This window comes from Granulosicoccus sp. 3-233 (assembly GCF_052681095.1).
On sequence record NZ_JBQYLE010000004.1, the window covers coordinates 430,827 to 488,497 of the forward strand.

The following is a 57,671-nucleotide window of genomic DNA, read 5'->3' on the forward strand; positions in this document are numbered from 1 at the left end:
TCTGGCCTACAATCTGGTTGGCTTCGACACCTATCTGAGCAAGGAGAGTTTCAACCTGGAAGACTCGGTGGAAGGTCTGCTGCTCGATCACAGCTTCTACGAACAGGCCTTCGACAAGGTCGCGCAGCTGGACCGGAATCGTCCGGTCTTCAACTACATGCTGACCTACCACGGGCATTTGCCCTATCCCTCCAGTGACAACTACCCGGATCAGGTGAAACCCGGCAAAGAGTCGGTGCTGCTGAACGGCTATCTGAACCAGATGTGGTACAAGTCACGCGATCTGATGGATCGCCTCGAAACGCTCAAGACCGAGGATCCGGATGGGCTGATCGTGATCTTCGGCGACCACCTGCCCTTTCTCGGTCCCAACTATGGCGTCTACACCGAAGCCCTGGGCCTGCCGGCCGACCGCGCCGACTTCACGGGCGACATGCTGGAATACCTTGTCAGCACACCGCTGATCGTGATCGATGGTCGGAATGGCCCGTTGAAGCTGGGCAAGCTGCCACTGTATCGGCTACCTGCCCTGATTCTCGAGAAGCTGGGGCTGGAAGATGATGCCGGCATACTGGCGTGGTCACGGAATCCCGACGAACAGATCATCAGGCCGGTCTATGGCATGCATATCGACATGCAGGCTGATGTTGTCACGGCCTGTCCCGACGGTGCCAATGCACCGGCCAGTTGCGAGGCATCGGCAGGATGGCTGGCGCGCACTCGCCTGCTGATACAGGATCTCTTCTCGGGCAAGCAGTACAGCCTGAGCAAACTGCAGGCCAGCAGCTCCGACAGGGTCGACGGCTGAATCCTGGCGACACGCTCCGGCTCCTGCCTCGGCACGAGTCGAAGCGCCCTCCCGCAGTACGAACCAAGGGGCTACGGGCAGTGCCGACTCACTGCTCGTCCTGGCTCTCGTGTGCCAGCAGACGTTGCTTGCGCTCGACTCCCCAGCGATACCCGGTGATGCTGCCATCGGCACCCACCACCCGATGGCAGGGCACCAGCACCGCCACCGGATTGGCTCCACAGGCTCGAGCAACGGCACGCGCAGCGGTAGGTCGACCGATCCTTGCAGCCAGCTGGGAGTAGCTTTCGGTACTGCCCGGGGCAATCTGCCGCAATGCAGCCCAGACCTTCTCCTGAAAGGCTGTTCCCTGAACATCCAGCGGCAGTGTGGCGGCCAGTGAGGGATTCTCGATACCGGCAATCACCTGATCCACCAGTTGCTTCAGTGCCTGCCGATTGTGTATCAGCGTGGCCCGACGGAAACGTTCGGCCAGATCCTGTTGCATCTGCCGCTGCCGGGTACCGAACAGGATGCTGCAGATGCCATGCTCCGTGGTGGCCACCACGATCTTGCCGAAACGACTGTTCCCGAAGGCATACTGAATGCTCATGCCCTCTCCCTGACGCTGATAGGATCTGGCGCTCATGCCCAGGCGGCTGGCCCCATCGGCGTAATAGGCCGAGGAGCTGTCATAACCGGCATCCAGCAGGGCTCGGGTTACCGAAGGCTCACTGCTCAATGCCTTGTCCAGATTACGCGCCCGAACAGCCTTGACGTACTGCTTGGGGCCAATACCCAGAAACTGCTGAAAGAGCTTCTGCAGGTGATAGCGGCTGATGCCCAGATGCTCGGCCAGGCTGGCGACCCTGACAGGCTCCGTCGAGGAGGAAATCCATTCGCAGGCCTGCTCGACCAGCTGACGCTGGCGCTCCCGCAAGGGCGGCTGGTCGGAATGACAGCGCTGACAGGCTCGCATGCCATCCTGCCGAGCCTCCTCCCGGCTGCGGTAGAAGCGTGTGTGCTCACGCCTGGCCTCGCGCGACGGACAGGACGGATAGCAGTAGATGCCGGTTGTGGTAACCCCGTAGAGAAAACACGCATCCGCGGCCGCATCACGTCTCTGTACCGCCTCCCATTTCAGCTGCTCACTGTCGAATTCGGGATTCATGGTTCTGTTCCCCTGCTCTGGCTCCGAGTATCGTTGAACCCAGACTAGTATTCCAGCACCGTGACGTCTTCTGAAAATGTGTTTTCAAATCACCTGTCAGGCGGCTTCACGAACGGCAATGCCCGCAAGGCTGTACCCATCAGGCCTGCCTGACTCTGGGCAGACTGGCCGACTCGCTCAGGGGGAAAACCGAAAATGCATTCTTGCCCTGAAGCTTGGCATCGTACATCGCCGCATCGGCATTCTTGATCAACAGGGTGGACGAGTCGGCATCCTCTGGAAAGCGCGCGCAACCGATGCTCACGGAAATGCAGTGCGTCAGATCATCGATCAGATACGGCATCGACAGCGACTGGCGCAAACGGTTGGCAATGGCCGAAATGCCCGACAGGGTGAAGTGTCCGCTGGCAATCAGCGTGAACTCATCGCCGCCGAGGCGCGCCAGACAGGCACGCTCGTCCAGCAGCTCGGATACACATTCGCGCAAACGGTCAGCCACCTGCCTGAGCAACTGGTCCCCGGCATCATGTCCGGCACTGTCATTGACCGCCTTGAAGCCGTCCAGATCCATGTACATCAGAATCAGAGATTCACCGTTCTGACAGCGCCTGCCGAGCGCTTCCTGAAAGCTGCTGCGGTTCGGCAGATCCGTCAGCGTGTCGTAATGCGCCAGCTTCAGCAATCGCTGATTGGCTGCCTGCAGGCTGTCGGCCTGATACTCGAGCTTGCCGATGTGAAAATGTGTGCGCATGGCATTGCCGATACTGTGCGCCGCACTATGCAGGTCCAGCTGTTCGAAACCGACAGGATCCATCAGCAGATACCCGAATTGCAGCCCGCCGGCATGGATCGGATTGAGAACCAGCTCACCGGTACGCAGCTCATCCAGCAGATGATCGGGCAGCAACTGCCGGGTGGGAAAGGACTTCTCCTCCGGCTGGAATACCTGACCATCCTGATACTGATGCAGCAGACTTGCATTTTCATCAGGACGCTCTCCAGCCTTGTCGTATTTCACCAGATAGCTGCGCCGCGGCTCCATCGCCTGCAGCCACCAGGTCATGGTCTGCAACAGCCCATCCTGATCCGAACAGGAACTCATGCGCAGTTGCATGGCAGCACGCAAACCCTGATGTCGCCGCATGTGATAATCGTGTTCGACATTGAAGGCCCACATGCGCTCGCGAATACGTGACAGGGCGAGAAGTATGCGAACGCTGGCCTCTGGCGTGAACCCCTGGCCAAGCATCGCCACCGTCAGCGACTCGATGCGATCACACAGATTCACCCACCAGTGAATGTTCTTGAAGCTGGCGCTGCGATCCAGCATATCCTGCATGCACTCGGCCGCCGCCGAACAGTCGGTGGTCATGCTCTGCCACAGCGCCGAGGAGAGTACTTCCAGATCGAGCGTATCCGGCGTGCTCAGGCCTGACATCGCGGCATGCAGCCACCGAGAGATCGATGCCGTATCGCCTATCGACAGCGTTTCATCATGCCCGGGGCGTGAATGCGTCGACGCCCTGGGAATGAATTCGCAATCCACACAGACCTGGTAGCAGTCGCTCTTCCCGGCATCATCCGGCGCCTCGCTACCGCACTCTCCCGCTATGCGTTGCAGCAGGCGATTGACGCTCAGGGAGGCCATGCTGTCGAATGGCTGTCTGACGGTACTGATGGGTGGAGAATTGCGCGTTGCCTCAGAGGTATCGTCAAAGCCGGTTATGGCAATGTCATCGGGAATCGAATAGCCGGCAACCTTGACAGCACGGGCGGCACTGAGCGCCATGATGTCATTGGCGGCAACGAAGGTATCCACATCCTGACGACGCTTCAACAGGGATGTCACGGCACCGTAGGTCCTGAACGCGTCGTAGTTGCCTTCCACGAACAGATCTTCATCGACGCGATGCCCGTTCTCCTCCAATACCCTGCGAAAGATACTTTCACGGCGCAACGAATAGGGATCGCCCGGGAAACCGCGAATGAAAGCCAGACGTGAACAGTCGCGGTTTTTCAGCAGATGCTGCATCAGGCCGATCATGCCATCGCAGTCATTGACAAAGACACTGTCGACGCCTTCGATCGGCAGACCCAGACTGAGTACCGGCACCTTGAACCGATTGATGAAAGTTGCCAGTTCATCGTTCGACAGTTTCTGGCCCAGCGTACCGGTCAGGCAGATGATGCCAACCACATCGATCTCGGTGGCCAGACAATAGATGGAATTGCATACCGATGAGTTACCCATCTGCTGTCCGGCGATACACAAGGTGCCATAGCCGGATTGCGACACGATACCGGAGATCGTATCGACCAGATCCTTGCGGTAATCGACATACTCATCCGTCAGCACCACAATGGTGCCGCCTGTCTGGTTCCTGCGCAAGTTCATGGAGAATCGATACCAGCCCACAGTGTTCGATGTATTCAACACTTGTTAACGGCATCCGCTCGCTCCGATTGAGCCGAGCGAGAGTCGGCCAGTACCGTGTAAATCCTGCAAAGCCGACTCCTGATGCGCCACCCGGCCCTGCCAGTGCTATTGGTATGGTCCATCTGTCGAATCAGGACACGCAAGACCATGGACACACACACCACCACCGCTACCCTGGAAACCCTGATGGAACAACTGGGATTGCCCTCGGATGATGCCGCTCTGCAACGCTTCGTGGAAGAGCATGGACCGCTCCCCTCAGCAGTGAGACTCGAGGAAGCGCCGTTCTGGAATACCTCTCAGTCGATTTTCCTGCAGGAGGCCATTGCCCAGGACGCCATGTGGGCCCCGGCCGTGGATCAGCTGGATGCTCTACTTAGGCACAGCTGAACCTCAGAAGACTTCGACTTCCAGATTGACGCTCATGGCAGCCTCGACACCGTCATCGAAGGTATTCCAGGGATTCACCACCCGGCTGTCGACGCTGGCACCGTATTTGAACTTGATGGCCACCGGACCACGTACCCGCCAGGACAGCGATGCTTCGGCTTCGGAGAAACTTTCCTCACCGCCGAAGTCGGAGTCCAGAGAGAGTGCCAGAGATACCGTCTCGCTCAAGTAGCGCTTCAGACGCAGACCCACATAGCCCACCGACTCTTCCTCGGCTTCCCCGGTCACCGGCTCGAAGCGGCGACTCCCGACACCGACGGCGGCGCTCGAGTAATGACCTCGACTCTTCCACAGCTTGTAACCCACACCGCCAACTCGCAAGGTGGAGGAACGCACACCGTCCGGTTCATTGATATCGATGTCGGCCAGTGCGAACAGATAATGGCGTGAGGTGAAGAAGAAGCGAGGCTGCACGCTCAGGAAACGACGATCACTGGTCGTACTCTTTACCCGCTCTGTCAAAGGCACCCCCTGATGGTTCACCACTTCCTTGCCGGAGGCGTCCAGACGGATCACATGGGTGACACTGGAACTGCGATACAGCTTGGCGACCAATTCGTGCTCGAAGTGCTCACCGCGAAAAGTGACATCGGTACGCGCCGATATGGCACTGGTGTCCTTGACACCGAACGTGGCGAGGGCACCGAACTGTACCTGTGCATCCCAGCCCTGTTCCAGATTCCTGGGAACCTCATACGCGGACAGTGCCGATGTACCGCCGGCAAGCCACAGACAGAGACACCACGCCGCACGGGCGACGCGTCTAGCGAGACAGGCCATTGCCGATCCCCACAGCCCGCCAGTCGCCTTCCATGGACGACAGCTTGTCCGTCAGCGAATTCATGGTGCCCGCCAGGGCTCCGAACGTTGCATGCAAGTCGACTCCGTCAATGGCAACAGGATCGGGAAGAAGCGGGACATCGGCCTGCTGCAAGACAGGGCTCGCTCCGTCCCATCCGCCCACGGCAAACAACGGCGTAGCATTGCCGCCAGGGTTCACCGGATTCCCGGAATGCAGAATCAATAACAATATCCGCGCCATGCAGGCAGTACGGACTTCACACTGCGGATGGAACCGTATTCCGCTCGCCAGCGGGTTAGTCGGGGCTTCAGAAAATCAGGAATGTGACGCGCGAGTCACACACTTCTGGCAAGATGAAATGCCAGGGAACGATAAGCAGCGGCAGCACACTATACTCAGGTGATGCATGACAAACTGACTCAAGTGGTACCGCATGATGATGCTGCGATGCATCAGGATTCCGACCTTCCTGCGCCGAACACGTCCAACCCGTTCCGCCAGGCCGCAGTCCTGATCCCGCTGGTTCATCATCAACAGCAATGGCAGGTTCTGTTCATTCGTCGGGCCAGTAACGAGCGGGACCGTCACAGCGGTCAGGTGGCTTTCCCCGGAGGCAGAATGGAGCCCACTGATGCCAGTCACGAGGCGGCCGCCCTGCGTGAAACGCGCGAGGAAATCGGTGTGCATGCCACTGACATCAACGTGCTCGGACGCATCAATCCCTACGTCACCATCAGTCACTACCAGGTCACACCCGTCATCGGCATCATGAACTGGCCGACCCCGCTGAACCTGCAGAAATCAGAAGTGGCCCGCGCATTCATGATACCGCTCGACTGGCTGCGCGATACCGGCAACTTCACGATGCGGGCCCGCTCCGAGATGGACCCGCACAGTGCGCGCTTGCATCCGATCGTCGTCTACAACGAATTCGACGGCGAGACCCTCTGGGGTGCCACGGCGCGTATGACGCTCAATTTCCTGAAGGCCGTTGACGAGGGTCAGCTGCTGCTGCCGCTACAGGGCGCCTGAACTTCTCCTCGGTTCCCGTGACAGCGATGCCACGGCTGCTTTCATGCGATCAAGACCTGCCCGCAAGCTCTCTCGCGGACAGGCGAAGTTCATGCGCAAGTACTGCGACTGACCGAACTGCTCACCGCCGGACAGGCCGACACCGTGTTCTTCGAAAAACCCCTGGGTGTCTTCCAGCCCCAGACCAGTCGCATCGATCCAGGCCAGATAGGTGGCCTGAATGGGTTCCACCGTCAGCCCCTGCACCTCGGCCAGATCTGAACGGATGCAGTCGAAATTCCCGGCCAGGTAGTCCAGCAGTTCCTGACGCCAGGGCCCCCCATCGCGATAGGCTGCCAGGGTCGCCGTATATGCCAAGGGCGGGACAGGTGAGACGATGGACTGACTGACGCTTCTGAAGCGTTCACGCAACGTCGGATTGCTGATGATGGCAAACGAGCAGTTCAGCCCCGCGATGTTCCATGTCTTGCTACCACTCATGAGCGTCACCATTGCATCTGCCATGGACGGACAGGCCTTGGCTGTCGGGTAGTGCCTCGCGCCGGGGTCGATCACCAGATCCGAATGGATTTCATCGGAGACCATGATCACATCATGCCGACGGCACAGATCTGCCAGCGCATTGAGCTCTTCCCGGGTGAAAACCGTGCCTGTCGGGTTGTGGGGCGAGCACATCATCATCAGACGAGTCTTGTCGTTGAAGGCCGCTTCCATTGCCGGCATGTCGTAGGTCCAGCGACCGTCCACCTTGTGCAGCGGCACTCTGACGACGCTCTGTCGTTCCAGGTCGTGAGAGTCATAGAAATGGTGATAGATCGGCGGATTGACCACGATCTCGTCACCATCGGGACAGAAGGCGCGACAACAGACGGCCAGTCCCGGCACCACACCCGGCAGCCAGACAATCCAGTCGGGATCGACCTGCCAGTCGTGCTCGTTCTGCAAATGGGCAATCACCGCATCGGCCATGCCCTCAGGCGGCACGGTATATCCGTAGACCGGGTGCTGCAGCCGCTCTTCGAGTGCCTGCTGAATCGGCGGGGCCACTTCGAAATCCATGTCTGCCACCCAGAAGGGCAGGATGTCACGCCCCTTGTAGCGATCCCATTTCAGGCTCGCCGTACCTGTGCGTGCCACCAACTTGTCGAAATCGATCATGTGTCTCCAGTTACGTCCGGTTCAATTCACTGCTGAAAGTTAGCCGCTCGGCTCGTTCGGCACAAGCCCCGGTGCGCTTCATGCCACTGCCACGCGACGTCGCCAGCGAGCGCCGAGCCCATTGCCGACCACCAGCACATTGCCCAGCAGCACCAGCACGATGCCGCCCAGCGCCGCCGGTGTCCATTCATAGCCTTCGAACAGACTGCTGATGATCAATGCCACCAGCGGAAACAGTACCGTGGCATAGGCGGCGCGATCGGCACCGATCCTGCCAACCAGCGTCAGATAGGCGCCGAAAGCGATGATCGAGCCGAAGACACTCAGATACAGCAGGGAACTGACGTAGGGCAGAGACCATTCGAAGTCGAAACTCTGCCGCGTCACCAGGGCGTACACCACCATCAGCAAGGCACCGTAGGCCATGCCGAAGGCGTTGGTCTGCAGCACCGGCAGATTCTTCGCCTGATTGCGGGCAGAGAGTATATTGCCGAGAGAGGCCGAGAAGGTGGCCACCAGACCGATCCCCAGTCCGGCCAGCACATCTCCACCGGCCGCCGCAGACTGCGCCCGGGAGGCGGCAATCTCGTGCCAGAAAACCAGCGTGATGCCCAGCAGACCGATCAATGCACCCAGCAACACCACGGGCTGTACCCGGCGACCGAGAAAGATGGCGCCATTGACGATGTTCATGACGATGACCGTGGAGAAGATGATGGCCACCAGCCCCGACGTGATCAGACCGGTACACCAGTAGAACAGCAGGTAATTGGTACTGAACAGACAGGCACCCTGCGCCGCCATGGCCAGATGCTCCCGCGGCTCGAAGCGCATGCGAACACCCCGCAACTGACACCAGACCAGCAACAGCAGTGCTGCCAGTCCGAAGCGATAGGCGAGCGATACCGACTCGTGCACCACACCCAGCTGGAACTTGATGGCAAACCAGGTGGAGCCCCAGATGAGAACGGTCAGCAGATAGAAGATGGAACCTTGCATGGCGGTGGACCGGCTGCTTGTGGTGTGGACAACGGAAGCCATAGCGTGGATGATGCAAGCCAACAATAACAGATACACATTTCCGGAAATACAACCATAACAGTTGAGCAGAGCATGACCAACGCCAGACAGTTTCTGTACGAGGAAGTGGCCCAGACCGTCACCAGCATGATTCACGACGGCACTCTGCCGGCAGGCTCACGTGCACCATCGCTCAGAGCACTGGGCAAACAGCTGAACGTCAGCGTCGCCACTGTCATGCAAGCCTACGAAGAGCTGGAGAAGAGCGGCCTGCTGAAGGTCCGGCCACAGTCCGGTTTCTATGTGCAGGCACCTGCACCGTCTGCCAGCACCGCCCCGCGCTGGCCCAGCACGACGGCTGCAGCGCGCAAGGTCCTGATCGGCGCACACATGAACGAGGTGCTCGACAGTGCGCGTTCCCCCGGTGTCCTGAACCTGTCCATCGCCAACCCGGCGGCCGAGCTGTTGCCGGTCAAGGCATTGAGCCGCTCCCTGAAACGTGTCTGCGCCTCGCATGCGGACAAGGGTCTGGACTATGCCCCCATCGAAGGCGTGCTCGATCTGCGCACCGCCATTGCCCGGCGCTCGGCTCATCTGGATCATCCGGTGGCGGTGGAATCGGTGCTGATCACCACCGGTGCCACCGAGGCCCTGTCGCTGTGTCTGCGTGCCGTGGCCCGCGCCGGCGATATCATCGTCGTCGAATCTCCCGCTTATTTTGCGGTACTGAAGATGATCGAAAGCCTGGGCATGCTGGCGCTGGAAATCGACACGGACCCGGTTGACGGACTGCGCCCGGCGGATCTGGCGGCGGTCATCGAGCGCGAATCGGTTGCTGCGGTGGTCTCGGTGGGTACCTTCAACAATCCCACCGGCAGCGTCGTGCCGCGCGAAGCCCGCGAGCAGATCGTGCAGATGCTGGCTGAGCGCAACATCCCGCTGATCGAGGATGATATCTATGGCGAGCTCTACCTGGGCCAGCACAAACCACTGCCCTACAAGGCCTTCGACCAGAGTGGTCAGGTCATGACCTGCAGTGGCTTTTCCAAGACCATAGCCCCTGGTTACCGCGTGGGCTGGATTGTGGCCGACCGTCATATGGCCGAACTGAAGGACCTGAAGCTGATCAGCAGCTCCGCCACCCCGACGCTGACCCAACTGGTCATGGCCGAGTTTCTCGCCGATGGTCGCTACGACCGGCATCTGACCCGTCTGCGCCGCGCCTGCCTGGCGCAACTGCAGGCGACTCGTCGCGCCGTGCACGCCAGTTTTCCGCCCGGCACCCGTATCAGCGAGCCCAGCGGCGGTTACGTGCTCTGGATTCAGCTGCCTCGCGGCATGGATGCCAACCAGCTGTACCGCGATGCCATCAGCGAGAACATCAGCATCACCCCCGGTGCCCTGTTCTCCAGTACGGGGAAATTCCGCAATTTTCTGCGCCTGTGTGCCGGTCAGCCGTTCACGGACGAAATAGCCCGGGGCATCGCGCGTCTGGGAGAATTGGCGCGGGGCCAACGGCCCGCCCGAAACCCGATACAATAGCGCGTTTGTACTGAACCTCGGCGAAACCTGTGATATCCACTGCAAACCTCACCATCCAGTTCGGCGCCAAACCGCTGTTCGAGAATGTCTCCATCAAGTTCGGCGAAGGTAACCGTTACGGTCTCATCGGAGCCAATGGCAGCGGCAAGTCCACCTTCATGAAGATTCTCGGTGGCGACCTGGAACCCAGCTCCGGTACCGTCACGCTGCTGCCCGGGGTGCGCATGGCCACCCTGCAACAGAACCAGTTCGGTTTCGAGGAATTCACGGTCATCGATACCGTCATCATGGGCCACCAGGAATTGTGGGCCATCAAGGAGGAACGCGATCGTATCTACTCCATGCCCGAGATGAGCGAAGACGACGGCATGCGTGTGGCCGAGCTGGAAGTCCAGTTTGCCGAGATGGATGGTTACTCGGCCGAGGCGCGAGCCGGCGAGCTGCTGCTGGGTGCCAGCATTCCGCTGGAGCAACACAATGTCCCCATGAGCGAAGTGGCTCCGGGTGACAAACTGCGCGTGCTGCTGGCGCAGGCGCTGTTTGCCGATCCCGATCTGCTGCTGCTGGACGAACCCACCAACAACCTGGATATCGACACCATCCGCTGGCTGGAAGGCGTGCTGAACGGCCGCAACAGCACCATGATCGTCATCTCGCACGACAGGCATTTCCTGAACAGTGTCTGCACCCACATGGCCGATCTGGACTACGGCGAGATCAAGATCTATCCCGGCAACTACGACGACTTCATGTATGCCTCCACCCAGGCTCGTGAGCGACAATACGCCGACAACGCCAAGAAGAAGGCCCAGATCGCCGATCTGCAGGCTTTCGTGCAGCGCTTCAAGGCCAACAAGTCCAAGGCGCGTCAGGCCACCTCACGCCAGAAGCAGATCGACAAGCTGTCCATCGAGAAGATGAAGCCGTCCAGCCGGGTGAATCCCTACATTCGCTTCGAACTGGAAAAGAAGCTGTTTCGCAATGCGGCCGAGCTGGAAGGTATCGAGGCGGGCTACGAGGACAACACCGTACTGAAGAAGGTGGATCTGATGATCGAGGCCGGTGAGAAAGTGGCCGTGATCGGCCCCAACGGTATCGGCAAATCCACCTTCGTCAAATTGCTGGCTGGCGAGCTTGAGCCAACCAGGGGTCATCTGAAATGGGCAGAGAATGCCACCCTGGGTTATTTTGCGCAGGATCACGAGGACGACTTCGAGACCTCGACCAGCATTCTCGACTGGATGACCCAATGGGGCAACGAGAATCACGACGAACAGGAAATTCGTGGCATTCTCGGCCGCCTGTTGTTCGGCAAGGACGATATCGGCAAGCCGGTCAATGTGGTCTCGGGGGGCGAAAAGGGTCGCCTGCTGTTCGGCAAACTGATGCTGCAATCGCCCAATGTCATGATTCTCGACGAACCGACCAATCACCTGGACATGGAATCCATCGAATCGCTGAACCTGGCGATGGATCTGTACACCGGCACGGTCATCTTCGTCAGTCATGACCGCGAGTTCGTCAGCTCACTGGCCACCCGCATCATCGAGCTGAAGGACAACAACCGCTATGTCGACTATCGCGGCAACTACGAAGATTACCTGGAAAGCCAGGGCATCAGCTGAGACGGGCTGGAACTACCAGCAGTCCGTATTGCTGCCGGTGCTTCGCCTGGCACCGGTATCACTGAGGGTGAAAGCCAGACACTCCTTGTCACTGGCCTGCTTGCCCCCCGTGGCCGGGGTGGCGGTCAACAGGTAGCGGCCCACACCGCCCGGATTGCTGATACTCACCACGTAATGCCCTTCCGGTGTGGCGTAGGTTGCTGCCCCACCATAGCCGAGCTCCTTCATGTCGGCAGCGTACTGATTGTTTTCGGTGAAATAGCGTTGCTGCTCACCGGCGACTTCGGAGAGAAAGGCTATCGCATCGGTACGCCGCGCATCGATCATGTAACTGGAATAGCTGGGCACGGCAATGGCCGCAATGATGCCGATGATGGCCACGGTGATCATCACCTCGATCAGCGTGAAACCGGCGTGGAACGGACGTTGACGGGGCATGAGCTTGATCTCCATCAGGGTGCCGGACAGTTGCCGGTGCGGTTGGTCTTGACCGAGGTAACAGCGCCGCGCTGAACATGGTCGGATCGGGTGCTGGTATTGGCAACCTGCACCTGGCTGTTCACATCCACCAGCAGGAATACCAGCTGCGTGGCCGACAGATCGGCACTCAGATCACTGGCCACCGGGGCAGTCTCTCCGCAGTACTGCACACTCAGCTCACCATCGATATTCACCCCCTTGCCATCGGTCAGCTGATCAAAGGCATTGGTCAACTCGGTATCCTCATCCGGGCTGACAATGGCTGCCGGGTCGTCACCCGAGTCGGTCGCATCGGAGGTCAGTGCAACATTCAGATACCCGACATCCCAGACCGAGGCAATGGCCGATTCCGCCACTTCGAAGGCGATCGCCTTCTGTTGGGCATTGCTGGTACGTTTCTCGTTCAGGCGGGTACCCGACAGTGTCGCCACCCCCAGAATGGTCATGGCGATCAGCAGAACCAGACTGACCACCAGCGCAACGCCCTTCTCCTGTTTCAGGGGCTTGCAGATCTGTCTCTTCCGGTTTTTCATTGGCGATTCCGCACCTTGACGGTACTGCTGAACACCTCACGAGCCACCCGGTCATCGTAGGTGAATTCCTCATCCAGCAGAACATAGGTCCTGCTCACGTTGCGGGTGCGAATCGGCTTGCCGGAGTTCACCAGCAGCGCAAAGCGCACTGCCACGACATCCGCCGAGTCCAGCGTTGCATCATGGGGCACGTAACTCTGTGGCTCCTCGGTCTCCGCATCACCGTCAGCATCGACACCGTAGAGCAAACGGAAGCGATCCACTCCCTCGACCACGGCCATCGGTGCACCACCCTGATTGCCCTGACAGGTCAGTTCGCCGCTGGCTTCGTCCAGTCGATAGACATTGACAGCCAGACCATCGGTAGCCGTGGTCTCCAGTCCATTGCAGTCATATTGCTGCTGCGAACGAATGCTGATGGTACTCACACCACTGGCCGAGATATCAAAGGCTTCCACGGATTCATCGGGTGAAAAGCCGGCCAGCCTCAGGCCACGCTGCAACACCGACACTCCATAGCGACCGTTTTCCTGCATGCTCTGCAGACCCTCGCTGTAACGCGCCGAGCGGCTACTGCCCGCATACATGTTGAACACGGCCGCAATGATGATCAGCCCCAGCACCATGGTGATCATGAGCTCGATCAGCGACAGACCCTGTTGCCGTGCCCGATGCCCCTGCCACGCGGTTGCAGCCTGGAGCCTGCTGCCTTGCCTGCTCATGGTCGCAGCACCATCTGTACCCGTCGCTCGACCGGCGCATCATCCGAACGGACAGTTCTGTTCTCCGGCCAGCTGACACTCAGGGTATAGGTCGATGTGTCCTCGCAGGGCGAGTCGTTGCAGTCCACCACAAGTCTGGCCCCAGCAGGCAACTGATCCTCGACTCCGCCACTCGCGCCTTCGCTTCCCCAGTCGCCACAGCTGACACTGAACAGATCGAAGGCGGCCAGCTCAGCTGCCGTGCAGCTCTGCGCAGCAGCTCCCTTGCTGGCCTGGCAATACGGCACGGGTCTGACATTGCAGTAGTTGGCATCATTTCCGGAATCAAAGCCATCATAGAAGCCATTGGATACGCCTTGCTCATTGATGCGCATGCGCGTGGCGATGTTCTCCGTCAATATCAGTGCCTTGGACCGGTTGAAGCCATTGTTGCTGTGCTTCATGCCGGTGAGCTGCAGGCCTGCCATGCCCAGCACCCCGAAGGAGACGACCACCAGTGCCACCAGCACCTCGATGATGCCGACGCCCTGCTGATGACACCGACCTTTCATTGTCCGTTGACGATGCATCAGGGCGTCTCCGTCTTGTCGACATCCAGCGTCGCAATGCGCCCGTTGGCGGCGACTCTGACGATGCGCTGTTCATCGCTGCCAAGCAGACGGATTTCGATATTGCCGGACAGAGGCACACCTGCCGGATTGATGCTGGAACCCGATTCACCAAAGTAGATGCGCTGCTCGAAGGCCGTGTCCGGGATGAAGCTGAACGTTGCCGAGCGTGATTCAGAGCGCACAACCAGCTCTTCACCGGCGCTGCGCTGGCCATTGCCATCGGCATCGAAGAACACGATCCAGCCATTGGCATAGCTGGTGGCATCACAGCCGGGCTCATCGGCCAGTGGATTGTCGCTCGGGCACAGGCCAACCGGGCCTGCCCGCTTGATGGCTTCTGACCGGGCCGTCTGCAGACTGTGAACGAAATCGTTGCTGGTCGCACTGATCTCGGAACTGCCCATGAAGGATTTCATGGAAGGCACCGCCAGACCGATCAGAACGGCACTGATGGCCAGAGTGATGATCAGTTCCAGCAGGGTGAAGCCGGCAGCCGACAATGCGTGCTGGCGCGGCACCCCGGATGGTTGAAAGCTCGTACTGGACATGCGTGCGTGGTCACCTTCAGCGTTTAGCCAAGTCCGGACAGACCGAACTTGCACCTGACTACGCCTTTAGCGACCACGCATCACAGTCATTGACCCGCGGACCGGCCCGGCCCGCGGTCAACCCTATCGGAGTGTGACCAGCTCCTCACTGCTGGTAGGGTGAATCGCGATGGTGTCATCGAAATCCCGTTTGGTGGCTCCCATCCGCATGGCCACGGCAAAGCCCTGCAGCATCTCGTCACAGGCCAGACCGATCATGTGGATACCGATGACCTTCTCGTCCTCACCAGTCACGATCAGCTTCATGGCCGTCTTGGCCTTGTGCTCGGTGAAGGAGTTGTACATGGCCGTGAAACTGGTGTGATAGCACTTCACCGCCTCGCCATACTGTTCACGAGCCGCCGCTTCGGTCAAGCCGACGGTTGCCATCGGCGGGTGGCTGAAGACCACCGTGGGAATCAGGCTGTAGTCCAGATGCCTGCCTTCCTGATTGTCGTAGATTCGATCCGCCAGACGCCGACCAGCGGCGATGGCAACAGGTGTCAGCTCGGCCTGACCAGTGACATCACCGATGGCGAAGATGCTCGGTACATTGGTCTGCTGGTACTTGTCCACCGGAATGTAGCCGCGCTTGTCCACCTCGACGCCGGCAGTTGCCAGACCCAGATCATCCGTGGACGGTGAACGACCGATGGCAAAGATGACCGCATCGAAGTCCTCGAGCCGCTCGCCATCTTCGCCTACGGCGCAGATCAGCTGCCCGTTGCGCTCCAGGCTGGCCGCGGTGAAATACGTCTTGATCTCCACCCCTTCGCCGCACATCTCTTCCATCAGACGCTCCTGCAGCATCAGATCGAAATCGCGCAGAAACGATTCATGCCGGATTCCCAGCGTGACCTTCGTGCCCATGGCGTTGAGCATGCCGGCCAGTTCAACTGCGATATAGCCAGCTCCCAGCACCAGAACCCGGTTCGGCTGGTACTCGAATTCGAAGAAACCATCGGAGGTGACACCATGCTCCTTGCCCGGAATATCCGGCACCCTGGCGTGGCCACCCGGTGCCAGTACGATGCGCTCGGCACTGTAATGCTTGCCATTGACTTCCACCGTGTTCGCATCCACCAGTCGAGCACGGCCGGTCAACGTCTCGACATTGTTCTGACCCAGGTACTTTGCGTAGGCGTTATTGATATTGCTGATGTATTTTTCGCGCTTTTCCACCAATGCATGCCAGTCAAAACCATTGACCGTGACATCGAAACCATAACCTTCCGCATCCCGCAGGGAATGCGCCATGGCGCCGCCATACCACATGACCTTCTTGGGCACACATCCACGATTCACACAGGTGCCTCCCAGAACATCATCGCTTTCGATGATCAGAGCGCGTGCGCCGTAGCTGCCGGCCCGATTCGCCGTGGCGATACCGCCGCTACCGCCACCGATGGCGATCAGGTCGTAGTCGTGATTGTGGGACATGATGGTTTCCTTGAAACGATGAAATTGGAACAATGAGCGAATCAGACAAGCCGCCGGACATCCACCTGGAGAAAATCGGTTCACGACCTTCTGCGGCGACCCCGCGAACGGTCACACCCTGTCTATTCGGGCTACTATACCGAGGCCCACACCTGATCGGACTTGCGTGGCCTTGAATTACACCGACTTCGGACAAAAATTACCGCACTTCGTTGCATTGACCCGGCTGAATCGCCCCATCGGCATCTACCTGCTGATGTGGCCGATGCTATGGGCGCTCTGGTTTGCTGCCAAGGGTATCCCTCGCCTGGATGTGTTGCTTATCTTCATTCTGGGAACCGTGCTGACCCGTTCGGCGGGTTGTGCCATCAACGACTACGCCGATCGGAACTTCGATGCCCACGTCGCCAGAACCCGCAGCAGACCATTGGCCACCGGTGCCCTGAGCGCACGTGACGCGCTGCTGAGCACCGCCGTGCTATTGAGCCTGGCGTTCCTGCTCGTGCTGTTGACCAACGCCCTGACCATCGGCCTGTCGCTGCTTGCGGCGGCCCTGGCCATTGCCTACCCTTTCGCCAAACGATTCACCCACTGGCCGCAGATCGTGCTGGGCGCTGCCTTCGGCTTTGCGGTCCCCATGGCCTACGCCGCGCAGACCAATACGGTACCGGCGCAGGCCTGGTGGCTGTATCTGGCGGCCATCCTGTGGGCACTGGCCTATGACACCCTGTACGCCATGGCCGACCGGGATGATGATCTCAAGATCGGCATCAAGTCGACCGCCATTCTGTTTGGACGCCACGACCTCCTGATCGTGGGCCTGTTGCAGGTGAGCGTTCTGGTGCTGCTGACCGTCATCGGTTGGCAGGACGGACGAGGCATTGTCTACTTTCTGAGCCTGCTGTCAGCCTCCGGCTTCATCGGCTACCAGCTGTGGATTGCCCGGGAACGCAAACCGGCACGCTGCGTCCAAGCCTTTCTCAACAACAACTGGCTGGGAATGACCGTGTTTGCAGGACTGGTACTGGACTTCGCCATCGCGCCCTGATGACTGACTCGACCCAATGGATCTCGCAGCTGCTGCAACGTCACGCCAGGGTGCTGGCAAGACAGAGTTCCCCTCCCGGCCCTGAAGCGCTGCAGGCGCTCAACAGCCTGCAACTGGCCGATGCCATCGTCGACAAGCGCCGGCTGAATCGCGAGCACCCAGAGCACGCATTGCAAGTGGCCATCATCGGCCCCACGCAATCGGGCAAGAGCACGCTGGTGAACCTGCTGCTGGACACGCAAGCCGCCTCCATCAGTGCTCTGGCCGGCTTCACCGTGCATGCCCAGGGCTATGCACGCGGCTACACGGAAGACGAGCTGCAGCTGCTCACCCCGATGATGGACCCCTTGCAGCGCGTACCGGCCACCCGGCTCAGTGCCACCGAGCTGGATACCTATGTCCTGGAATCGGTACCTGGCGGGCCGGACGCTCTGCTGGACAAGGCCGTGGTCTGGGACACCCCCGATTTCGACTCCATCGACGCTGGCACCTACAAGCGTGCCGTCATGAACACGGTGGCCATTGCCGACATCGTCGTGCTGATGGTCAGCAAGGACAAGTATGGCGACAAGAGCGTCTGGGACATGCTGCAGCTGATCCACCCGCTGGCTCTGCCGCTGCTGGTGTGCATCAACAAACTCGACCCTCAGGACGAACAGGCAGTGCAGCAGGCATTCAGCGCTCGCCATGCACAGCAGTTCGACACACCCTTGCCGCCTATCATCCTGCTGCCATTCGTTGCTCGCAATACACCGGGTCAGCGAGTATCCCTGCCAACCGAGCGCCTGCAGGAACTGCATCAGGTGCTGGCAGATCTGGGAAGTCAGGTGAACCGCGCTGCTGCCATGCGCGCATCGAAGGCCTTCATGCAGCTCCATCGCCAGGAATGGCTCGCTCCACTGGCAGAAGAGCGACGAGCGGCCAGTGACTGGCAGACACTGATCAGCGCCGCCATGACCGAGGCGGAAGATCAGTACTCCCGCGACTACCTGAACAATCCGGACAAGTACGACACCTTCAATCGCGCTCTGGCCGAGCTGCTGAGCTTGCTGGAAATACCGGGACTGGCTCCCATGTTGAGCCGCACCCGGCAACTGGTCACCTGGCCCGCCCGCAAGCTGCTCGGCGTGGGGCGTGATGCCATCGACAGACATGCCGGCTCATCGCGCTCCACCGCGCCGGTGGACCAGGAAGTACTGACACTGCAACGCATTCTCGACAGCACCCTGGTCAGTCTGCAGGGTACTCTGCTCGATCAGGGACAGGGGCGCAGCCAATCGGGAGGCCAACAGGCATTCTGGAGCGCGTTGTCTCGACAATTCCGGCAGCGCGAAGCGTCTATCCGGGACACTTTCCTGACAGAGGCCGAACAGATACGCAAGGAGTTCGAACCGCAGATCGAGGCTGCGGCCCAGCAACTCTATGTGCAGTTGCAGGCACAGCCTGCCCTGCTCAACTCCCTGCGTGCCGCCCGTGCCACGGCCGATGCTGCCGGTGTGGCCCTGGCCGTGAAGTCCGGCGGCCTGGCGCCTACCGACCTGGTGCTGGCACCCGCCATGCTCTCGGTCACGACGCTGCTGACCGAAAGCGCTCTGGGCAAGTACCTCGATACCATCAAGGCAGAGCTGCGAGAACGTCAGCGTCAGCACATCAACACGCGACTGCTGCAAGGAATTCTGGCCGCAGAGCTGCTGCGTCTGAGCACCACGCTGCCTGCCGATGAACTGTACGCCCAGCAACTGGAGCCGCAACTGCTGGCCGAGCTGACTGCACAGGGTGGATGAGCGCGGGCAACGAGCCGCCTGCCACTCGAAGGCATGACTCCGGACATATGACTGGCCTGGCACTGCGGATGCCGTTGAAGCCGTTGAAGCCGTTGAAGCCGTTGAAGCCGTTGAAGCCGTTGAAGCCGTTGAAGCCGCTGAAGCCGCTGAAGCCGCTGGCGCCGCTGATGCTGAGCTGCAATGGCGTCCCTCGCACCTCCTGCATGATGGCCGCGTCATTTTCGTAACAGGTTTCAATAACCCCCGGGATGGCCTGTGAGCTGCTACTTCGGTAGCAGCACTTCATCGCCAAGGATGACATGAGTCTGCCCTGGCGGCCAGACCAACTCAGGAGAGTTCCATTGAAACCCAAGCTACTTCGTTCCCTGCTCGCTGCCAGCACCTTTGTATTTGCAAGTGTGTCACTTGCGGAAGGTCCCGTCAGTGGCCACATCTCGGCTTATACAGTCACCGTTGATGCAGACGGCAAGGAGATCATTCAGCCAACGGCAGAGGCCAGACCAGGCGAATTGATGGAATACCGCCTGATATTCGTCAACAACGGAAAATCCGAAGTCAGCGGCATGAGCATCGTTGATCCGATTCCGGCAAACACCACCTTTGTCAGCGACTCTGCCAACAGCAACGCAGAATCTCGTTTCGAAGTCAGTGTTGACGGCGGCAGAACGTTCGAATCGGAACCCGTATTGCGTATCGAGACGCAGGCCGATGGCAGTCAGAAACAGGTCGTCATTCCACCCTCCCAGTACACCCATGTTCGCTGGGCAGCAGTGGAAACACTCGATGGGGAAGGTGGAACACAGCAGTATGCCTATCGAGTGACTGTCGACTGACAGTGCCCCTCGCACGCTGACAGTCCATGTTGGCAGCAATGACAACACCGCAGACGCCTGCCATTGACATGGTGGTCTCGCACGACGAGGGCGGCAAAGGGATACGGAAGATTCCCGCATGACTACCCGACAACACACACCAGCTTGCCGAAAAGTGCTCTTCCCGATCGTTCGCACACGCCATTCAGCTCACATACGATAAAGAGAAAGCCACATGAACCCGAGGAAATTCCGACTACGACCGCTGGCGCAAGCATGCGCTGCTTCGGCAGTCGCGGGAACCATGGCAGCCTGCGCTTCGTCCGCGCTTGCTGCAACTGCAGCCGGAACCGAGATCAAGAACCTCGCCACGGTCACCTACGAAGATTCTGCGGGCAACACCTACCGCGCGCAATCCAACGAAGCGATCGTGACGGTCGCTCAGGTCTACTTTGCCACAGTCGGTACCGACATCGATACCACCGGTGCTCCGGGGCAGACCGTCTACCTGCCGTATGTACTGAGCAATACCGGTAATGGTTCCGACACGTTCGAAGTCAGCGCGGTCGACGACATTTCCGTAGCGGATACGATCGATGCCGACAATATCACTGTCTATCGTGATACCAATGGCAATGGTCAACCCGACTCTGGCGAACCTGCCATTACATCACTGACACTGGCTGCGGATGAAGATGCCAGCCTTGTCGTGGCAGTTCGCGTGCCGACGACGGCCACCGATGTCGACACACTGGGCGTGACCCTCTCGGCCACGGCACAGGAAGGCAGTGGCTCGGCGGTAGTGGGCAGTGTCACCGACCTGACAACCGGCAAGGGCCGTGACGGCACTGATGGAACCAACGAGTCACTGATCACGATAACCGGTGATGCAGTTCTCGTGACCACGAAGACCTCTTCGCACGACACCGCCAATGACCAGATCAGCTACACCATTACCGTCAGCAACAACGGCAACACGGCAGCCAGGGATGTCATTCTGTTCGACGGCCTGCCTGCCGGAACCACCTATGTCAGCTCATCCGTCTCCGGCCTGCTCACCACCAATGGTGACACCCTTGCAAGCAGTACAGCCAATTTCGTGGAATCCGCTGGTCTGGATTTCAACGGTGACGGCGATGTGGCCGACAGTGGAGAGACCGGCCTGGGTATCGACCTGAATACGGATGGCGACACCACGGATCCGACCGTCGCCGGCGTCTACGCCATCGATGCCGAACTGGCGCCGAATGCCACGGTTTCAATGACATTCACCGTCAGCTATGACCGGGATGCCTTCGGTGGTGGTTACACCATCGACAACGTCGGTTATGTCAGCGCCGATACGAATGACAGTGGAACCTCCGATACCCTGGTCAGTTCGAATACGACCTCCGATGTCGTCTCTCAGGACTATGCCGTGACACTCGCCGATACCGGTGCTGGCGCCAGCGCTGGCGTCAACGATGGCGGTGATGATGACGCGACTGTCAACGATGATCAGCAAGTCGATTCGGCCGCCTCGGGAGGCGTCGTGTTCTTCGATCTCGTCGTGTCGAACGACGGCAACGGTGACGACAGTTTCGAACTGGCAGCCGCACCGGGAACATTTCCGACCGGCACGGTGTTCACGTTTCTCGATAGTACAGGCTCGGTGCAGTTGACCGATACCAACGGTTTCGGCGGTGTTGACTCGGGCGTCATAGCCCAGAGTGGCTCTCGCAGCTTCAGAGTACGGGCTCAGCTTCCACAGGGCGTATCCGGCGACAACGGTGGTGCCGGCTATCAGGCAACGATCACGGCCAGTTCATCCTCCGATCCGTCGGCGCCACCGGCCAGCGATCCGGTATTCCTGTCCTTGCTGGATATCGTCGCGGCCAGTTCGGATCTGCACAGCGCCACCGGCGGTACTCTCGGCGCCGATGAAGATCCGATCGGCACACCCGATTACCTGCCGGTCAGCACCGTCACCGCCAACGCGGGTGAGACGGTGACCATTCCTCTGTACATAGACAATGTCAGCGGTGTTTCCGACGCATTCCAGTTGTCGGTCGGCGCCAGCTGGGATGGCGCGGCACTGGGCGCTCTGTCGGAAGGCTGGAGTGTCGAGTTCTTTGCCAGCGATGGTGCCGGCGCACCGACCGGACCGGCCATCTCCTCCACACCGACCTTGCCCGGCGGCTCGACGGATTTCGAGTACTTTGCTGTCGTCACCCTGCCCGCCGAGGCTGCTCTTGCCGCTGCGGATCATTCCTCCGACAACGATGTGGATGCCTCCGACGAGACCATCGATGGCAATGCCGACGGTGACGGTGACTATCCCCTGTTCTTCCGAATCATCTCCGCCAGCTCGGGTGCAACCGATGTCCTGCTCGAAGCCATTGATGTCGTACCCAGTCGTGCGGTCGCATTCACGCCCAGTGCGTCGAACCAGGTCGAACCCGGTGGTACCGTGGACTATCAGGCAACTCTGGCGAACAATGGCAACTCCGAGGAAACGCTCGAGCTCACCACCAGCAACAGCCAGCCGGATTTCAACAATACGGTAGCCATCGACACAGACGGTGATGGCGTGACGGATACGGTGCTGGGCAATCTTGTCGTGGGTTCGACCATCTCCGTACTGCAAGCCGATGGCATTCTGCTTCTCATCGATGTGCTGGATGGCGATACCGATGGCAACCCGGAGCTGGTGTTGCCGCCGGGTGCAGCCATTCCCTTGCTGACAACCGTGTTTGCACCGAGTACGGCACCCTCGGGACAGGTAGACACCATGACCCTGCTTGCCACCAACACAGACGCCACCGCTGGTTCACCGAGCACCTCCGTGTCATTCCAGAGTGATGTCATCAACGGGCAGATACGACTGGTCAAGACAGTGGCAGTCGATACCAACTGTGACGGCAATCCCGACTCGCCTTTCGAGATCGTGCAATCAGTGGAGATCGAACCGAATCAGTGCGCCATCTGGCGGCTTGTCGCTGAAAATCAGGGCGATGTCGACGCCAGGAACGTGACCATCAGAGACAGCGTCACCGCCTTCACCACCTTTGAAGCCGGCGGACTCATGAAGTACTGTCTGAGCAATGGCTGTACACCGGCGGCTGTGACCGACGCCGACAATGATGATGCTGGTGGCAAGAGCGGCTCCAGCCTGGTCTTCTATGCCGGCACGGGATCCAACCCGGCAGGTGGCCAGGGAGGCACTCTGGTCCCCGGCGAGAAGGCGACAGCACAATTCGTTGTGCGAGTGGACTGACATATTCCGGGCTGCTCCCGCCCCGGCTCCTCCGACAGCAGGCTTGCGTCCGTCTTCACGGACGGACGACTGTCCAGGGCAATCCGACTCGGAAGCTCTGGCGAGCGCTGGCGCCTGCCCATCTGGCATACAGACTAGCAGAGACACGATGAAGGTCCCAGGTTCAGCACCACTCAAGCGGTTTTCACCGCTGCTGACGCTTGTGTCTCTCGTTCTGGTCATTGTTGCGTCCGCGGCAGGAGCAGCATCATCCGAACCCGGTACATCGATACGCAATCGCGCCGATATCAGCTGGTTCGACACGGCTTCCGGACTGGTCGCTCACACCCGATCCAATGCCGCGACTGTGACGATAGCAGGCGTCTATCGGTTTGCACTGGACGATGGGCTCGATACCACCGCGCATGCTGGCAAGTTCGTCAGCCTGCCCGGGCGCATCTACAACAACGGCAACGCCGAGGATCGCTACCGGGTGTCGGCAACAGACCTCTCGGGTGACAGTGGAGAACTGCAGAACATGCGCGTTCATCACGACACCAACGGTAATGGCATAGCCGATCCTGGCGAACCCCTGTTGACAGATACGACAACCCTGCCTCCGGGCGGGGTGTTCCAGCTGGTCATTGTCGGCAGTGTTCCTACCGACTCCCGACAGGGAGAGACCTTCAGGATCGAGCTGCACGTCGAACCACTGAGTGGCGAAGGGTCACCAAAGAAGAGCATCAATACCATCACGGTCACTGACGGTGCCTTCGTGACTCTGAACAAGTCTTCCAACATTGCCTGCACGGCCGACTTGCATCCCGGTGAAGTCATCGACTACCGGATCGATTTCACCAATAGCGGCAATCGCCTCGCCGAAGGCCGTGTACTGGATATCGAAGGCATCAAGACCCGGGGCATTCTGATCGTCGACCGCATACCCGGCGGAACCACCTTCATTGACAAGCAGTCGCTTTCCCACACCCCACTACAGGCCGTTCCCCTGATACAACGTCCCGGCGACGGCGATCGCTGGACTCGTCTGGAGAACTGGAATGGGGTGGATTCGGTTCTCTATCTGGCCTTGTACATCCCCATTGACAATCTGAGCCCCGGACAGAGTGGCCACGTCGCATTCTCCCTGAAAGCCCGGGACAACAACCTGACCGGTCGTCTGATCGAAAACGTCGCATGGATCGATATCGATGGCGACGGAGTCAATGAGTTCGAGTCCAATTCGGTCTGCAACCGAGTCACCACGGACCCGGTCGATCTGGGTGCGGCATCACCAGCCACCTTGAGATTCATCCAACCAGCCAGTCACCTGCGTCGCGCGGGGGAAGCTCCCGACTTCAACTCCGATCAGGACTTTGTCGAATCCGGTTCCTACCGTCTGGACAACGACGACGAGGGCTATGACCCTGTTCGCGATGGTCTCTATATCGAATTGAGCGCAGCCGATATCGACCCCACGGCCTTCATCAACAATGATGGCGAAGGCGCGTATGTCGTGGTCACACTTCGCTCCACCGGTACCGGTGATTCCCTGCAGGTGATCATGGTTGAAACTGCGCCGAATTCCGGCATCTATCGCACCATCCGCCCGATTACCCTCAGCGCCGCCCGATCCGGTGATGGGCGCTACTGTCCGGGAGGGTCGGAGTTGCCGATTGCACCGGCTGTCGACCTGGAAAGCATCGAGCCTTCCTGCGTCCTGCAGAGTATCGAGAACGACACCTTGCAAGTCCTGTACGATGACTCGGGTATTGGTATCTCGCTGACCCAGACGGTCATCGTCGATCCCTTTGGCACGGTATTCGATGCCTACACGCTGGCACCCATCGCCGACGCTACCGTGGCCATCATTGAGATGAGTGGCAACAGCGTGAGGGCAGGAGACAGAATCGCCGAAGATCTCGTCACCGGCACGCCCTTGACGATGCTGACCGATGCCGATGGCCGGTACAGGGTGCCACAACTCCCGTCCGGGACACGCCATTACGTCAGGGTAGAGCCACCCGCGACCCATCTGTTCCCGTCCGATGTACCACCGGAACAGTTCACCAGTTATGGCGTGACTCGGCATTCCTATGGTTCAGGCAGTCAGGTTGCGGGCATTGGCGGAATATTCACGGTGCCCGAAGGAGAAGCCACCCCTCTGTACGATATTCCCCTGGATCCGACCAATCGTGGAATGCGTCTGGTGGTCGAGAAGCGGGCCTTGCAGTCCGAAGCGGAACCCGGTGACGTGATTGCCTATTCCCTGCGCGTGCGCAATCAGAGCGAAGAGGAACAGTACAACGTCGTCGTGTTCGACCGCCTGCCCTATGGCTTCAAGCTGGTCCCGAATACCATGAACCTGAATGGTGAAGAATTCACGCAATTCGACGGAGCACCGGGGCCGGACCTGGAATTCCCGATCGGCACGCTCGAGCCCGGCATCGAACACGAACTGACGTACGCTCTGGAGGCCACGGCAGGTTCCATCGACAGCGACGGAATCAATGTGGCCCAGGCGACCGGTCGCACCCATTCCGGCGTGCAACTGTTCTCTGCGGAGAGTCGAGCACGTGTCAGGATTCGTCAGACCGGCGTGTTGTCGGATCGTGCTGCACTGTTCGGCAAGGTGTATGTCGATGCCGATTGCAACAACCTGCAAAACGATGCCGAGTGGCCCATCGGGGGCATCAAGCTCTACCTGGATGATGGCACCTTCGCCGTTACCGATGAAAACGGGCAGTACAGCCTGTACGGTCTTGAACCGGGCTTGCATGCGCTACGTGTCGACCCTCTGAGCCTGCCGTCCGGCCTGCTGCTGAAACCTCTTGACAACGCCAATGCAGCGAACGGCGAGAGCCGCTTTGTCGAGCTGTCCGCAGGCGACTTTCATCGCGCAGACTTCGCTGCCAGCTGCCCACAGACGGACATCGAGAAGGTGTTCGATCAGCTCATGGCACGTAATGAAATAATGGATGGTGACTGGTTGCTGGGAGCGGCCGAGCGATTCAACCAGAGCGAAGAATACAATGTGAGCAACGAAAGTGCGCGCGATGCCGATATCGACGGCGACTTGTCCAACGGAATTCTCAACGGTCCGGATGCGGGCCGGACCCGCAGTAACCGGCCCCTGGAAAACAGCTCCTCGCCCGAGGCCGGCAGCCGGCAAGCGAACGATCCGGTGTCACCGGCTGCCACGGATGACATGATGGATCCAGAACTCGCGGCCGAAACCATTACCACTGAGCAGGCCAGAACCGGCACCTGGCTCTGGCCGCGAGGTGATTCCAGCCTGGACGGCAGGTTTGTGGCCGTCGTGCGAGCAGGCGTTGTCCCGATGCTGTTCGTCAACGGCAAACCCGTTGACGAATCGCAGATTGGTGAGCGCATCGAGAATCGCAGCGCCTCGGCCCAGATCGTAGCCTGGTACGGCGTGACCCTGCGATCTGGTCTGAACCGGCTGGAAGTGCGCGGCACCGACAGCTTCGGCAATACGCGAATTCTGGCACGCAAGCAATTCAAGCGCCCGACAATGGGTACACGGATGGTGCTGCGAGCGCGCCAGGATACATTGCCTGCCGACGGCGGTCGTACCCTTCTACCAATCGATATCAACATTCTCGACGATAACGACTACCCGGCTCAGGGCATTCATTTTGTCACGCTGTCAGCCAACGGGTCCCGGCAGAACAACTGGCTGGAGGAGGACATTCAGGATAACGAGCCGGGCCATCAGATACGGGTAGTCAATGGTCGCGGTGTGGCCCACCTCAGAAGTTCCGAATTCACCGGGACTGTCATCGTTCGTGCCCAGGCCAATGACATGGCAGCCGAGATGCGTGTCTACCAGGTGGCTGCGTTGCGCCCGCTGTTCGGTATCGGTCTGCTGGAACTGGGCGTGAACTCGGGCAGCATCACGGGCCATGGCTTTACGCCGACTGATCAGGCAGATGGGCTCGATGATGAGGATTCGGTGGACGCCAGTCTGTCGATGTTTCTCAAGGGACGTGTCAAGGGTAACGCTCAATTGACCCTGGCCTATGACTCCGACAAGGATGAAGAAACCGATCTGCTGCGTGATATCAACCCGAACGCACACTATCCCATCCACGGAGACGCCTCGATACGCGGTTACGAAGCACAGAGTCGTTCCAGACTCTACGCCAGACTCGAGCGCGGCAAGAACAGTGTCATGTGGGGTGACTATCTGACCGATGCCAATTCCGATGTTGGTGATCTGGCTCGTGTGCAACGGGTCATGACCGGCTTCAACAGTCAATACCACAATGGCAATACACGCATTCAGCTGTTTGCGGCACGGCCCGAGGACACCCGCAGCTCCGAAGAAATCCGCGGTAACGGTACGGCCATGCTGTTTCGCCTCCGAGCAGCGCCGATCGTCCCCAACAGTGAAGTGGTCGAACTGATCGTGCGCGACCGGGAAAACCCGGGACTGGTGCTTTCGGCGCAACGCCTGACACGCTTCGGGGACTATGTACTGGACTCCATCAGCGGTCAGCTGACATTCGACCGACCGATCCCCAGCTTTGACGAGGAACTGAATCCGGTCTATGCCCGTGTGAGCTATGACCTGGAAAGCGGCGGGGAGTCCCATACCGTCGCTGGTGTTCGAGTGCAGCACGCACTGAGTGACTCCTTGCTGGCAGGGATCAGCCATACCGATGACCGCAATCCGGACGACAGCAGTGTTCTCAGCGGTGCTTACATCGACTACCGCCCCGATGAGAATACCGACATCAGCGTCGGCCTTGCGCGCATGACCCACAGTGATGAGCGTGGCCCGGGTACGGCAAAACGAATCTCGGTCGAACGCACCTGGGGATCTCGCCAGTTCGAACGACGCACCTCGGTGACGCTGGCACATGCCGACGAGAACTTCACCAACCCGGGAGCAGGTATTGCCGCGGGCAGACAGGAACTGCGCATCGATCACCGTCAGCAACTCAGTGACTCCCTGCGGGCCGATATGGAAGGCACTCACAGTCAATCATTATCCAACCGGGAATTGCGCAGCGCCATTGGCATCACATTGCGAAAGTCCATGGGTGACTGGACGCTGCGCGGCGGTACCCGGCATATTCGCCAGCGCACATCAAGTTCATCAGAGCGCTTCAACACGGCGATCAGCGGCGTTGAACGACGCTTTCATCTGGGCAACAGAGCAGGTTCTGCCAGCCTGGAATACGAGCAGGACATCGGACGCATGTCACGCAATCGTCTCGGCTTTTCCGGCAAATTGCAGGTACACGATCATGCGCATCTGTACGCCCGCTACGAGCGTCAGAACGGTATCTACGATTTCACGACCTCAGGCGGCACTCGCAACACCGAATCCTTCGCCATTGGCGGAGAATCGGACATCATTCCCAGTACTCGGCTGTATTCCGAATACCGCCTGCGTGGTGGTATCGACAGCCGTGACCTGGAGACCGGCAGTGGCGTGCGGGGAAACTACGAGATCACTCCCGGTGTCACGATCTCACCGTCCATCGAAGTCGTTGATACCCTGAGCGGAGACAACAGCAGTGACGGCGTTGCCGTATCTCTCGGCGCGACAGACCTTCGCAACCGGAACGCCAAACTCACCGGCCGGGCAGAATACCGCAAGGCAACGGCCAGCGACTATATCGGCCTGCGACTCAGCTATGCGGCACGCCTCGACCTCAACTGGACTGCTCTGCTGCGCGAGGATTTCACCCGCCAGACCTCGGACATCGGTCAGATGGATCTCAGACACGCCTTCACGGCGAGTCTGGCACGTCGTCCCAGGCTGGATAACCGTCACCACATGCTGTTTCAGTACACCTGGAAAGTGGAACGCGCCGAAGACGATACGCGCGACAGGGATGTCCATGTACTGTCCACCCATCAGAACGTCCAGATAGGCCCTCGTCTGATTCTCAGCGGACGCCTGGGTGCCAAACAGCAGAACGCCTTCCTGAAACGCGAAGACTACTCGACGGCTGCCGGGGTTGCAGATATCCGTGCCAGTTGGGACATCGATCGTCGCTGGAATGTCGATCTGCGTACCGGCGCCTTGATCACGGGTCGGCGTAGCAGACGACATTCCTTCGGTGCCGCCCTGTCCTACCTGCTGGAACGCAATCTGCAACTGCATATCGGTTACAACTTCATCGGCTTTCGCGAAGAGGATCTCGATCCGGAGGGCTATGACGCTCGCGGCATCCGGCTCGGGATGCGTTACAAGTTCGATGACAAGGCTTTCAGGTGGCTGCAGGAATGAGGAAACACACAGCATGAAAAGATCGTTCTTGCCAATGCTCCTGCTATCGGTCCTGCCCGGCATGCATGGCTGCGCCACCACCGAGGAACTCTACGCACAATATGACAAGCAATCCTGTCGCGTTGCGTTGGAGCAGGTGCCCAGCGGTGAACTCGTGGTCCATGAGATCGCCAGAAAGGAATCCAGAAATGAAGCGCTGATATGGGAGCCAGTCGTCCGCTTCGACATTGAACAGGACGTACTGAGTACAGCCTCCCGAGACCGACTTGATCGGGATGTCTTCGTGCTGCATCGCTATCCCGAACTTCGCGTCAGCGTGCGCGGCTTCACCGACGCCAGCGGAGCTCGTGCATTCAATGCAAGACTGGCCGCACGACGTGTTCAGGTCGTGGTGGACTACCTGCGTTCTCAGGGCATCGACTCCGGCCGGATGGACAAGGTGCCTCTGGGCGAAGGATTGCCATTGAAGCTGGCAGGACCGGAAGCGCGAGTGCCCGAGAACCGCCGTGTCGAACTGATGCTTCTGGACGTGAACGGCAACCCACTTGCCCTCACGGTCACGGCTCCCGATGAAGACTGAGTCGTTCGCCCGGATGTTCTCGCCTCGATGGGCACGGCTGCGCCTGAGCGCTTTGCTGCTGCTCGTGCCTGCCTTGCTGCTACAGGCAGCCTCCTCCGTCCACGCGGCGACCGCCGCAGGCAGTGTGATACGCAATCAGGCCAGCGCCACCTATCGTGACGCCAGCGGAGTGGAAAGATTCACGACCTCGAATATTCTCGAGACGGTTGTCCAGCAGGCCGCCGGCGTCCAGTTGACTCAGGATCAGAGCAAACTCATCGACAGCGGTGGCGAGGTGACCTTTCCGCATGTATTGACCAACACCGGAAACGGCGATGATACGTTTTCCCTGTCCGCCAGCGATAGCGCCGTCGGCGATCAATTCGACTTCAGCTCCATGGCGATGTTCGCCGACATCGACCAGAACGGCGTGGCTGATGATGCAGTGGCACTCACGCTCTCTCCGACGCTGGCAGCCGGGGAGTCCTTCCACTTCGTGGTAGTCGCAACCGTTCCGGGCACGGCCGGTGCAACGGACTCGGGACGTATCGACATTGTCGCCAGCAGCACGTTCGATGCACTCCAGAGCCAATCGAATACGGATACCGCAACGGTCAGCAATGCCGCATTGATCGACGTGGTGAAATCGTTGAGTACGCTCGGTGGCGATTCACCCGATGGCCCCTTCACCGTCACATTGAGTTATCGCAACGACAGCGACTCCAGTGCGTCGGACGTCACACTGGTAGACGCACTGCCGGCGGGGATGAGCTACATCGCCGGTTCCGCTCGCTGGAGTGTCACGGGATCCCTGGTGCTCAGTGATGCAGATGCCCTCGATTCCCAGGGCACTGCCCCGGATACCATTCGATACTGTGCCTACCAGGCGGGCTGCACAGGCCTGGCAGAAGCCTGGCAGGACAGCGACAGCAGCAGTGCGAATCAGGTAACGGCCATCCTGAACGAGATCGGGCCCGGTGAGAGCGGCACATTGACATTCGACGTCGATATCGATGCCGGCCTGGCCAGCTCCGAACTGATCAATACCGCTGAGTTCGAGTTCGACGATGGCACCGGTACAACTGCTCGTGTCTACTCCAACAGTGTGGCCTTTCGGGTTGCACAGCAGGTTGCCATCGTTGCCAACGGCTCCGTGGCAAACGCTGCGGATGGCACGGCAGAACCGGTCGTGCAGAACAGTGCCTATCAAGGTGCCTCGGTTGCATTTGACAATATCATATGGAATACGGGAAACGGCAGCGACATCATCGATATCATCATCGACAGCGCCGGTTCGACATTTCCAACGGGCACGTCTTTCCAGCTTTTTCAGGCCGATGGACTCACCCCCCTCGTCGACAGCAGTGGCAACGGCATACCCGATACCGGCCCGCTGAAAGCCGGCAGCAGCTACCGCGTTGTTCTCAGGGCTGGTTTGCCCCCGACCGTCCACGGCGATAACGCGGGGGCCGGGTTTGATGTCAGCAAGCGTGCCCGGTCCACCACGGACCCGGGTGTCACCAACGATGTCACTGATCATCTGGATCAGATTCTGCCCAGTTCGGTGGACCTGACCAATGATGCACCAGCCGGCGAACCAGGCGCATTGGGCGAAGGTGCCGGGCCGGAAGCCACGGCTCAGCTGAACCACTCAGTAGCCCCCGGAGCAAGCACGCGATTCACCCTGCATGCTGCCAATATCGGCAGCAGTGACGATAGTTACGATCTGGCTGTCAGTACCGATCCGAGCTTTGCCACAGTGACGCTGCCCCCGGACTGGACCGTCAGCTTTCTTGCCGAGGATGGTTCCGTCATATCCAGTACGGGCAACATCGCCGCAAGCGCCTCGGCGCGCATGCTCGCCGATGTCCGTGTACCTGCCGGGCAGGCGCCCGGTGATGTCAGTCTGTACTTCAGAATTCGATCTCCTGCCACCGGGGCACTCGACGTTCTGCACGATGCCGTGTCAGTCAAGGACGCAGCCGCTCTGATGCTGGAACCGAATGGCAATGGCCAGCTCGAGCCCGGTGGGGCGATCGTCTATACCCACCAATTGAAGAATGTGGGAAATGCCACCATCAATGCAATCGAGCTGTCGAGTGTCGACACACTGGCGGCGGAAGGCTGGAGCTCATCGATTCACGAGGACAGCAACGATAATGGTGAGTTCGATGCCGCAGACACCCTGATCGACAGCATTGCTGCATTGTCGGCCAATACGACAAGGGTGTTTTTCGTCAAGGTTACGGCGCCTGGCACGGCGAGCCCTGGTTCACGCAACACTACACGTCTGCAGGCCAGCTGGAACAGTGGAGCGGATAGCATCGCGGTGAACGATGTCACCCTGGTCGATGCCGGTGACATCGGTATCGTCAAGGAGCAGGCGCCCGACCTCGGCTGCGATGGCGTACTTGAAGGCCCCCATACCCGCCAGCCCTTCGCCGTGGAACCGGGGAACAATTGCGTGCAGTATCGCCTCACGGCGACCAACGCCGGGGTGGAACCCGTCTACAACGCCATCATTCAGGATGCGACACCGGCGTTCACCCTCTATCACTCCTCTGCCGTGTGCTCGGCAGCTGCCTGCACGATTACCGAACCAGCCGCAGGCGGCACCGGGCTGATTACCGGCGAGGTCGCAACGGTTGCACCAGGCGAAAGTGTGCAACTCATCTTTACCGTTCTGATCGAGTGACGCATGGCGACCGCCGGTAATGACACTGCCATGATTCACGCAAATCCCTTCCAGGGGAACGGGACGCCTGCCGAGCGCAGTACTGCATCAACAGCCAGGCGCGCCTTGCCCGCAGGTATGCCGAGAGTCGTTCGATACTTCAGGCAGTATGTCTTTCTGTTGCTGGTCTCTGTGCTGCTGCCTGTGGGCAGCGCCCTGGCCGAAGGTTCGTGGCAGCTCGGTCTGTTCGAGGGAGTCACACATGATCAACCTCTGGCAAATACCAATCTGAACGATGGCTCGAACAGACTGTATGTCGACATCCTGGCAGCCGGTGAATTCATCAATATCCACGCCTGCGGCGTCACCAACAACGACCGGGTCGTTGTTCAGATCTACAACCCCCTGGGCGCCCTTGTTCATGCCCCTGCAAGCCGCACGGCAAATCAGCAGAACCTTGATTGCGCAGACGACTTCAATACAACATTCGACCCTGCGATCACCAACCCGTTCCAGTATCAAGCCAGTACATCGGGCACCTATGAAGTTCGTCTGTACAACCTTGACAATTCGATCATGAATCGTGTTGACATCACCGTCACGGGCAGCAGCTCGGACACGATCGATCCACGCGCCAATGGTGGCCGCCTGTGGTCGACCTTCTGGAAGTTCAATGCCGGTGATTTCGTTGAATCCGTATCCACCGATGCAGATCTGTTCGTCGTTTCCGATGGCGGTTTCTCCGGCACCTACTACATCTGGGAACTGGATCTGAACAACTTCGCGGGGTATGTCTACTCACTGAAGGCCAATGATATCGGTGTTGACAGCCCCAATGCCGCAGGCGACATCGTGGCAGGAATCAGCGTACCTTACACGGACAATTCAGTCAGCGCCCTGTACCCGATCTACGTCGCCTATCCTGCAAAGAGCTTTCCGCGACCTGTCAATTCGCTGATCGTGAGCAACTACTATTTCATCGATTCGGATGGTACCGATGCCACCATCTCCCCCGGAGACACGACGGGCAACCAGGATTATGGCACATTCCATTTCACGACCAACACGACGTCCAGCGCCGTCTACGAAATCATCATCGACATAGATGACGGTGCCGGTGGAGGACCGGACGGCCTCTATGGCATTGGCGATATATTCCTGCGCGGCAACGCCGTCTTCGGGGAAAACCTGGTGAACTGGGACGGCACCGACAACAACGGTGTAGCCATGACCGTTGGCAGCTATTCATCGCGAATGACCTTGCGTGCCGGTGAGTTTCATTTCGTCTCGGCCGACGTGGAAACCAGCGGCGGACCCAACAGTGTCGGTCTGAAGATCAAGGAGGCCATTTCGTCGCTTTCCAGTATTCCCACGCTCAATTACTGGGACGATTACACCGTCATGAACGGATCAGAACCGGATGCCTTCAATGTCAGCGGCACCTACGACGCGGATCACAACTGGGGGGTATTCTCGAGTAGCAGTTTCGGCAATGCGGCCTACATCGATACCTACGCCTATGGCGACAGTGTGTCACCCGAGCCGATTGCCGTATCCATTGTTGAAAGCGATGAAGCCCGGCCATCGATCTCCAAGTCATTCACCCCTGAGACGGTGACCGTGGGTTCAACCTCCACCATGAGTTTCGAGATCACCAATAACGGTGCCACTCCTCTTACCGGTATCAATTTCACCGATACATTGCCAACCGGCCTGGTGCTGGCGGAACTGCCCACGCCTGTGCGTGTCAGTGGCACCGGTTGTACCGGTTTCACACCCGGTCCCACGACTGTGCAATTCGGATCCGATTACGACATCATCAATGGCACTCTGCCAGCCAGCGGTGTCTGCACGATAGAGATCGATGTGCAGTCGAGCCTTCCGGGAAGTTACCCGAACACCACCAGCGGGGTTGGCTCTCTGCAGGCAGGCATCGGACCTGCGAGCAATACCGCAACCCTGACGGTGGTGCCTGCAGCGTCCGGACCGCCCTTCGAGTGCGGCAGTACATTTTATGTCGACGCGGGCAGCAGCCTGTCGACAAGACTTTACCGTGTCAATCGTGACAGCGACACTTACGTACTGGAGGAGTTTTCGGGCTCCGGCTATGCACCGACGTCAGGCTATGCCTTCAATGCGCTCGGCTACAACTCGGTTGACAACTACCTGTATGCCATCGTCACGGACTCGACGCCTGGCAGCTCGCTGACCGGCACCCTGCTGCGCATCGACAGCAATGGTGCCATCACCGACCTGGCCATCGCGGAACCCGGCCCGACACTGGCCTACATGCCTACCATCAATACACGATTTCGCGGTGGTGCCTTTGATGAGGATGGCTTGTTCTACATCATCACCGACGCCGGCGGTACCTCCCCCCTGGACGAACGGTCGCAGATCATGACAGTGGATGTGACCACCTTCCCTACTCTGGTCATGGCTCGGGCGACGCATGGCCGTGACATCCAGGACATCGCGGTGCATGAAGACGGCACCATCTACGCCTACGAGACATCTGGCGGGCTGGTGACCATCGACCCGGACAGCGGCGCAGTCAATGACATCGGCGGGAGCTTTGCCGGTGAAGTCGGCAGCCTGTTCTTCGACAGTCGCAACGACCTGTACATGCGCACCGACGATGGAACCTTTTATCAAGTCGACCTGAATACCGGCGCCACCAGCTTCGTCGCCAATGGCAGCGCTGCCACACTGCACGATGGGGCAAGCTGCAACTACGGAGTGGATTTCGAGAAAACGGTAACAACACCGCAGGTAGAGGCCGGTCACACGGCCACCTATGTGTTCAGCATCGTCAACCAGACCAATGCCGCACTGAGTTTCGATCTGAGCGATACACTGGTGGATGGACGTAGCTACGTCGGCGGCAGCCTGCAGAACCCTCTGGGCGGCTCTGCCAATGCCTACGATGGCATCGGGGAACTGACCCTGTCGGGCCTCGTGCTTCCGGCCAATTCTGTCGATGAAATCAGTATCGACGTGCAATTCGCGAACGATTTCCCCGCAGGGATTGTCACCAACCAGGCATTGCTCAGCAACCTGCCGTTCGATCTCGGCACGACACTATTGTCGGATCTGCCTGATACTGGACCATTCGCCGACCCAACGCCCATCACCGTCCTTGGCAGACCATTGATCGGTGCTGCAAAGGCTGCCGCCGTGAATGGCACGGTCGTGACCTTTGACCTGGTGCTGGAAAACCCCGGAGCATCCGACCTGAGTGACGTGACACTCACCGATGATCTGGATGCGGTGTTCGGAGCGGGCAATTACACAGTCAGCGCAGCCCCTGTCTTCATCACCGATCCCGGTACCCTGACCCTGAACGCCGGGTTCACGGGCAGCGGTGCGCAGACGGGCATACTGGACACGTCCGCCAACAATACACTGGTGGTCGGTGCCATGGCGCGTATACGGATCGAAGTCACGGTCACCAACGCCGCCGATCTGGGCAGCGGCATGGGCGTCTACAGCAATCAGGCCAATGCCGGTGGTGACAGCCCGATCGGCACCCGTGTGGTGGACCTGTCGGATGATGGTACCAATCCGGATGCCGACAATGACGGAGATCCGACGGAAGATATCGCTGGCGGCGGAGATTCCGACGAAAATGACCCGAGTCAGTTCACCATCTCTTTCACCGACTCGGTGTCCGGTCGCGTATTCGTCGATAACGGCCGTTCCGGGGGAACCCCACACGATGGACTTGTCAATGGTGGCGAACAAGGTTACGGCGGAATCGACGTACGAGCACTCGACCCGCTTGACGGTGACGCGGTGCTGACAAGCGTTCTGACGGCAGCCGATGGCAGTTTCACCCTGGATGTCCCGCCCGATGATCCGATCACCATTCACATGATGCCTCCAGACGGCTACCTCCTCATCAGCGAGAGCAGCGGGGACAGTGGTTCCAGCAACCCTGTTGTCACCGATGGTGAACTGTCCTTTACGCCGGCTTCTGCCACTGACTACAGCGGCCTGAATTTCGGGCTGATCAAAGAGCCGATTCTCGAGCCGGATCAGACCGCCAGCACCACAGCGGGTTCTGCCGTCACCCTGGCGCATGTATTTCGTGCAGACAGCAGCGCCAGTGTCAGCTTCGCCTTTGTCGATAGCGTCAATGACCCTGCTGACGATGGCTGGACACGTACGCTCTACCGCGACAACGACTGCGACGGCCAGGCGGGCAGTGGCGATACGTTGCTGACGGGTGCCACCGCCGTGTCAGCCGATGGCGTGTCGGTACTCTGCCTGCTGGTCAAGGTTTCGGTGCCTGCCAATGCTCCCTCCGGTGCATTGGCAACGCATGGACTGGTGGCGACGTCGGTGTTCAGTGACCCCATTGCCAATGGTCACGGTATCGTCAGCGATCAGCGCGTCAATGATGCCATCCCGGTCAGCGGCAGCGCCAGTGGCAAACTTGTATTGCGCAAGGTGGTCGTCAATGTCACCCAAGGCAGTGGAGAGAGCGCCATCGGGGGTAACGCGCTGCCCGGTGATGTATTGCGCTATATCATACGCTTTGAAAATACCGGTACTGGCCCATTGACCGAACTGCGTATCAACGACGGAACTCCCGCCTTTTCCCTGTTGAATTCTGCCATCAGTTGCCCGGGGTCACTGCCTGTCACACTCACGGGCTGTTCCCTGCTGTCACCGTCACCTGTCAGCAACCAGAGCGGCTACTTCGGAAACATCCAGTGGTCCTTTGACGGCTCGCTCGCCCCGGGTGCAGGCGGTGAAGTGCAGTTCGATACGGTGGTGGAATGAGTAGCGGCCGGCGATATCAACCTCACTCTGGCCAGGGAAGCTGACCACCCCTCCGTCTTTTCCGGCAATGGCAGGATAACCGTTGGACTTTGACGAGCACACGGTCATGATGGGACACTCGAACTCCCATACAGCCTGGATGTACTCAGCGAAATGAACCTTCCTACTGAGCCTGTGGGCAGTGTGCCCAGATCTCCTGAATTGCAAGCCACCGTTCAACTGTTTGCCGCAGGCAAGATCGGAAAGGAGCAAATGGACAAGGCATTTGATGACGCCGTCGAAGACACGATCCTTCGATTCGAAAAGACAGGCTCTCCCATTGTCTCTGATGGCGAGCAGGCCAAATCCAGCTTCGCCACCTATCTCATGGATGGCCTCGACAACCTGGCACCTGATGGCGTGATCATCCCGTTTTCGGATGGTCATACCCGACAATTGCCGCGCCTGACCAGAGGTCCCTTCAAATACGGTCTGTACGCGGGAAGCTATCTACCGCGAGCCGGACGATTTGCCAGCAAGCCGCTCAAACAGGCCGTCATTTCGGCTTCTGCCATGTCTTTGCTGTACCCGGAGGGTGGAATACCGGATTATTCGCAGCCACAATTCATCGAGGACCTGATTGCCGAAGCAGTGGCCGACATTCGTTCATGCTTCGACAACGGCGCGGAAGTGGTGCAAGTGGACTTTACCGAAGGGCGACTGGCGGTCAAGCTTGATCCGAGCAAAGGCCTGCTCAAACAATTCATCGACCTCAACAATCGTGTGTTCGCCGCTTTCACTCCTGAAGAGCGACAACGTATCGGTGTACACACATGCCCCGGTGGCGATCACAACTCCACTCACAGCGCCGATGTCGACTATCGTGAGCTGATTCCGATGCTCATGGATCTGGATGTCGGCAATTTCTACATGCAGATGGCGTCGGAGAAAACGCCGGATGAAGCACTGTCCGTTGTCGCCGGAAGCATCAAGGCGAATCAGCGAGTATTCATTGGCGTCATCGATGTCATAGACAACACTGTGGAATCTGCGCAGACCGTCAAGGAGCGAGTCATGAATGCTGCCAGGCACATTCCTGCCGATCAGTTGGGCACCACTGACGACTGTGGTTTCTCTCCTTTCGGCGATGATCTGGCCACAGCCAGAGACACCGCCTTTGCCAAGATTACAGCTCGCGTCGAAGGTACGCGCCTGGCCTCGGAGGAGCTGGGTATCTGACGTTTGTAACTGATGATCCGGCCACAGCCAGAGACAGCGCTTGTGCCACGTTTCGGGCTTATCGGGCTTACCGGGCATACCGGGCATACCGGGCATACCGGGCATACCGGGCATACCAGAGATTTGTATCAATTGCCGGAGAGCCATTGCATCGCACGGAACGACTACCATCACTACTTTCCATGACTCAAGAGGAATCAGATGAAAGAATTCAAACTGTCAGCCGGCGATACCTTCCCTGATTTGACTGTTTCGAGCCTGAACGATGGCGAAATCGTGCTGGGTAAAGCCGATGCTCCCAATGATTGGAAACTGGTAGTGGTTTACCGGGGTAAACATTGCCCGATCTGTGCGAAGTACCTGACAGAGCTGAAGGAATTCACGGACAAACTGGCTGAATTGAAGGTCGATCTGGTAGCCGTTTCCGCCGATCCGGTCGAGAAGGTGGAAAAACAGATGGCGGAGATCAAGCCTTCGTACAAGATTGGCTACGGCCTGAGCATCGAGCAGATGCGGGCACTTGGCCTGTACATCTCAGACCCTCGCTCCCCCGAAGAAACCGATCGCCCTTTCGCAGAGCCCGGTATGTTTCTCATCAACGACAAGGGAACCGTCCAGATGGTCGACATTTCCAATGCTCCCTTCTCTCGTCCGGATCTTGAATCGCTGGTGAACGGCATAGAATTCATCCGCTCCAATGACTATCCGATCAGGGGTACTCATCAGTAGTCTGCTTGCCTGAAGCTCGGGATCGGGATCGGGATCAGCTCAGTCACAGGTCAGTCACAGGTCAGTCACAGGTCAGGTCAGGTCAGGTCAGGTCAGGTCAGGTCAGGTCAGGTCAGGTCAGGTTAGGATGACTCTACCCTGATCCCGACAGACTCTACTGACAGTGCAAGGCACGCCCATGCCGATTGAACCCGGCGAAGCCTCCTGAGTAGCCTGAAAGAGCGCCGACGCGGTGATGCGCCGGCGCTCCAAGAAAGCAAGCAGTAGGTGGTAAAGCCTACTCCGCTGACATCACTGCGGGTGCTGAATCCCCGGCACCCTCATCAGTGGCATCCGACTGCCCGGCAGACCTCGCCGCAGCGCCTTCACTCGCAGTGGCATCGCTGTCGACAGTCTCGTTTGCCGCGCTCCCCTGCTCTGCATTCTCGTCCACGTTCGGTCTTTCGGGTAGCAACACAGCCGGATCGATATCATTCAGCGCATCGAACACCGTCGCTGACGATTTGAAAGTCAACGGCCAGTCACTGCGCTCCACTGTCACATCATTGCCCTGTTTCGACAGAGTCAATGTCAGTGGCTCAGCCCCCTTGTCGGTAACTGTCCAGGTGATGACCGAGGTGTCTTCTGTTTCACTGCTCTCGCCGCTCTCGCCGCTCGCAGGGTCTTCACTGACAGCATCTGCCGCATCTGCCGTCAAGACATCATCCTGATTCTCCATATCCTCTGCCAGGCCGGTGACTCGCAGCTCCTGCAAACTCTTCAACAGTTTGTCCAGGGGTTCCCTGGCAACCTGATGATCAGTCACCAGCGTTTGCGGTGCTTCGATCGTCCAGTCTTCATCAACTCTGGACAACGTGAAATCTTCAGTCTCGATGCGTGAAACATCGTCGAATGACAACAGATCTCTATCCATCCATCCGTCCACATCCTCAGGCACATCGTAGACATTCAGACTGGCCGCCACAATGGCAACATCACCGGCACGCCTGACATGGGCGCGCTGGTAACCGGGAGACGTGCCTACATACAGATCGGCCAGTGTCTGATCGCCTTGCAGGACCGTGATATGCCGTTGGAAGTCATCCTCGGCCACGTCGAGTTGCTCACGTGCTGCCGCCGTTGTCGCCACGGGCAAGCCGGCTTTCAGGCCGGCCAGCTGTGTCAGCAATTGATCCACCTTCGAACCATCTGCCGGCAACACCGGTTCGCCCTCCAGTTGCCAACCACCGTCTGTGCGACTCAATACAAGAGCCCCGTCCGCCGAATCGATCCGAAGCGTATCAGCCTTGCTTTCATCGAATGCCAGCAGCTGCTCGGCCACCACGAAATGAGCGTCACGCCCGGCATTCCAATAAAGCCCACCCGCGAGTAACAGCTGCGCCACCAGTATCACGCCCAGCACCTGCAGCATGCGACTCGCTGCCAGCGTCCTGCGCCATGCGTTCAACGGCGCTGAGCTGGCATGCCGTGCATCGCGGTCTGTACTCTGTTCCGATAGCGCCACGCTCTCCTCGGTTGTGTTTCCGTTTGCACTTCCGTTTGCGTTTGCGTTTGCGTTTGCGTTTGCGTTTGCGTTTGCGTTTGCGTTTGCGTTTGCAGAATGATTCCGTCTATCGTCTTCAAGCTTGCTCATGAGTTCAACCACGCCAGTTGTTGTTTTTCACGATGAGTACGCGCCAGGCTGACCACGGCATAGATGCCTCCAATAGCCAGCGCTGCCAGCACATAGTTGAGGTACTCCCAGAAGCGCTGCGAGGACTCATCCATGGGTGGCAGCGTTCGGTTGAATTGTCCTCGGCTGCGAATGGCTGCCAGGCCACTGTCATCCAGCGCCACATCCACCGCATTGGCAATCAGTTGGAAGGGGGCGAGATTGGCTGTACCATTGGCAGAGCCTGTCATCTGATTGATCTGGTCTCGCAACAGATCATTCGATGCAATGACGATAAGTCGAGCCGCCTCCGTGGACCTCTCGATCACCGTATCCATCGACTGTGCCAGAGTCGCTGAATCCTCGGCAGATTCGCCACTCTCGGTGGATGCTGGCGTGTTGCCGACTGCCGAACCACTGGCATTCCCGTTCGCCGCGTCATCGCTGACATCATTCGTCGAGTCGGAGGTCGCCAATGGCGATGGCTTGCCGGCAAAATACGAATCGAATCGTCCGGTACTGGAGACCGCCAGAATCTGTTCACCAACGTCCCCGTCTACAGGCCAGGGGCTACTTTTCGAGGCCTGCGGATCATCCAGCCGCGGCAGTATGTCGGTGGATTCCGACACCCAGGCCTCGGGTGAGCTTGCCAGCAGGATCGAGACCTGACGTGACGATGAGTCACCTGCCGACGCCCCGGCCCCGGCATTCTCTTCGTCGCCGTCTGCTACATCGCTCAAGGTGATCGGCGATGCCCATGGTATCGTCACCTGATCCAGTCCCGCCAGGACAGGCTCCTGAGTGTTGACACCATCACCACGGACATCCACGAAATACGGGTAATCCAGCATGCGCAATTCCTGCAGCTGCATGCCGCCGACGTTGCGGGACACGGGCACTGGAAAGGCCGCATTCTGCGGATCCATGACCAGACGCTTGCCAATGTCGATCCCCATTTGCGCCAACCAGTCTTCCATGCCTGAGGTTCTCTCCTGCAGAGTCATGCCGGTTTGTGTCAGGCTTGCACTGTAAGGAGAGCTTGCCGCGATCACGGTACCGCCCTTCATCAGAAACTGATCCACTGCAAACAGTGACCTCTCATCCAGGTTTTCGGGTGCGGCCAGTATCAACAGCTCCACATCGCTACTGACCATTCCGTCGCTGATATCCTCCTGCACCAGATCATATTCCGAACGGAGATATTCCTGCAGATACTGAAAATCCTGGCCGACCGAGGCCGGGGGCATGCCGGGCTGCATGGCCGCTGCGGCGTCAGGCAGAACCACACCCACCTTGTGTGTAAAACCCGTGGCAAACCGTTTCAGTCCCGCATCGAGATTGCTTTCGAAAGCCGACGCACTCAGATCATCCAGCGGCAATTGCACGACCTGTTGCTGACCATCGGACAGGAGCAGGTGAAACCAGAAGGTATCGCTACTGAACAGACCGGCACTCATTGGACGCAACCCGTAGTCATTGGCCAGTTGCGAGGCCACGACACTGCCATTTTCCTGCGGATCCTCGAAGCGAACGGTCAATTTGCCTCCGGACGCCTCGGCCTGCTGCTGCGCAATATCCTGAATGTCGGACTTGAACCTGACCAGATCCGATGGCAGGCGATCGTTGCTGGACACGTAAGCCGTCAGTGTCACCGGAGTTGCAATGCTGGCAAAGACATTGCCCGAGGACTGAAAGTCTTCCAGCACACGGCGAATGGACCGTGTCAGATCGTATTCGGGGTTTCGCAACTGCACATCGATGTCAGCCTCGCCGCGACTCTTCACATCGATAAGATCCCGAAAGCTCAGCACTTCATACTCGTCGCCGTACTGCACCAGCACATCGAAGTAGCTGCTGACGATAGAGGACTGATAGCGATCGGCCACCTGGAATGGCACGGGTTCGATGCCATACTGACGATTGGCCTCTTCCTCGGCCTCGGGATTGCTCATCGGATCGATGAATTCGACTCGAACGCGTCCCTTGCCAGCCACTTCCATCTCACGCATCAGGTCGCGCATCTGCGGTACCAGAGGACTAAGCAGCGGATGTGTCCTTGCACTGAAGTAGCCGCGCAGAGTCAGCGGTTCCTGCAATTGCGACAGATAATTGCGTGTCGCCTCGGACAGTGAGTACTGCTGCCCACGAGTGGTATCCAGACGCCAGCTGTTCATCTGGCCTACCCACAGGTTCAGGGCCAGTGCATTCAGGATCAGCAAGGCCGTCGCCAGTTGCCAGCGTCGATGTGAGCCGCGACGCTGAGTCTGCGTCCATCGTTCGCGCTCCAGCATCAGCACATTGAGCACGAGGAAGACAATGCTCAGGCTGAGGTAATAGACCAGGTCGGAAACATCGATGACGCCGCGTGTAATGGCGTCGAAGCGCGCTCCGGTACCGATGGCCTGCAACAGTTCTCCGGCAGATTGCCCCAGCGACTGCGTGATGAGCGAGTTGCCCACCAGCCAGAAACCACCACACAACACCACCGAACCAATCAGGCTGACGATCTGGTTCCGGGTTCTGGAGGATACGAACAGGCCGATGGCCAGATAGGCCGAACCGAGCAGCAGCGTCGCCAGATAGCCGGCCCAGACAGGCCCCCAGTCGATATCGCTGATGAGAGACAGCGTGATCGGCAGTGGCAACACCACCAGCAAGGCCAGCAGCAACAGGCCCATGCAGGCCAGGTACTTGCCCAGTACGAAATTCCACAAGGGTGTCGATTGCGTCAACACGTGCTCAAGGGTACCGCTACGTCGCTCCTCGCTCCACATGCGCATGGTCAAGGTGCTGCACAACAGTATCAGCAGAATGGGCATCCACTCGAACATGGGTCGGACATCGGCAATGTTGCGAGCAAAGAAGGCTTCACCCCAGAACACGATGAACAAGGTGACTGCAGCGAAGGCGGCGAAGAAAAGCCAGGCAATCGGTGAAGACAGAAACAGGGTCGCCTCCTTGCGTGCAATCGCCAGAGAGGCTCGAGGTCGGGTATCAGGCGACATGTTCCACCTCGCCCTGGTCAGCATTCGGAATACCGCTACTCTGGCTTTTGCCGGCCCCGGACGTCGTCGTGTCCGCATTGACCTCCATAAACAGCGATTGCAGGTCCTGCGCATCCGGCGTGATGCCCTGTATCGGCAGATCGTTCTCTACCAGTCGGCGAACGGCCTCAGCCACACAATCACCCGCAACATGGCCATCGCGTATATTCAGTCGATACTCGTTCCGAGCCGGCATCCTGCTCAGGGACTCCAGCCATGGAAGCCCGGCGAGGACTTCCTGCAATCTCGCTTCATCCGCAGAACTGAGCAATCGGATTCTCGAACCGTTCTGCAGCTCCTTCAGACCGGCATCCACCGCGAGTGTCCCGTGTCTCACGATCAACGCTCGGTCGCACATGGCTTCCACCTCCTGCATGATGTGCGTCGACAGGATCACCGTGGCACTCTGGCTGATCTGCCGAATCAGCTCACGCATCGATTCAGTCTGTGCCGGGTCGAGCCCGTTGGTCGGTTCGTCCAGGATCAACAGCGAAGGCTGACCAAGAATGGCCTGTGCAACGCCCACTCGCTGCTTCAGTCCCCGTGACAGATTGGCTATGGGTGAGAGCAAGCGATCTTCCAGATGCGTCGCTTCCAGCACACGCCGGATGGCACGTCGCTTGTCATGACCGCGAAGCCCCTTCAGTTCGGCCGCGTAGTCAAGATAGGAGGCCACTGACAGTTCCGGGTAGACGGGCAGGTTCTCCGGCAGATACCCCAGCTCGCGCTGCAGCTGCGTTCGGTGTTCGAGTATCGGTACATCCTTGAACCGGATGGACCCGCTGTCGGGCTCCAGAAACCCGCTGAGCATCTTCATGATGGTCGTCTTGCCGGCACCGTTGTGCCCCAGCAAACCGACAATCTCCCCCTGCGATACGGTAAATGACACATCATCCACCGCCTTGAAGTCCCCATAGCGGCGACTCACCGAACGTACATCCAGCATGTTTGTGTTCCTCACAAGAATCGACCAATGCCTCACGGTGACTGACCCGTGCGACCTGACGATTGCCTACCCCTTGTGACAGAGCATGCTGACCGAGAATCACTGCGCCCAGAGAGTATCCGGGAAGCAACGGTTAACCGTCAGCACACAGGATCAGACAATCTGAGCTGTCCCAGTTAAGGATTGCCGGAAAATTTTTCAAGGGTCTTGACGACACATCCACGGCAACACTTTCGAGGATGAAATGTTCGATCAGGAGGCGTCGCGTTCGAGGGCTCGTCGCAGCAGCTTCAAGCCGACGGGTCCTGCCGTGATGATGTAGAGAAAGCGACAGCTGTGGACCAGCGCCACCATGCCGGCATCCAGTCCCAGTGCCAGCGCCACCAGACTCACTTCAGCAATGCCACCAGGGGCCAGCGCCAGAAACAGAACGAGAAAATGCTGGTCGATCACCCGCACCAGGATCAGGGAGAACACGGCAGCCATGGCCATCACTGCCAGCGTGAATATCGACGATGTGCTGAACAACTGCAGATAACGACCGCGTGGGCCATTGGCAACCTCACAACCGATGACCATGCCGAACACCAACAGGGCGAGGGTCTTGACCAGGGTCGGCGGATCCATGCTGACATCGGTCAACAGTGCCAGAATCGTGGTCATGATCATCGGGATGATGACATGGCCGCCCGCCATCTTCAGGCGTTCGGCCAGAAAGTAACCGACCAGAACCAGGCCTGCCAGAACCAGCGGAGACGTGTCGTTGTGCCAGTCGAGGCTGGCCATCAAGGGCTCCGGTTCGGGAGGCACACCGAGGAACCTGGCCAGCAGGGAAATGGACACCACCACGATGACCACCCTCACGGCATGGACCATCAGCACCTCGGCACGATTGCCGGTATCGCCAGCCAGTGCCAGCAGCATCGTCAAGCCTCCCGGCAGAGCGCTGAGAAAGGCTGCCGGTTTGGGCAAACGGGCGCGGCGTTCGAACCAGGGCATGCCAAGAACCACCGTGACAGTGGTGACGACCAGCGCCATGCCAATGGCATACGGCAGATCGGTTCCCGAGCTGCTGATGCTCGCCGCCACCGATGGCCCCAGAGAGACTCCGATGGCCACTCGCATCCAGCGCTCCAGTGCTCCGGGCATGGATACCACCGGAGCACCCATCCAGCGTGCCACCGCGCAGACGATGAGACTTCCCAGCATCCAGGGAATGGGAAAGTGCAGCAGCAATGCCAGCAAGCCACCGGCAATACCCAGCGACACTGTCAGCAGATAGGGTTGGATCGATCGAAGCATGCCCGACTATACCCCATGGAACCGCCGGTGAAACGGCTGCCATGTCGGTTTTCATGAGCCATGACGAGTTGCTCAGGGCTGCATTCGACCATGCTTCTTGTCGTCATACCAGGTCCCGCACAGGCGACGGGAAAAGACAGCCCCCGGTATCAGTACCAGCAGTGTCTGCCTGATCAATTGCGGCGTGCTGTACCAGTCAAGCTTTCTCACCGAGGTGACGACCGGATCTGTCGTGAGAATCTCGAATCGCATGCCTGAACGCCTGCCCCAGCGTTTCAGGCCTCGTGACAGAAAGATTTCCTCACCGGCATAGACCCGATTACTGAACCCTCCCACGGCATCAAAGGCATCTCTTCGACAGAAGATAAAGCAGCCGGCGGCCAATCCGGCGCTCAGCGACAGGGTATTCCAGAACCGCAAGCCACGCATGGCACTGGCAGAGACCGGTCTGTCCGCCGCGATGAGAGATCCTCCACCCACCACGCCCCCCGATGCCAGTCTGTCCAGTGCCTGACGCAACAGCTGTTCACTGCAGCTCGTATCGGCGTCCAGGAAAACCAGTGCATCACCGGTCGCTGCCATGGCGCCACGGTTGCGCGCCCGGGCAATCTGGTTGATCGGTTCGAACACGACCTGCGCACCCTGCTCCTGTGCAATCAGCCCAGTATCATCGGACGAATTGTTGTCCACGACAATCAGCTCGCCCCGATGCTCGCTGCCGGCTTCCAGGGCACGTATTGCAAGCGTGACCTTCTCCAGCGTATCTGCAATGAAGGCAGCCTCGTTCCAGGCCGGTATGATCACTGAATAACGCATGTGTCTCTGCTCCAATAACGCCGAGCTGTGCAATCATTTGCCACGCCTCAAGCCTGCCCCTGATACAGCGTCCCGGCCGATCATGACAGCAGATGGCAAGAGTGGCTGACCACCACCGACTCGACAGGCTGCCAGAAACCTACTGCCGCAAGGCCGGCAAGCCGACACCGGTGCTTTCGAAACCACCATCGGCCGCAATGATCTGACCGGTGATGTAGCTGGCCTTCTCGGAACACAGAAAGGTGATCAGCTCGGCAATCTCGTTTTCGCTGCCGTAGCGATTCAGCGGAATCGCATCATGGTAGGCATCGATGATCGCCTGACTGTGAACCGCCATGGCAAGCTTGGTACGTACCGGACCGGGACAGACGCAGTTGGCCCGTATCCCGTACTCGCCCAATTCCACCGCCTGCTGTTTGGTCAACTGAATGACCGCAGCCTTCGAAGTGCCGTAGGCCACCCGCAGGGTGGATGCCCTCAACCCGGATATCGATGCGATATTCACCAATGCCCCTCGCGATGCCTTCAATGCCGGAATGCTGGCCTGCGAGACCAGGAAGACCCCATCGAGATTGGTTTCCATGACTCGTCGCCAGCGGACGAAATCCGTTTCCTCGATGGGACCGAAGTCGGCAACACCGGCGTTGTTGACAACCGCATCGATACGCTCGAATGTCTGCTGAATCGCTGACATCATTGCCGTCACATCGTCCGGCAAGGACACATCGTGAAAGAAGGCACTGACCTTGTCGGCACCCAGCGCCTGCGCAATCTTCTGCAGCTCCTGGGTGTCCCGATCAACCATGGCCACACGCCAACCCTGTTCGACAAGCAGTTTCGTGCTGGCCAGACCAATGCCGCGTGCGGCCCCCGTCACCAAAGCAACCTTCTCGCTCATCGCCCTGTCTCCTTTACAGACTGTCGTTTCCGAAGCAGACCAGCATATTCCTCGAACAGCACGGCCGCCACCGCCGGAAGGCGCAATTGCCGTTCGACCCAGGCGACACGTTCCTCCGTGTAATGGTGCTCGATGTCCAGCATGTTCACGGTCGCCACCAGCTTGCCTCCCAGTATGACCGGCAGGTTGATCACCGAGCCACAACCCAGGGAACCGATCAGCTCATGGTCGGGGAATACCTCTGCAATTTCGACCAGGGTGTTGGCCACGAAACTCTCCTGCTTGCCATGCACGATATCAAACCAGCTGTTCATCGCGATGGGTTTTGTACCGGAGGCAGGGTAGTTGCGGATATCGCTGGTATAGGAACGCCTGGCCAGCATGGCGTCCATGTCCACACCCATGATGGTGAACAGCTTCGCACCGACACAGGCGTCTGCCAACCGGTGCAGGGCCGCATAGGCCTGTTCACTGCTGCGTGCCACTGCCAGTGATTGATTGAAGTGCTGGATGGCCTCGTCGGTACTCATGGCAGAATCTCGTTCTCACGGATGGATCATCGTCTCATCGACAAAGTCCAGCTTACCGCTTGCGCGCCCACTCATGTTGTCCTGACCTCGCCGACCTGAGCCAGGACCGGCAGTCAAGAGCAGCAAACAGACAGCCCCCCTAATCGGCGAGTCCGGCCGCGTAGCGCAGACCGCCCAGCAGATGCGCACGAAATTCCGGTTCCGCATAGCTGGATTCGGTATGACCACCACCGGTGTACCAGGATCGCCCACCGTCGTAAGCGTGATACCAGGCGCTTGGATGGTCACCTCCCATGCCCCCGCCTGTATACGAGTCTTCGTCGAGGCTGAGCAGTACCGTGACTTGCGCGCGAGGATTGGCACGGTAGTCATACCATTCGTCGGTGCGCGTCCATCTCGAGCCCAGATGGGTCGTCGATGGGTGTGAGCCATCCTCGACATCCTGGGTCGCTGTCTGTATCTCCGGATGACGCTCGAAATAGGCACCTACCAGTGAGCCATACCAGGGCCATTCGTACTCGGTATCACTGGCCGCATGAATACCGGCATAGCCCCCTCCCGAGCGAATGTAGTTCTCGAAAGCCTCCTGCTCATCGGCATCCAGCACATCGCCGGAGGTGAGTACCCAGATCACGGCATCGAAACCGGCAAGGTTCCCTTCGGTGAACACCTCTGCCGAATCCTCGGCGCGTACCGTCAGGATATCGGACGATGCAGACAGCTCTTCCAGCGCCTGCAAGGCCGCCTCTATCGACTCATGGCGGTATCCGCGAGTTTCGCTGAAGAGAAGCACTCGAGCCGATCCGGTCGGACTTGTACCGGCGATCAGTTCCTCGAGATTGCTGCTGCCATCGTTGTCGTCGTCCCACAGAGCGGTATCGAACTGATCGGCAAGGATGACAAGAACTTCCGACTCATTACTGCCCGTTCTGTAGTCCTGCTCAAGACGGCCCAGCACAATGCCACCGTTATCATCGTAGAAGGTCACGATCAAACGGTTTTCGGTGGCAGCCGGAAAATCGGCAGTGGCCGTCCAGTACTCGTCTCCCACCCAACTTGCCACAAGGGTTTCATCGCCCCAGACGACTTCAAGCTGAAGTGCATCAGACACACGAGAAGGCACCGTGATATCGAACCTGACGGTCACCGTATTGCCTGCCAGTGGATCCGGAGTACCGTCTCCCATGCCGGCCTCGCTGCCGGAGCCGGTGTCATCGGCCGTTGCATCCACGTGTCCGCCCGTAGTGTCCGCTCCGGGCTCATCGCTCATCTGTCCTGTGTCGCCGGCAGTTCCCGTACCGTCTGCATCACCGGCATCCAATCCTGTTCCCGGAGCACCTGCCGTGTCTGCACCGGATTGCGGAGAATTTCCGGAACCGGAACAGGCTGACAGCAGAAGCGTGCAGAGAAGCAGTATCACTGCTCGCCGTACAGGCAGGCAGTTGCCTTTGACAGGCTTCATGTCAGCATAGCCATTCATCCCGGTTCGGCGCCTACCGTTGGCAATCACCGACTATGCCCCCTCACCCACCTCGAGCTCCAGACGCAAGCCCAGGCTGTGATTGATGACAATGTAGCGCCCGGCACCCGGAACTGTACAGGAGTCCGTGCCATTGCAGATCTGTTCGAAGGTATGTGCATCCTGCACCTGATACCAGCCACCGATGGTCCAGCTGATCAGCTGCCCGGACACGCTCAGACTGTCAGCAAAACCGGACTGATCCAGTGTCAGCTCCGCGGGGCTGCCCACGATGAGGCGCCAGGCCGAACTGCCACCGTCGTGGAAGCGGATCGTCCAGTAGATGCCGTCTGGAACGGTGCATGATCGACCGCCCTGACAGACGATCTCTCCGGTGACTCTGTTCTCGACCTGATACCAGCCATCATCAGGCCAGGAGATGGTGTTGGCAACCACGGTCGGGGCGGAAACCGGCTCAGGATCACCGCCGAGCTCGACGCGCCAGGTGGTGCCGCCGCCATGGTACAGGCGTGACACCAGATAGCTGCCATCGGGAAAGCTGCAGGCGTCCACCCCCTCGCACAGCACACGGCCACTGTCCTCGCTCTTTACCTGATACCAGCCATCCCGCGGCCAGCTGATCGTGTTGTTGTTCACAACGGGTCCGGAACGATCGCTGATCTCGAGCTCGGCACGCAGTCCGAGCGTGTGATTGATGACGATATACTCTCCGGCTTCGGGAACGGTGCAGGCATCGCCGCCACCACAGATTTGCGCATAGGTGTTCGCATCCTGCACCTGATACCAGCCATCGGCGAACCAGCTGATCGTGCGATCGGACACCAGCAGAGCGCGGAGAAAACCATCCTGGTCAATGACGGGCTCTACCGGTTCACCGACCACCACATCCCAGCTTGTGCTGACACCGTCAGTCACGCCGGATACCCGATACCGGCCATCTTCGACAGTACACTCCTCACCGCTCTGACAGACCGTTTCCCCGGTAAGCACCCGCTGAACGTCATACCAGCCATCATCAGGCAACTCGATCAGATTGCCGCTGACAACTGGCTCGATCGGCAGCTCTGTCGAATCTCCGAGCACGACACGCCAGGTGGTACCCCCTTCCAGAAACAGACGACTGACCAGGTAGGACCCGTCAGCGAAGCTACAGGCATCCACCCCTTCGCACACTATCGCTCCCGTGTATTCATCCCTGACCTGATACCAACCGTCGTTCGGCCACGTGATGGTATTGCCGGAGACTCGTGGACCGGGATCGTCACTCACTTCAAGCGTGGCACGCAGTCCCAGATCATGGTTGATCACGATGTAGTCACCCAGTTCGGGAACCGTACAGGAATCCGTTCCGTTGCAGATTTGCTCGTATGTCCGCGCGTCCTGCACCTGATGCCAGCCGTCTTCCGTCCAGCGGATGGTGCGACCAGAGACCTGGAGGGAATACTCGAAGTTGCTCTCATCCAGGATCAGCTCGGCCGGGTTTCCAACGGTGAGCTGCGAAGTGGAGCTTGTCTCATCTTCATATCGCGTCACCTGATAATGGCCCTCAGACACCTGACAGATGTCATCACCGGTACAGACCAGCTCTCCTGTCAGCAACTGACGCACTTCATATCGGGCACCATCGTCCCAGGAAATGATGTTGCCATCAACAACCGGATCTGCCGCACTGGCAGCGCCCGCAAATACGGCTAGCAGTGGCAGCAGTGCTTGACAACGGCTGGCACCTGTTCGGTAAATTTTCATGGCTGGATTCTCGGTGATACCGAGCGGAGATTATCAACTACACCGAGCCCTGCCATGGTATTACTACCTCTTTTTACAACATTGACACATGCGTTCTCCGTGCATGAACCTTTCATGCCCAGGGAGGATGATCACGCCCCTGCAGACTCGGCGCCGGGTCCTGATCCACCACTTGCCGCATACAGCTCACGCGTATATTCACTGGAGAACTGACCCGAGCGCAGCGCCGCCGTCTCACAGATCTCCACGATGCGCCCGTGCTGCATCACGGCCATGCGCTCACACATGAAACCCACCACCGGCAGGTTGTGCGAGACCATCAGGTAAGTCAGGTTCTGTTCGGCTCTGAGCCGCTTCAGCAGGTTCAGGATCTCGGCCTGTACCGACACATCCAGCGCGGAAGTGGGTTCGTCCAGCAGCATGATGGACGGCTCCAGCATCAGCGCCCGGGCAATGGCGACGCGCTGCCTCTGCCCACCGGATAACTGATGCGGAAACCGAAACCGGTATCGCTTGTCCAGCCCCACGGCGTTGAGCATGTCCGGAATGCGGGTATTGCGATTGCCCAGCCCGTGCACCTGCAACGGTTCCGCCAGTATGGTGTCGATGGTCTTGCGCGGATGCAACGAGCCATAGGGATCCTGAAAGACCATCTGGCATTGCCTGGCAAATTCCCGATCATGCTCACGCGAACGAGATTTGCCTGACACCTCGATGGAGCCGGTCCAGCCGGTCGCCAGGGCAGCGATGGCCTTCAGGACCGTGGACTTGCCCGAACCGCTCTCCCCCACGAGGGCAAAGCTCTCGCCGCGGGCCACGGTGAAGCTGACATCGTGCACCACCTGAGTATTGCCGTAGGCAATGTTCACTCCCGCAAGTGCCAGTGCGTTCATGTGCCGCTCCAGCGGTTTCTGTCCAGCACCGGCAACTCGCTGCGCTCTTCCACCATCTGCGGTACGGCGGCCAGCAAGCCCCGTGTATACGGGTGCTGCGCATGCTGCAATTGGCCAGCAGCACATTCCTCGACGACTTCACCGGCATTCATGACCAGAATGCGATCACAATAGCGCGCCACCAGATTCAGATCATGACTGATCAGCATCAGCCCCATGCCATTGTCCCTGACCAGAGAATCGATCAGATCCAGCACCGTGGCCTGTACCGAGACATCCAGCGCCGAGGTGGGCTCATCGGCAATCAGCAAGTCCGGCCCCGGAATCAGCATCATGGCGATCATCACTCGCTGCCCCATGCCACCGGATATCTGGTGCGGATAGAGTCGCGCGACCGCTTCCGGCTCGTTGATGCGCACCTTCTGCAACATCTCGATGACTCGCGCCTTGACATCGCGTCGGCGCAGCCGCTCATGGCAGCGCAGGGCTTCGGCAATCTGATCACCCACCCGCATCACCGGATGCAGCGAGAACTTCGGGTCCTGCATGACCATCGACAGGCGAGCGCCGCGCAGGCGGCGCATCTGTCGTTCCGTCTGTCCCAGCAGATCGATTCCCTCGAATTCCAGCCTGTCGGCGCGCATGACGCCAGGCCGGTTGATCAGCTTCAGCATGGCACGGCCTGTCAGTGATTTACCCGAGCCGCTCTCACCCACAATGCCAAGGCGTTCCCGACCCAGAGACAGGGAAATGCCTTTCACGACATCCACCGGACCATCGGCCGACGGAAACGAGACACGCAGGTTTTCCAGTTCCAGCATGGCCATGATCAGCGTTGCCCCTCGTTGCGTGGATCCAGCACATCTCGCAGCCCATCTCCCAGGAAGCAGAACCCCAGGCTGACAACGATGATGGCGATGCCCGGCATGGTGGCCACCCACCACTGATCGAGTATGAAGGTGCGTCCACGCGAGATCATGGCTCCCCACTCCGGCAAGGGAGGTTGTGCACCGAGCCCCAGAAAGCCGAGTCCGGCAGCCGTCAGGATGATGCCTGCCATGTCCAGCGTCATGCGTACGATCATCGATGACGTACACAGGGGTAGTACGTGTCGAACGATGATGCGCGTATCGGAGGCACCCAGCATCTGGGTCGCGGCTATGAATTCCGACTGGCGAAAGGTCAGCGTCTCCGCTCGTGCTATGCGGGCATAGACCGGCCAGGCTGTAATGGCAATGGCGATGATGGCGTTTTCGATCCCCGGTCCCAGCGCCGCCACAAAGGCCAGTGCCAGGATCAGTTTAGGCATGGACAGGAACACATCGGTGATCCCCATCAGCAACTTGTCCATCCAGCCGCCGTAGTAACCGGATACCGCGCCCACCAGCAAGCCCAGTGGCGCCGAGATGATGGCAACCATCGCCACGATCAGCAGCGTGATGCGTGAACCGTGAATGACACGCGAAAAGATGTCTCGCCCCAGTTCATCCGTGCCCATGAGGTGTGCACTGCTCGGCGGCAGCAAACGGTTTCCGAGGTCCTGGCCGATGGGTGACTGCGGCGCAATCCACGGGGCGAAGGCAGCCACCAGAATCAGGCCGATGATGATGAGGGAACCCAGCAGGGCAAGCGGATTCTTCAGCAGCATGTGCAGCAGACGCCAGCTGCGCCCCAGACTGGCCTGCCAACGGGATTCCGGTGACTCACTGCTCAGCCACTGTTGCAGACGGCTCATCGGACACTCCTCGGATCCAGCAGACCGTAGAGCACATCGGACAGCTTGTTGATGATGATGAAGACCATGCCGATGACCAGTGTGGCACCCAGGACGGCGTTCATGTCGGCATTGAGCAGGGCCACGGTGAGGTAGTTGCCGATTCCCGGCCAGGAAAACACGGTCTCGATCATGACCGAACCTTCCAGCAGACCGGCATAGGAGAGTCCGATGACCGTGATCAGCTGAACGCGAATCGGCAGAAAGGCATGCACCCACAGTACCCGCCAGCCAGGCACACCCTTGACGCGGGCCGTGGTGATGTACTCCTGACTGAGCTGATCCAGCATGAAGGAGCGTGTCATGCGTGCGATGTAGGCCAGCGCGAAGAAACCGAGGATGAACGCCGGCAGAGTGATATGGCTGACCGCATTCCAGAACACTTCCGTATCCCCGGCGAGCAGACTGTCCACCAGCAGCAGGCCGGATACCGGATCGATCAGCCCTTCGAGATAGACATCCATGCGCCCTGGCCCGGCCACCCAGCCAAGCTTGGCATAGAACAGCGCCAGGCCGACCAGCCCCAGCCAGAACGCCGGTACGGCATAACCGGACAGAGCCAGCATGCGAATGATGTGATCGACCCAGCTGCCCTGATGGCTCGCGGCAAAGACTCCCATGGGCACACCGATGAGTACCCCGATGATGATGCCGATGGTGGCCATCTCCAGCGTGGCCGGAAAGACTCGAGCCAGATCGCTGATGACTTCGCGATTGGTCGACACCGAGCGTCCCAGATCCCCCCCGAGAACATCCCCCACATAGGAGAAGAACTGCAGGATCAGCGGTCGATCCAGTCCCATGGCTATCCGCGCGGCTTCATACACTTCATTGGTGGCACGATCCCCGACGACCGACAGCACCGGGTCGATGGGAATGACACGACCGATGAAGAAGGTGACGGCCAACAACGCCAGAAAGGTCAACGCGACAACGAGCAGAAAACTCAGCAGCTTTCGGACGATGACCAGCCAGCGAGCTTCGCGCCGCGTTGTCACATTACCCGTGGAAGCGGGCAGCTTTGCAGTTGGGGATGACATGACAGGCAGCATACCGGAGTGCAGGCCGACCCAGCCTCAAATTGTCACGCGACCACGCGATGCAGATCATCAGAACGACTCGCCCTCGAAAAGCCCCTGTTTGAGTTTCAGCCTCTGCAACAGGAATTCACGACAACGCTGCACCCGCCGGGTCTTGCGCAGATCCGTGTGACTCAGAACCCATACCGACCAGTCGGAACGTGGCAGGCGAATAGGCAGTTTCTTCACCTCTTCATCGCCGAGCCCGTCAGGCATGTAGCAGTGCATGCGAGCCACCCCGACGCCTGCTTTCACAGCCGCGTACATGCTCGATAGCGTATCCACCCGCATGGCGGTATAGGCGCTCGGGAAATGCGTGGTGGCCCACTCCGGCAGTGAGTCCTCGCTGCTCCACTGCACCACGGGAACAGCATCCTCGACCGGCAGGCTTCTGCTGCAGTAGATACCGTGCTGCAAACCTGCCACCTTGCGCCCGACCAGATAATCGGGCGGTGCCTGCGTCAGCCGAATGGCCAGATCGGCTTCACGGCCGGCAAGGTCTCGCAGCCCGGGGTTGACGGTCAGATTCAGTTGTATGGCAGGGCATTGCTTCTGGAAGTCTGCCAGATCCGGCGCCAGGCAATACTCGAACATGTCGTGCGTCATGGTCAGACTGATCGGTCCTTCGAGTCGGCTGTCGCGGCCATACAGGGTGCGTGAAATCTGCTGCGTCTGTTCCTCCATCTGCTGCGCCTGCTCGAGAATGGTGTAGGCAGCCTCTGCCATCTCGTAGCCGTCACGCTGGCGAATGAACAGCTCCACCCCGTGCTTCTGCTCGAAGCTCTGGATGCGCCGGGTGACCGTGGAATGATTGACGCCCAGCCGTTTCGCCGCGCCCGATGCACTACCGGAGCGCGCCACGGCCAGAAAATAGCGGATGTCATCCCAGTGATTCATGTGTGCATTTTTGCACAGATGGCATGCATTTATTGCGAATTTATCATCACCTCAGAGCTTCCTACAATCGCTGTCCGGAGCACCTGCAAACACGATCGAGAAAAAGACACCCATGACAACACTCCACACACCCCTGAACCTCGGATCGGTGGCATTGAAGAATCGCATCATCATGGCTCCGCTGACTCGCGGTCGCGCCGGCAGTGCAGGAATTCCCGGAGAGCTGATGGCGAACTACTACGCGCAACGAGCCAGCGCAGGACTGATCATTGCCGAGGCTACCGCCGTCAGTGCTGACGGTCGTGGCTGGCTGAACTCGCCCGGCCTGTACAATGATGAGCAACAGAGCGGCTGGTGGAACGTGGCCGACCGGGTTCATCAGGCCAGCGGACGCATTTTCGTACAACTCTGGCACATGGGGGCCACCGTGCATCCCGACTTTCTCGATGGACGAGAACCCGTCTCCGCGTCTGCCGTCCGTCTCGAGGGCATGCTGACCACTCCCCGTGGGCGCGATCGCCAGCTGGTGGCGGCCAGACCCCTGTCCGTGGAGGAAATCGCAGAACAGGTAGGAAATTTTGCCCGTGCGGCTCGGCGTGCCATCGATGCCGGACTCGATGGCGTCGAAATTCATGCGGCCAATGGTTTTCTGATCGATCAGTTCAACCGCGACAGCAGCAACCGGCGCAACGATGAATACGGCGGCTCGATCGACAATCGCCTGCGATTCCTGCGCGAAGTGGTCGCGGCCGTCTGCACCGAGATCGGCGCGGATAAAGTGGGCGTTCGTCTGTCACCCACCAACGCTTCCTGGGGCATCAGCGACAGCCAATACCGGGAGACCTTCACGCGGGCGTGCAGACTGCTCAATGGTCAGGGTCTGGCGTATCTGCATCTGCTGGAACATCGACCCGGTACCGACAAGGCCATGGATGCGATGGAGTTTCTGACACCGCTGTTGCGCCGCTGCTTTGACGGCCCGCTTCTGGTGAATGGAGGGTATTGCAGAGAGTCAGCTCAACAGGCACTGGATGATGGCCTGGCCAGTGGCGTCACGTTCGGCACCCCGTTCATTGCCAACCCGGACCTGGTTGCACGATTTGCCA

Annotated in this window: 43 protein-coding genes (2 of these 43 cut by a window edge); 17 read left to right on the forward strand and 26 right to left on the reverse strand. The window is 59.2% G+C overall.

Annotated elements, in window-relative coordinates; translation table 11 throughout:
- Positions 1–808, forward strand: partial view of an LTA synthase family protein gene (locus ACUNV4_RS13800; protein WP_430879148.1) — the end only. 1,106 nt of this gene lie to the left of the window's left edge; 808 of the gene's 1,914 nt are visible here — the last part of the coding sequence; its start codon lies off the left edge, out of view; it ends in the stop codon at positions 806–808.
- A gap of 88 nt (positions 809–896) precedes the next feature.
- Here ACUNV4_RS13800 and ada read toward each other — a convergent pair whose 3' ends face one another.
- Positions 897–1,958: a bifunctional DNA-binding transcriptional regulator/O6-methylguanine-DNA methyltransferase Ada gene (ada, locus tag ACUNV4_RS13805; RefSeq protein WP_430879149.1), complete on the reverse strand. Its 1,062-nt coding sequence runs from the start codon at positions 1,956–1,958 to the stop codon at positions 897–899.
- A gap of 139 nt (positions 1,959–2,097) precedes the next feature.
- A complete protein-coding gene (locus ACUNV4_RS13810) occupies positions 2,098–4,353 on the reverse strand; it encodes a diguanylate cyclase domain-containing protein (protein WP_430879150.1) in 2,256 nt (751 codons plus the stop codon).
- A gap of 189 nt (positions 4,354–4,542) precedes the next feature.
- Between ACUNV4_RS13810 and ACUNV4_RS13815 the strand changes: the two genes are divergently transcribed.
- The gene (locus tag ACUNV4_RS13815) at positions 4,543–4,785 is read left to right on the forward strand and encodes a DUF2789 family protein (RefSeq protein ID WP_430879151.1); all 243 of its coding nucleotides are present in this window, start codon (positions 4,543–4,545) and stop codon (positions 4,783–4,785) included.
- Positions 4,786–4,788: 3 nt separating this feature from the next.
- On the opposite strand, the gene ACUNV4_RS13820 is transcribed toward ACUNV4_RS13815, so the two are convergent.
- Together ACUNV4_RS13820 and ACUNV4_RS13825 are read right to left on the reverse strand one after the other, a co-directional pair.
- Positions 4,789–5,625, reverse strand: coding sequence for a DUF481 domain-containing protein (locus ACUNV4_RS13820; RefSeq protein WP_430879152.1), 837 nt, complete (start codon positions 5,623–5,625; stop codon positions 4,789–4,791).
- Entirely contained in the window at positions 5,609–5,869 is a 261-nt protein-coding gene (locus ACUNV4_RS13825) for a hypothetical protein (protein ID WP_430879153.1), read from the reverse strand. The genes ACUNV4_RS13820 and ACUNV4_RS13825 overlap by 17 nt, the downstream gene beginning before the upstream one ends.
- A 180-nt stretch (positions 5,870–6,049) precedes the next feature.
- On the opposite strand from ACUNV4_RS13825, the gene ACUNV4_RS13830 reads away from it, so the two are divergent.
- Positions 6,050–6,679: an NUDIX hydrolase gene (locus ACUNV4_RS13830; RefSeq protein ID WP_430879154.1), complete on the forward strand. Its 630-nt coding sequence runs from the start codon at positions 6,050–6,052 to the stop codon at positions 6,677–6,679.
- Here ACUNV4_RS13830 and ACUNV4_RS13835 read toward each other — a convergent pair.
- Both ACUNV4_RS13835 and ACUNV4_RS13840 read right to left on the reverse strand, forming a co-directional pair.
- Positions 6,665–7,837 carry a MalY/PatB family protein gene (locus ACUNV4_RS13835; protein ID WP_430879155.1) on the reverse strand — a complete coding sequence of 391 codons (1,173 nt, stop codon included), beginning with the start codon at positions 7,835–7,837 and terminating at the stop codon, positions 6,665–6,667. The two genes, ACUNV4_RS13830 and ACUNV4_RS13835, sit on opposite strands and share 15 nt — an antisense overlap.
- Before the next feature lie 78 nt (positions 7,838–7,915).
- On the reverse strand, positions 7,916–8,836 hold the full coding sequence (locus ACUNV4_RS13840) for a DMT family transporter (RefSeq protein ID WP_430879156.1): 921 nt from the start codon (positions 8,834–8,836) through the stop codon (positions 7,916–7,918).
- A 114-nt stretch (positions 8,837–8,950) separates the two neighbouring features.
- Here ACUNV4_RS13840 and ACUNV4_RS13845 point away from each other — a divergent pair, with 114 nt between their 5' ends.
- Complete coding sequence (locus ACUNV4_RS13845; RefSeq protein WP_430879157.1) at positions 8,951–10,399, forward strand: aminotransferase-like domain-containing protein; 1,449 nt, start codon at positions 8,951–8,953, stop codon at positions 10,397–10,399.
- A gap of 29 nt (positions 10,400–10,428) precedes the next feature.
- Complete coding sequence (locus ACUNV4_RS13850) at positions 10,429–12,024, forward strand: ABC-F family ATPase (protein ID WP_430879158.1); 1,596 nt, start codon at positions 10,429–10,431, stop codon at positions 12,022–12,024.
- A 12-nt stretch (positions 12,025–12,036) separates the two neighbouring features.
- Here the strand turns inward: ACUNV4_RS13850 and ACUNV4_RS13855 are convergent, their stop codons facing one another.
- The 6 genes from ACUNV4_RS13855 to gorA all read right to left on the reverse strand — a co-directional run bounded on the left by ACUNV4_RS13855 (position 12,037) and on the right by gorA (position 16,397).
- Entirely contained in the window at positions 12,037–12,462 is a 426-nt protein-coding gene (locus ACUNV4_RS13855) for a type IV pilin protein (protein WP_430879159.1), read from the reverse strand.
- A gap of 14 nt (positions 12,463–12,476) precedes the next feature.
- Positions 12,477–13,037, reverse strand: a complete 561-nt coding sequence (locus tag ACUNV4_RS13860) for a PilX N-terminal domain-containing pilus assembly protein (RefSeq protein WP_430879160.1) — start codon at positions 13,035–13,037, stop codon at positions 12,477–12,479.
- A complete protein-coding gene (locus ACUNV4_RS13865; protein ID WP_430879161.1) occupies positions 13,034–13,759 on the reverse strand; it encodes a PilW family protein in 726 nt (241 codons plus the stop codon). Before ACUNV4_RS13865 ends, ACUNV4_RS13860 begins: the two co-directional genes overlap by 4 nt.
- Complete coding sequence (pilV, locus tag ACUNV4_RS13870; RefSeq protein WP_430879162.1) at positions 13,756–14,328, reverse strand: type IV pilus modification protein PilV; 573 nt, start codon at positions 14,326–14,328, stop codon at positions 13,756–13,758. Before pilV ends, ACUNV4_RS13865 begins: the two co-directional genes overlap by 4 nt.
- Positions 14,328–14,918, reverse strand: coding sequence for a GspH/FimT family pseudopilin (locus ACUNV4_RS13875; RefSeq protein ID WP_430879163.1), 591 nt, complete (start codon positions 14,916–14,918; stop codon positions 14,328–14,330). Before ACUNV4_RS13875 ends, pilV begins: the two co-directional genes overlap by 1 nt.
- A gap of 123 nt (positions 14,919–15,041) precedes the next feature.
- Positions 15,042–16,397 carry a glutathione-disulfide reductase gene (gorA, locus tag ACUNV4_RS13880; protein WP_430879164.1) on the reverse strand — a complete coding sequence of 452 codons (1,356 nt, stop codon included), beginning with the start codon at positions 16,395–16,397 and terminating at the stop codon, positions 15,042–15,044.
- Between the two features lie 172 nt (positions 16,398–16,569).
- Between gorA and ubiA the strand changes: the two genes are divergently transcribed.
- From ubiA to ACUNV4_RS13935, 11 genes are all read left to right on the forward strand, one after another.
- The gene (gene ubiA, locus ACUNV4_RS13885) at positions 16,570–17,445 is read left to right on the forward strand and encodes a 4-hydroxybenzoate octaprenyltransferase (protein WP_430879165.1); all 876 of its coding nucleotides are present in this window, start codon (positions 16,570–16,572) and stop codon (positions 17,443–17,445) included.
- Positions 17,445–19,229, forward strand: a complete 1,785-nt coding sequence (locus ACUNV4_RS13890) for a GTPase (protein ID WP_430879166.1) — start codon at positions 17,445–17,447, stop codon at positions 19,227–19,229. The genes ubiA and ACUNV4_RS13890 overlap by 1 nt, the downstream gene beginning before the upstream one ends.
- A 47-nt stretch (positions 19,230–19,276) precedes the next feature.
- A complete protein-coding gene (locus ACUNV4_RS13895; RefSeq protein ID WP_430879167.1) occupies positions 19,277–19,456 on the forward strand; it encodes a hypothetical protein in 180 nt (59 codons plus the stop codon).
- A 114-nt stretch (positions 19,457–19,570) separates the two neighbouring features.
- Complete coding sequence (locus ACUNV4_RS13900; protein ID WP_430879168.1) at positions 19,571–20,062, forward strand: hypothetical protein; 492 nt, start codon at positions 19,571–19,573, stop codon at positions 20,060–20,062.
- Between the two features lie 214 nt (positions 20,063–20,276).
- Entirely contained in the window at positions 20,277–23,297 is a 3,021-nt protein-coding gene (locus tag ACUNV4_RS13905) for a hypothetical protein (RefSeq protein ID WP_430879169.1), read from the forward strand.
- Positions 23,298–23,445: 148 nt separating this feature from the next.
- On the forward strand, positions 23,446–29,541 hold the full coding sequence (locus ACUNV4_RS13910; RefSeq protein ID WP_430879170.1) for a hypothetical protein: 6,096 nt from the start codon (positions 23,446–23,448) through the stop codon (positions 29,539–29,541).
- A 13-nt stretch (positions 29,542–29,554) separates the two neighbouring features.
- Positions 29,555–30,121, forward strand: coding sequence for an OmpA family protein (locus tag ACUNV4_RS13915; RefSeq protein ID WP_430879171.1), 567 nt, complete (start codon positions 29,555–29,557; stop codon positions 30,119–30,121).
- The gene (locus ACUNV4_RS13920; protein ID WP_430879172.1) at positions 30,111–32,795 is read left to right on the forward strand and encodes a hypothetical protein; all 2,685 of its coding nucleotides are present in this window, start codon (positions 30,111–30,113) and stop codon (positions 32,793–32,795) included. Before ACUNV4_RS13915 ends, ACUNV4_RS13920 begins: the two co-directional genes overlap by 11 nt.
- 30 nt (positions 32,796–32,825) lie before the next feature.
- Complete coding sequence (locus ACUNV4_RS13925; protein ID WP_430879173.1) at positions 32,826–37,562, forward strand: DUF6923 family protein; 4,737 nt, start codon at positions 32,826–32,828, stop codon at positions 37,560–37,562.
- A gap of 153 nt (positions 37,563–37,715) precedes the next feature.
- On the forward strand, positions 37,716–38,780 hold the full coding sequence (locus tag ACUNV4_RS13930; protein WP_430879174.1) for a cobalamin-independent methionine synthase II family protein: 1,065 nt from the start codon (positions 37,716–37,718) through the stop codon (positions 38,778–38,780).
- Positions 38,781–38,981: 201 nt separating this feature from the next.
- Positions 38,982–39,509: a peroxiredoxin-like family protein gene (locus ACUNV4_RS13935; protein WP_430879175.1), complete on the forward strand. Its 528-nt coding sequence runs from the start codon at positions 38,982–38,984 to the stop codon at positions 39,507–39,509.
- A gap of 277 nt (positions 39,510–39,786) precedes the next feature.
- Here ACUNV4_RS13935 and ACUNV4_RS13940 read toward each other — a convergent pair whose 3' ends face one another.
- The 14 genes from ACUNV4_RS13940 to ACUNV4_RS14005 form a co-directional block, all read right to left on the reverse strand.
- On the reverse strand, positions 39,787–41,013 hold the full coding sequence (locus ACUNV4_RS13940; protein WP_430879176.1) for a DUF4340 domain-containing protein: 1,227 nt from the start codon (positions 41,011–41,013) through the stop codon (positions 39,787–39,789).
- A 125-nt stretch (positions 41,014–41,138) separates the two neighbouring features.
- Entirely contained in the window at positions 41,139–44,165 is a 3,027-nt protein-coding gene (locus tag ACUNV4_RS13945; protein WP_430879177.1) for a Gldg family protein, read from the reverse strand.
- Positions 44,155–45,150, reverse strand: coding sequence for an ABC transporter ATP-binding protein (locus ACUNV4_RS13950; protein WP_430879178.1), 996 nt, complete (start codon positions 45,148–45,150; stop codon positions 44,155–44,157). Before ACUNV4_RS13950 ends, ACUNV4_RS13945 begins: the two co-directional genes overlap by 11 nt.
- A gap of 252 nt (positions 45,151–45,402) precedes the next feature.
- Entirely contained in the window at positions 45,403–46,452 is a 1,050-nt protein-coding gene (locus tag ACUNV4_RS13955; protein WP_430879179.1) for an AbrB family transcriptional regulator, read from the reverse strand.
- A 72-nt stretch (positions 46,453–46,524) separates the two neighbouring features.
- A complete protein-coding gene (locus tag ACUNV4_RS13960; protein WP_430879180.1) occupies positions 46,525–47,268 on the reverse strand; it encodes a glycosyltransferase in 744 nt (247 codons plus the stop codon).
- A gap of 139 nt (positions 47,269–47,407) precedes the next feature.
- A complete protein-coding gene (locus ACUNV4_RS13965) occupies positions 47,408–48,166 on the reverse strand; it encodes an SDR family NAD(P)-dependent oxidoreductase (protein WP_430879181.1) in 759 nt (252 codons plus the stop codon).
- Entirely contained in the window at positions 48,163–48,696 is a 534-nt protein-coding gene (locus ACUNV4_RS13970) for a hypothetical protein (RefSeq protein ID WP_430879182.1), read from the reverse strand. The genes ACUNV4_RS13965 and ACUNV4_RS13970 overlap by 4 nt, the downstream gene beginning before the upstream one ends.
- 139 nt (positions 48,697–48,835) lie before the next feature.
- Positions 48,836–50,158 carry a ThuA domain-containing protein gene (locus tag ACUNV4_RS13975; RefSeq protein WP_430879183.1) on the reverse strand — a complete coding sequence of 441 codons (1,323 nt, stop codon included), beginning with the start codon at positions 50,156–50,158 and terminating at the stop codon, positions 48,836–48,838.
- 51 nt (positions 50,159–50,209) lie between these two features.
- Positions 50,210–51,922, reverse strand: coding sequence for a hypothetical protein (locus ACUNV4_RS13980; RefSeq protein WP_430879184.1), 1,713 nt, complete (start codon positions 51,920–51,922; stop codon positions 50,210–50,212).
- A 131-nt stretch (positions 51,923–52,053) separates the two neighbouring features.
- The gene (locus ACUNV4_RS13985; protein ID WP_430879185.1) at positions 52,054–52,815 is read right to left on the reverse strand and encodes an ABC transporter ATP-binding protein; all 762 of its coding nucleotides are present in this window, start codon (positions 52,813–52,815) and stop codon (positions 52,054–52,056) included.
- Positions 52,812–53,642 carry an ABC transporter ATP-binding protein gene (locus ACUNV4_RS13990; protein WP_430879186.1) on the reverse strand — a complete coding sequence of 277 codons (831 nt, stop codon included), beginning with the start codon at positions 53,640–53,642 and terminating at the stop codon, positions 52,812–52,814. Before ACUNV4_RS13990 ends, ACUNV4_RS13985 begins: the two co-directional genes overlap by 4 nt.
- A gap of 2 nt (positions 53,643–53,644) precedes the next feature.
- Positions 53,645–54,550 carry an ABC transporter permease gene (locus tag ACUNV4_RS13995; RefSeq protein ID WP_430879187.1) on the reverse strand — a complete coding sequence of 302 codons (906 nt, stop codon included), beginning with the start codon at positions 54,548–54,550 and terminating at the stop codon, positions 53,645–53,647.
- Complete coding sequence (locus ACUNV4_RS14000) at positions 54,547–55,629, reverse strand: ABC transporter permease (RefSeq protein WP_430879188.1); 1,083 nt, start codon at positions 55,627–55,629, stop codon at positions 54,547–54,549. The genes ACUNV4_RS13995 and ACUNV4_RS14000 overlap by 4 nt, the downstream gene beginning before the upstream one ends.
- A gap of 69 nt (positions 55,630–55,698) precedes the next feature.
- Positions 55,699–56,565 carry a LysR family transcriptional regulator gene (locus ACUNV4_RS14005; protein ID WP_430879189.1) on the reverse strand — a complete coding sequence of 289 codons (867 nt, stop codon included), beginning with the start codon at positions 56,563–56,565 and terminating at the stop codon, positions 55,699–55,701.
- A gap of 112 nt (positions 56,566–56,677) precedes the next feature.
- On the opposite strand from ACUNV4_RS14005, the gene ACUNV4_RS14010 reads away from it, so the two are divergent.
- Positions 56,678–57,671: the 5' portion of an alkene reductase gene (locus ACUNV4_RS14010; protein WP_430879190.1), read on the forward strand. Its footprint extends 101 nt past the window's final position; the window shows 994 of its 1,095 coding nt (coding positions 1–994); the start codon lies at positions 56,678–56,680; its stop codon lies beyond the right edge, outside the window.

Excerpts from the sequence above, each read along its gene's own strand:
- ada (WP_430879149.1), bottom strand. The coding sequence starts at position 1,958 with ATGAATCCCGAATTCGACAGTGAGCAGCTGAAATGGGAGGCGGTACAG.
- ACUNV4_RS13810 (WP_430879150.1), bottom strand. The coding sequence starts at position 4,353 with ATGAACTTGCGCAGGAACCAGACAGGCGGCACCATTGTGGTGCTGACG.
- ACUNV4_RS13815 (WP_430879151.1), top strand. The coding sequence starts at position 4,543 with ATGGACACACACACCACCACCGCTACCCTGGAAACCCTGATGGAACAA.
- ACUNV4_RS13820 (WP_430879152.1), bottom strand. The coding sequence starts at position 5,625 with ATGGCCTGTCTCGCTAGACGCGTCGCCCGTGCGGCGTGGTGTCTCTGT.
- ACUNV4_RS13830 (WP_430879154.1), top strand. The coding sequence starts at position 6,050 with ATGCATGACAAACTGACTCAAGTGGTACCGCATGATGATGCTGCGATG.
- ACUNV4_RS13835 (WP_430879155.1), bottom strand. The coding sequence starts at position 7,837 with ATGATCGATTTCGACAAGTTGGTGGCACGCACAGGTACGGCGAGCCTG.
- ACUNV4_RS13840 (WP_430879156.1), bottom strand. The coding sequence starts at position 8,836 with ATGCAAGGTTCCATCTTCTATCTGCTGACCGTTCTCATCTGGGGCTCC.
- ACUNV4_RS13845 (WP_430879157.1), top strand. The coding sequence starts at position 8,951 with ATGACCAACGCCAGACAGTTTCTGTACGAGGAAGTGGCCCAGACCGTC.
- ACUNV4_RS13855 (WP_430879159.1), bottom strand. The coding sequence starts at position 12,462 with ATGCCCCGTCAACGTCCGTTCCACGCCGGTTTCACGCTGATCGAGGTG.
- ACUNV4_RS13860 (WP_430879160.1), bottom strand. The coding sequence starts at position 13,037 with ATGAAAAACCGGAAGAGACAGATCTGCAAGCCCCTGAAACAGGAGAAG.
- ACUNV4_RS13865 (WP_430879161.1), bottom strand. The coding sequence starts at position 13,759 with ATGAGCAGGCAAGGCAGCAGGCTCCAGGCTGCAACCGCGTGGCAGGGG.
- pilV (WP_430879162.1), bottom strand. The coding sequence starts at position 14,328 with ATGCATCGTCAACGGACAATGAAAGGTCGGTGTCATCAGCAGGGCGTC.
- ACUNV4_RS13875 (WP_430879163.1), bottom strand. The coding sequence starts at position 14,918 with ATGTCCAGTACGAGCTTTCAACCATCCGGGGTGCCGCGCCAGCACGCA.
- gorA (WP_430879164.1), bottom strand. The coding sequence starts at position 16,397 with ATGTCCCACAATCACGACTACGACCTGATCGCCATCGGTGGCGGTAGC.
- ACUNV4_RS13890 (WP_430879166.1), top strand. The coding sequence starts at position 17,445 with ATGACTGACTCGACCCAATGGATCTCGCAGCTGCTGCAACGTCACGCC.
- ACUNV4_RS13895 (WP_430879167.1), top strand. The coding sequence starts at position 19,277 with ATGACTGGCCTGGCACTGCGGATGCCGTTGAAGCCGTTGAAGCCGTTG.
- ACUNV4_RS13905 (WP_430879169.1), top strand. The coding sequence starts at position 20,277 with ATGAACCCGAGGAAATTCCGACTACGACCGCTGGCGCAAGCATGCGCT.
- ACUNV4_RS13910 (WP_430879170.1), top strand. The coding sequence starts at position 23,446 with ATGAAGGTCCCAGGTTCAGCACCACTCAAGCGGTTTTCACCGCTGCTG.
- ACUNV4_RS13915 (WP_430879171.1), top strand. The coding sequence starts at position 29,555 with ATGAAAAGATCGTTCTTGCCAATGCTCCTGCTATCGGTCCTGCCCGGC.
- ACUNV4_RS13920 (WP_430879172.1), top strand. The coding sequence starts at position 30,111 with ATGAAGACTGAGTCGTTCGCCCGGATGTTCTCGCCTCGATGGGCACGG.
- ACUNV4_RS13925 (WP_430879173.1), top strand. The coding sequence starts at position 32,826 with ATGATTCACGCAAATCCCTTCCAGGGGAACGGGACGCCTGCCGAGCGC.
- ACUNV4_RS13930 (WP_430879174.1), top strand. The coding sequence starts at position 37,716 with ATGAACCTTCCTACTGAGCCTGTGGGCAGTGTGCCCAGATCTCCTGAA.
- ACUNV4_RS13935 (WP_430879175.1), top strand. The coding sequence starts at position 38,982 with ATGAAAGAATTCAAACTGTCAGCCGGCGATACCTTCCCTGATTTGACT.
- ACUNV4_RS13945 (WP_430879177.1), bottom strand. The coding sequence starts at position 44,165 with ATGTCGCCTGATACCCGACCTCGAGCCTCTCTGGCGATTGCACGCAAG.
- ACUNV4_RS13950 (WP_430879178.1), bottom strand. The coding sequence starts at position 45,150 with ATGCTGGATGTACGTTCGGTGAGTCGCCGCTATGGGGACTTCAAGGCG.
- ACUNV4_RS13955 (WP_430879179.1), bottom strand. The coding sequence starts at position 46,452 with ATGCTTCGATCGATCCAACCCTATCTGCTGACAGTGTCGCTGGGTATT.
- ACUNV4_RS13960 (WP_430879180.1), bottom strand. The coding sequence starts at position 47,268 with ATGCGTTATTCAGTGATCATACCGGCCTGGAACGAGGCTGCCTTCATT.
- ACUNV4_RS13965 (WP_430879181.1), bottom strand. The coding sequence starts at position 48,166 with ATGAGCGAGAAGGTTGCTTTGGTGACGGGGGCCGCACGCGGCATTGGT.
- ACUNV4_RS13970 (WP_430879182.1), bottom strand. The coding sequence starts at position 48,696 with ATGAGTACCGACGAGGCCATCCAGCACTTCAATCAATCACTGGCAGTG.
- ACUNV4_RS13975 (WP_430879183.1), bottom strand. The coding sequence starts at position 50,158 with ATGAAGCCTGTCAAAGGCAACTGCCTGCCTGTACGGCGAGCAGTGATA.
- ACUNV4_RS13980 (WP_430879184.1), bottom strand. The coding sequence starts at position 51,922 with ATGAAAATTTACCGAACAGGTGCCAGCCGTTGTCAAGCACTGCTGCCA.
- ACUNV4_RS13985 (WP_430879185.1), bottom strand. The coding sequence starts at position 52,815 with ATGAACGCACTGGCACTTGCGGGAGTGAACATTGCCTACGGCAATACT.
- ACUNV4_RS13990 (WP_430879186.1), bottom strand. The coding sequence starts at position 53,642 with ATGGCCATGCTGGAACTGGAAAACCTGCGTGTCTCGTTTCCGTCGGCC.
- ACUNV4_RS13995 (WP_430879187.1), bottom strand. The coding sequence starts at position 54,550 with ATGAGCCGTCTGCAACAGTGGCTGAGCAGTGAGTCACCGGAATCCCGT.
- ACUNV4_RS14000 (WP_430879188.1), bottom strand. The coding sequence starts at position 55,629 with ATGTCATCCCCAACTGCAAAGCTGCCCGCTTCCACGGGTAATGTGACA.
- ACUNV4_RS14005 (WP_430879189.1), bottom strand. The coding sequence starts at position 56,565 with ATGAATCACTGGGATGACATCCGCTATTTTCTGGCCGTGGCGCGCTCC.